The sequence below is a fragment of the Bradyrhizobium algeriense genome, assembly GCF_003062295.1.
GTDB classification, from domain to species: Bacteria; Pseudomonadota; Alphaproteobacteria; order Rhizobiales; family Xanthobacteraceae; genus Bradyrhizobium; species Bradyrhizobium algeriense.
Window position 1 is genome coordinate 1 of sequence record NZ_PYCN01000037.1, and the last position, 48,712, is coordinate 48,712.

43 protein-coding genes and 2 tRNA genes are annotated in these 48,712 nt (G+C 62.8%); 20 read left to right on the top strand and 25 right to left on the bottom strand.

The genetic code is table 11. The annotated features are described in order from the left end of the window. Positions 1–197: 197 nt before the first annotated feature. The 3 genes from C7G61_RS36595 to C7G61_RS36605 are packed head-to-tail and all read right to left on the bottom strand — an operon-like array spanning position 198 to position 3,147. Entirely contained in the window at positions 198–1,697 is a 1,500-nt protein-coding gene (locus C7G61_RS36595; RefSeq protein WP_108522562.1) for a tripartite tricarboxylate transporter permease, read from the bottom strand. Further along, positions 1,697–2,182 carry a tripartite tricarboxylate transporter TctB family protein gene (locus tag C7G61_RS36600; RefSeq protein ID WP_108522563.1) on the bottom strand — a complete coding sequence of 162 codons (486 nt, stop codon included), beginning with the start codon at positions 2,180–2,182 and terminating at the stop codon, positions 1,697–1,699. The genes C7G61_RS36595 and C7G61_RS36600 overlap by 1 nt, the downstream gene beginning before the upstream one ends. Next, a complete protein-coding gene (locus C7G61_RS36605; RefSeq protein WP_108522564.1) occupies positions 2,179–3,147 on the bottom strand; it encodes a Bug family tripartite tricarboxylate transporter substrate binding protein in 969 nt (322 codons plus the stop codon). The genes C7G61_RS36600 and C7G61_RS36605 overlap by 4 nt, the downstream gene beginning before the upstream one ends. A gap of 158 nt (positions 3,148–3,305) precedes the next feature. Between C7G61_RS36605 and C7G61_RS36610 the strand changes: the two genes are divergently transcribed. Next, positions 3,306–4,025, top strand: a complete 720-nt coding sequence (locus tag C7G61_RS36610) for a glutathione S-transferase family protein (RefSeq protein ID WP_202975816.1) — start codon at positions 3,306–3,308, stop codon at positions 4,023–4,025. 35 nt (positions 4,026–4,060) lie between these two features. Here the strand turns inward: C7G61_RS36610 and C7G61_RS36615 are convergent, their stop codons facing one another. Further along, a complete protein-coding gene (locus tag C7G61_RS36615) occupies positions 4,061–7,267 on the bottom strand; it encodes a PAS domain-containing protein (protein ID WP_108522565.1) in 3,207 nt (1,068 codons plus the stop codon). 292 nt (positions 7,268–7,559) lie between these two features. On the opposite strand from C7G61_RS36615, the gene C7G61_RS36620 reads away from it, so the two are divergent. The 3 genes from C7G61_RS36620 to C7G61_RS36630 all read left to right on the top strand — a co-directional run bounded on the left by C7G61_RS36620 (position 7,560) and on the right by C7G61_RS36630 (position 8,988). Further along, entirely contained in the window at positions 7,560–7,943 is a 384-nt protein-coding gene (locus tag C7G61_RS36620; protein WP_108522566.1) for a phasin family protein, read from the top strand. Between the two features lie 251 nt (positions 7,944–8,194). After that, the gene (locus C7G61_RS36625) at positions 8,195–8,629 is read left to right on the top strand and encodes a phasin (protein WP_108522595.1); all 435 of its coding nucleotides are present in this window, start codon (positions 8,195–8,197) and stop codon (positions 8,627–8,629) included. Between the two features lie 282 nt (positions 8,630–8,911). Next, positions 8,912–8,988, top strand: a tRNA-His gene (locus tag C7G61_RS36630). Between the two features lie 50 nt (positions 8,989–9,038). Here the strand turns inward: C7G61_RS36630 and C7G61_RS36635 are convergent. Further along, positions 9,039–9,803, bottom strand: coding sequence for a hypothetical protein (locus C7G61_RS36635; protein ID WP_108522567.1), 765 nt, complete (start codon positions 9,801–9,803; stop codon positions 9,039–9,041). Between the two features lie 215 nt (positions 9,804–10,018). Between C7G61_RS36635 and C7G61_RS36640 the strand changes: the two genes are divergently transcribed. From C7G61_RS36640 to C7G61_RS36650, 3 genes are all read left to right on the top strand, one after another. Continuing rightward, complete coding sequence (locus C7G61_RS36640; RefSeq protein ID WP_108522568.1) at positions 10,019–10,345, top strand: hypothetical protein; 327 nt, start codon at positions 10,019–10,021, stop codon at positions 10,343–10,345. A gap of 134 nt (positions 10,346–10,479) precedes the next feature. Next, positions 10,480–10,809 (top strand): hypothetical protein, encoded by a 330-nt coding sequence (locus C7G61_RS36645; protein ID WP_108522569.1) that lies wholly within the window; start codon positions 10,480–10,482, stop codon positions 10,807–10,809. Positions 10,810–11,000: 191 nt separating this feature from the next. Then, entirely contained in the window at positions 11,001–11,681 is a 681-nt protein-coding gene (locus tag C7G61_RS36650; RefSeq protein WP_108522570.1) for a ParA family protein, read from the top strand. 131 nt (positions 11,682–11,812) lie between these two features. Here C7G61_RS36650 and C7G61_RS45100 read toward each other — a convergent pair whose 3' ends face one another. Next, positions 11,813–11,950 (bottom strand): hypothetical protein, encoded by a 138-nt coding sequence (locus tag C7G61_RS45100; RefSeq protein WP_190242140.1) that lies wholly within the window; start codon positions 11,948–11,950, stop codon positions 11,813–11,815. Positions 11,951–12,182: 232 nt separating this feature from the next. Here C7G61_RS45100 and C7G61_RS45105 point away from each other — a divergent pair, with 232 nt between their 5' ends. Continuing rightward, complete coding sequence (locus tag C7G61_RS45105) at positions 12,183–12,323, top strand: hypothetical protein (RefSeq protein WP_190242136.1); 141 nt, start codon at positions 12,183–12,185, stop codon at positions 12,321–12,323. Between the two features lie 80 nt (positions 12,324–12,403). On the opposite strand, the gene dapA is transcribed toward C7G61_RS45105, so the two are convergent. The 3 genes from dapA to trxB form a co-directional block, all read right to left on the bottom strand. Beyond that, complete coding sequence (dapA, locus tag C7G61_RS36655) at positions 12,404–13,333, bottom strand: 4-hydroxy-tetrahydrodipicolinate synthase (RefSeq protein WP_108522571.1); 930 nt, start codon at positions 13,331–13,333, stop codon at positions 12,404–12,406. Between the two features lie 697 nt (positions 13,334–14,030). After that, positions 14,031–14,954 carry a LysR family transcriptional regulator gene (locus C7G61_RS36660; protein ID WP_190242137.1) on the bottom strand — a complete coding sequence of 308 codons (924 nt, stop codon included), beginning with the start codon at positions 14,952–14,954 and terminating at the stop codon, positions 14,031–14,033. A gap of 2 nt (positions 14,955–14,956) precedes the next feature. Next, positions 14,957–15,922, bottom strand: coding sequence for a thioredoxin-disulfide reductase (trxB, locus tag C7G61_RS36665; protein WP_108522573.1), 966 nt, complete (start codon positions 15,920–15,922; stop codon positions 14,957–14,959). A 279-nt stretch (positions 15,923–16,201) separates the two neighbouring features. Here trxB and C7G61_RS36670 point away from each other — a divergent pair, with 279 nt between their 5' ends. Then, entirely contained in the window at positions 16,202–16,681 is a 480-nt protein-coding gene (locus tag C7G61_RS36670) for an Lrp/AsnC family transcriptional regulator (protein WP_028350193.1), read from the top strand. Between the two features lie 178 nt (positions 16,682–16,859). Here the strand turns inward: C7G61_RS36670 and C7G61_RS36675 are convergent, their stop codons facing one another. From C7G61_RS36675 to C7G61_RS36695, 5 genes are all read right to left on the bottom strand, one after another. After that, positions 16,860–17,276, bottom strand: coding sequence for a DoxX family protein (locus tag C7G61_RS36675; protein ID WP_108522596.1), 417 nt, complete (start codon positions 17,274–17,276; stop codon positions 16,860–16,862). 383 nt (positions 17,277–17,659) lie between these two features. Next, positions 17,660–18,133: a transcription elongation factor GreA gene (gene greA, locus C7G61_RS36680; protein WP_108522597.1), complete on the bottom strand. Its 474-nt coding sequence runs from the start codon at positions 18,131–18,133 to the stop codon at positions 17,660–17,662. A 218-nt stretch (positions 18,134–18,351) separates the two neighbouring features. Then, complete coding sequence (gene carB / locus C7G61_RS36685; protein ID WP_108522574.1) at positions 18,352–21,816, bottom strand: carbamoyl-phosphate synthase large subunit; 3,465 nt, start codon at positions 21,814–21,816, stop codon at positions 18,352–18,354. 260 nt (positions 21,817–22,076) lie between these two features. Further along, positions 22,077–22,152: transfer RNA gene (locus C7G61_RS36690), tRNA-OTHER, on the bottom strand. 82 nt (positions 22,153–22,234) lie between these two features. Next, the gene (locus tag C7G61_RS36695; protein ID WP_108522575.1) at positions 22,235–22,939 is read right to left on the bottom strand and encodes a class I SAM-dependent methyltransferase; all 705 of its coding nucleotides are present in this window, start codon (positions 22,937–22,939) and stop codon (positions 22,235–22,237) included. Positions 22,940–23,062: 123 nt separating this feature from the next. Between C7G61_RS36695 and C7G61_RS36700 the strand changes: the two genes are divergently transcribed. The 3 genes from C7G61_RS36700 (at position 23,063) to C7G61_RS36710 (ending at position 24,676) form a co-directional block, all read left to right on the top strand. After that, entirely contained in the window at positions 23,063–23,596 is a 534-nt protein-coding gene (locus C7G61_RS36700) for a Dps family protein (RefSeq protein ID WP_108522576.1), read from the top strand. Positions 23,597–23,772: 176 nt separating this feature from the next. After that, positions 23,773–24,081 carry a hypothetical protein gene (locus C7G61_RS36705; RefSeq protein WP_145963754.1) on the top strand — a complete coding sequence of 103 codons (309 nt, stop codon included), beginning with the start codon at positions 23,773–23,775 and terminating at the stop codon, positions 24,079–24,081. A gap of 295 nt (positions 24,082–24,376) precedes the next feature. Next, positions 24,377–24,676 (top strand): hypothetical protein, encoded by a 300-nt coding sequence (locus C7G61_RS36710; protein WP_108522578.1) that lies wholly within the window; start codon positions 24,377–24,379, stop codon positions 24,674–24,676. Between the two features lie 13 nt (positions 24,677–24,689). Here C7G61_RS36710 and C7G61_RS36715 read toward each other — a convergent pair whose 3' ends face one another. Then, positions 24,690–25,388: a Crp/Fnr family transcriptional regulator gene (locus tag C7G61_RS36715; protein ID WP_108522579.1), complete on the bottom strand. Its 699-nt coding sequence runs from the start codon at positions 25,386–25,388 to the stop codon at positions 24,690–24,692. Between the two features lie 365 nt (positions 25,389–25,753). On the opposite strand from C7G61_RS36715, the gene C7G61_RS36720 reads away from it, so the two are divergent. Beyond that, positions 25,754–25,912, top strand: coding sequence for a response regulator (locus tag C7G61_RS36720; RefSeq protein ID WP_244608627.1), 159 nt, complete (start codon positions 25,754–25,756; stop codon positions 25,910–25,912). A gap of 174 nt (positions 25,913–26,086) precedes the next feature. Here the strand turns inward: C7G61_RS36720 and C7G61_RS36725 are convergent, their stop codons facing one another. From C7G61_RS36725 to carA, 5 genes are all read right to left on the bottom strand, one after another. After that, positions 26,087–27,529 carry a DUF1254 domain-containing protein gene (locus C7G61_RS36725; RefSeq protein ID WP_108522581.1) on the bottom strand — a complete coding sequence of 481 codons (1,443 nt, stop codon included), beginning with the start codon at positions 27,527–27,529 and terminating at the stop codon, positions 26,087–26,089. Between the two features lie 77 nt (positions 27,530–27,606). Next, complete coding sequence (locus C7G61_RS36730; RefSeq protein WP_108522582.1) at positions 27,607–29,070, bottom strand: DUF1254 domain-containing protein; 1,464 nt, start codon at positions 29,068–29,070, stop codon at positions 27,607–27,609. Positions 29,071–29,578: 508 nt separating this feature from the next. Then, a complete protein-coding gene (locus C7G61_RS36735) occupies positions 29,579–30,112 on the bottom strand; it encodes a cupin domain-containing protein (RefSeq protein WP_108522598.1) in 534 nt (177 codons plus the stop codon). 89 nt (positions 30,113–30,201) lie between these two features. Continuing rightward, entirely contained in the window at positions 30,202–30,645 is a 444-nt protein-coding gene (locus C7G61_RS36740) for a PaaI family thioesterase (RefSeq protein ID WP_108522583.1), read from the bottom strand. Positions 30,646–30,956: 311 nt separating this feature from the next. After that, complete coding sequence (carA, locus tag C7G61_RS36745; RefSeq protein ID WP_108522584.1) at positions 30,957–32,147, bottom strand: glutamine-hydrolyzing carbamoyl-phosphate synthase small subunit; 1,191 nt, start codon at positions 32,145–32,147, stop codon at positions 30,957–30,959. 306 nt (positions 32,148–32,453) lie between these two features. Here carA and C7G61_RS36750 point away from each other — a divergent pair, with 306 nt between their 5' ends. Further along, positions 32,454–32,909, top strand: coding sequence for a GatB/YqeY domain-containing protein (locus C7G61_RS36750; RefSeq protein WP_108522585.1), 456 nt, complete (start codon positions 32,454–32,456; stop codon positions 32,907–32,909). 37 nt (positions 32,910–32,946) lie between these two features. Here the strand turns inward: C7G61_RS36750 and C7G61_RS36755 are convergent, their stop codons facing one another. Beyond that, positions 32,947–33,684 (bottom strand): protein-L-isoaspartate(D-aspartate) O-methyltransferase, encoded by a 738-nt coding sequence (locus C7G61_RS36755; protein ID WP_108522586.1) that lies wholly within the window; start codon positions 33,682–33,684, stop codon positions 32,947–32,949. A gap of 292 nt (positions 33,685–33,976) precedes the next feature. On the opposite strand from C7G61_RS36755, the gene C7G61_RS36760 reads away from it, so the two are divergent. Further along, the gene (locus C7G61_RS36760; protein WP_108522587.1) at positions 33,977–35,515 is read left to right on the top strand and encodes an FAD-dependent oxidoreductase; all 1,539 of its coding nucleotides are present in this window, start codon (positions 33,977–33,979) and stop codon (positions 35,513–35,515) included. A 168-nt stretch (positions 35,516–35,683) separates the two neighbouring features. After that, positions 35,684–37,294 (top strand): acyl-CoA synthetase, encoded by a 1,611-nt coding sequence (locus tag C7G61_RS36765; protein WP_108522588.1) that lies wholly within the window; start codon positions 35,684–35,686, stop codon positions 37,292–37,294. Between the two features lie 60 nt (positions 37,295–37,354). Here the strand turns inward: C7G61_RS36765 and C7G61_RS36770 are convergent, their stop codons facing one another. The 3 genes from C7G61_RS36770 to C7G61_RS36780 all read right to left on the bottom strand — a co-directional run bounded on the left by C7G61_RS36770 (position 37,355) and on the right by C7G61_RS36780 (position 40,759). Further along, positions 37,355–39,583 (bottom strand): ATP-binding protein, encoded by a 2,229-nt coding sequence (locus C7G61_RS36770; protein ID WP_108522589.1) that lies wholly within the window; start codon positions 39,581–39,583, stop codon positions 37,355–37,357. 332 nt (positions 39,584–39,915) lie between these two features. Beyond that, a complete protein-coding gene (locus C7G61_RS36775) occupies positions 39,916–40,452 on the bottom strand; it encodes an SRPBCC family protein (protein WP_108522590.1) in 537 nt (178 codons plus the stop codon). Then, complete coding sequence (locus C7G61_RS36780) at positions 40,445–40,759, bottom strand: ArsR/SmtB family transcription factor (RefSeq protein WP_108522591.1); 315 nt, start codon at positions 40,757–40,759, stop codon at positions 40,445–40,447. Before C7G61_RS36780 ends, C7G61_RS36775 begins: the two co-directional genes overlap by 8 nt. Before the next feature lie 119 nt (positions 40,760–40,878). Here C7G61_RS36780 and C7G61_RS36785 point away from each other — a divergent pair, with 119 nt between their 5' ends. The 4 genes from C7G61_RS36785 to C7G61_RS36800 all read left to right on the top strand — a co-directional run bounded on the left by C7G61_RS36785 (position 40,879) and on the right by C7G61_RS36800 (position 44,739). Further along, positions 40,879–42,324, top strand: coding sequence for an LVIVD repeat-containing protein (locus C7G61_RS36785; protein WP_244608628.1), 1,446 nt, complete (start codon positions 40,879–40,881; stop codon positions 42,322–42,324). A gap of 11 nt (positions 42,325–42,335) precedes the next feature. Further along, positions 42,336–42,890 carry a hypothetical protein gene (locus tag C7G61_RS36790; RefSeq protein ID WP_108522600.1) on the top strand — a complete coding sequence of 185 codons (555 nt, stop codon included), beginning with the start codon at positions 42,336–42,338 and terminating at the stop codon, positions 42,888–42,890. 186 nt (positions 42,891–43,076) lie between these two features. Then, positions 43,077–43,694, top strand: coding sequence for a LysE family translocator (locus C7G61_RS36795; protein WP_108522592.1), 618 nt, complete (start codon positions 43,077–43,079; stop codon positions 43,692–43,694). Between the two features lie 67 nt (positions 43,695–43,761). Continuing rightward, entirely contained in the window at positions 43,762–44,739 is a 978-nt protein-coding gene (locus C7G61_RS36800) for a DUF3592 domain-containing protein (RefSeq protein ID WP_244608629.1), read from the top strand. Positions 44,740–44,889: 150 nt separating this feature from the next. Here the strand turns inward: C7G61_RS36800 and C7G61_RS36805 are convergent, their stop codons facing one another. Beyond that, a complete protein-coding gene (locus tag C7G61_RS36805) occupies positions 44,890–48,270 on the bottom strand; it encodes an adenylate/guanylate cyclase domain-containing protein (protein WP_108522593.1) in 3,381 nt (1,126 codons plus the stop codon). Positions 48,271–48,712: the final 442 nt, after the last annotated feature.

The window sequence follows — 48,712 nt, forward strand, 5'->3', positions numbered from 1 at the left end:
CGCATAGCCGCCCCGTCAAGCGTCGATAGCGTCAACAGTTCGCACAATGGAGAACTCACCCAACAAAACCCGCAAAAATCCAAAATCAGGAGCCGAAATCGAACCAGCCGAGTTTTGCAACACAATCACGCCGAAAGCGGAAGTCAATTCAAACTCGCCTCAATCCGAATTTGGCTGCGCGCTAACGAGTCCACGCCCTAATCCTCGCTCGCCCTGAACCGATCGAGTCCCTTCAGCACGAACGGCGCCGCTAGCGCGATCAGCGCAATGCCGAGCAGCGTCGCCGACATCGGACTTTGCAGCAGCACCAGCGGATCGCCGAGGCTGATCGCCAGCGCGCGGCGCAACTGGCTTTCGGCGATCGGACCCAGGATGAGTCCGACGACGACGGGCGCGATCGGAAAATCGAACCGGCGCATCAGGAAGCCCAGCACGCCAAAGCCTGCCAGCATCGACAGTTCGACGACCGAGGGTTTTGCCGCGATGGTGCCCATGGTCGCGAACACGAGAATGCCGGCGTAGAGCCACGGCTGCGGGATCGCGAGCAGTTTCACCCACAGGCCGACCAGCGGCAGGTTGAGAACCAGCAGCATGACGTTGGCGATGAAGAGACTCGCGATCAGGCCCCACACCAGATCGGGCCGCTCGGCGAACAGCAGCGGTCCCGGGTTCAGGCCGTATTGCTGAAAGCCCGCCAGCATCATCGCAGCCGTTGCCGAGGTCGGAAGGCCGAGCGTCAGCAAAGGCACCAGCGTGCCGGCGGCGGAGGCGTTGTTGGCGGCTTCCGGCCCGGCGACGCCCTCGATGGCGCCCTTGCCGAATTCTTCCGGATGTTTCGATAGCCGCTTCTCGGTCGAATACGACAGGAACGTCGGAATTTCGGCGCCGCCGGCAGGCAGCGCACCGATCGGAAAGCCGAACATCGTGCCGCGCAGCCACGGTTTCCACGACCGCTTCCAGTCAAGTTTCGTCATCCACAGTGAGCCGCGCACCGGCTCGATCTTTTCCTCGGCGTGATGGCGGCGCGAGGCGACGTAGAGCGCTTCGCCGAGGGCAAACAGGCCCACCGCAAGCGTCGTCACCTCGACACCATCGAGCAGTTCGGGAATGCCGAACGCGAGCCGGGCCTGTCCGGTGAGCTTGTCGATGCCAACAAGCCCGAGCGTCAGCCCGATGAACAGGCTGGTCAGTCCGCGGATCGGCGAATCTCCGAAGGTTGCGGATACCGTGATAAAGGCCACGCACATCAGCGCGAAATAATCCTCAGGCCCGAAGCGCACCGCGAAATCCACCAGCCACGGCGCCAGAAACGCGAGGCCGATGGTGGCGATGGTGCCCGCGACGAACGAGCCGATCGCGGCCGTCGCCAGCGCCGGCCCGCCGCGGCCGGCCTTGGCCATCTTGTTGCCTTCGAGCGCGGTCGCCATCGATGCGCTCTCGCCGGGCGTGTTGATCAGGATGGCGGTGGTCGAGCCGCCATACATGCCGCCGTAATAGATTCCGGCAAACATGATCAGCGAGCCGCCGGGATCGAGCTTGTAGGTGACCGGCAGCAGCAATGCGACCGTGAGCGCTGGCCCGATGCCGGGCAGCACGCCCACTGCAGTACCGAGGAACACGCCGACCAGCGCGTAGAGCAGGTTCATCGGCTGCACGGCGACAGCCATGCCATGCGCGAGCGCGGCGAAAGTTTCCATTACAGCAGTCTTTCCAGGGGGCCGGCGGGGAGGCTCAACGTCAGCAGCCGATCGAAAGCGAGATAGATCAGGGTGCTCATCACGAGCGCGATGGCGGAGTCGGCAAAAATGGCGCGGCGTCCGAAGGCCGCCGACGTGGTGACGAACAATGCCGAGGTCGCAAGGATGAAGCCGCCGCCGACGCCGATGATGGCGATCAGCAGCGCCAGCCCGCCGAGGATCAAAAGCACGGCCCTGGGATCGGCGCTCTCGCGCGGCGGCAGGTTGCCGCGCAGTGCGTCGATCAGATTACCGATCGCGAGAAGGCCGAGCCCGATGGCGATGACGACCGGCATCACCTCGGGCCCCATGCCGTACATCGTAGTGGATGGCAGTTGACGCGAGTCCCATACCAGCACCACCGCAAGCGCTGCGAGCGCTGCGGCAATGACGACGCCGGCACGATCGACGCGCCGCGCCGCCGGCCCCCGCGGAAGGTCCGTCATGATTTGACGAGGCCGACCGACTTCAAGACGTCGGTGACGCGCGCGGTTTCTTTCTTCAGGAAATCCGCGAACGCATCGCCGGAAAGATAGGCGTCATCCCAGCCCTTCTGCTTGAGGATGTCCTTCCAGGCGTCCGACTTGACCATGTTCTCCACCGCAGCGCTCAGCGTCTTGCGCTGTTCCGGCGTGATGCCGGGAGGCGCGACCACCGAGCGCCAGTTGGCTATCACGAGGTCGATGCCCTGTTCCTTGAAGGTCGGAATATCGCTGCCTGCGATGCGCTTCTCCGACGTCACGCCGAGCGCGCGCAATTTGCCGGACTTGATCTGACCTTCGTATTCGCTCATCCCCGAAATGCCCGCGGTGACCTTGCCGCCGAGAATGGCCGCCAGCGACTCGCCGCCGCCGGAAAATGGGATGTAGTTGACCTTCTTGGCGTCGGCGCCGATCGTTCCCGCAAACAACGCCGCCATCACATGATCGACGCCGCCGGCCGAGCCGCCGGCAAACGTGACCTTGGCGATGTCGGCCTTCACGGCAGCGGCAAGATCTTGCGCCGTCTTGATCGGCGAATTCGCCGGTACCACGATCACCTGGATTTCTTCGGTAAGGCGCGCGATCGGCGTCACCTGATCGAGCGTCACCGGCGATTTGTTCATGGCGAGCGCGCCCACCATGACAAAACCGTTCACCATCATCTGGTTGCCATCGCCCTTGGCGCCGTTGACGAACTGCGCGATGCCGACGCTGCCGCCGGCGCCGGCCACGTTGGTGACCTGGACGCTGCGGGCGATCTTGGCGGCGACCAGCGCCTGCTGCATCGAGCGGGCGGTCTGATCCCATCCGCCGCCGGGTGCGGCGGGCGCCATGATCTTGAGCTCGAGCTGCTGCGAGAGGGCAGGTGCTGCGGCTGCAAGCGTCAACGCGACGACCGCGCCGAACAGGCGCGTATGAAACGGGATCATGGGGTCTCCTCCAGGCTCACGCGGAGCCGTTATGTGTCAATTCGTCGCATATCAGCCGGAAAACGTGCCGCTGTCCAGAAGGACCTTTACGTGTCCGAACGGGATCCGGAAGTTTCGCTAGGATCCCGTCCGTGGTGATGATTGAGGAGGGGAAATCGATGCCCGAGAATGTTCAATCCGGCGGAGAGGCGCATCGAAGCGGCAATCGCAAAATGCGGCTGTTCTCCGGCCCCTTGAGCATGTTCGGCGCAAAGGCTCAGATCGCGGCGCACGAGAAGAACATCGATTTCGAACTGATCATGGTGCCCTTCACCATGAAGGAGGGTTACGCGCCAAAGCATCCGGAAGTCCTGCGCATCAATCCAAAGCGGCAGGTCCCGGTGCTGATCGACGGTGACCTCGAGATCTTCGATTCCACCCAGATCTTCGAGTATCTTGAAGACATCAAGCCGCATCCTGCGCTGTGGCCTGCGACTACTGCAGCAAGGGCCTGGTCTCGCCGGCTGGAGCATGAATCGGATGAAGTCTATTTCCCTCATATCATCAAATTGATGCAGCTCGGGAAGGCGTCGCTCGATCCCGCCGCGGAGCCCGCGCGCGCGGGCGCTGCCGCTTATTATCGAACAATGGAGAGCGTGCTGGGTGATCGCGAGTTTCTCGGCGGCGCGTATTCCTTTGCCGATATCGCGTTCTATATGGCCCAGCTCTTCGGCGCGCGCTGGGGCGCCGACATGACCAGCGAAACGCCGAGGCTTCTGCAATGGCGGCAGCGCATGACGGCAAGACCGGCGGTCATCAAGGTCGTTGGACCGATGGCCGATTACCTGCGTGGCCAAGGCCTCGGCGTTCCAGCGTTTCTTCCGTCAAGAGCTATGTGATCGACCTGTGGGTACGCGCGCCGGTTTGTCTCCGGTCAGGCCCGCGCGACCGCGTGCGGAAACACGATCTCGATCAGCGTGCCGGAACGGCCGCCGGTCTTGATCTGGAATTTGGCGCGGTTGGCTTCGACGAGCGCTTTGGTCAGCGACAGGCTGACGGCCGAACTCTCGGCCCGATCCGATGGCGCAGGCGTCCGGAACGGCTGCAGGGCGGCGGCAACCTCATTGTCGTTGAGGCCGTGGCCGGTGTCGCGGACCCGCAGCATCACCTCGCCGAAATCGGACAACGCCGTGGAGACGATGACCTGGCCGCCGGCATTGGCGAGATGGATCGAATTGCCGATCAGGTTCAGCGCGATCTGGCGCAAGGCGCGTGCGTCCGCGATCACCGGCGGCAGCATGTGCGCGAGCGACGTGCGGATGATGATGCGCTCGCGATTGGCCTGCGGCTGCAACACCGCAACGCAGCTCTCGACCAGTTCGTTGAGGTTCTGGTTGGTGAAGGCGAGATCGAGCTTGCCGGTTTCGATCCGGGACAGGTCGAGCAGGTCGTTGATGATGGCGATCACGCGTTCGCCGGAGGCGCGGATGTCCTTCATGTATTCGAGGTAGCGCTCGTTGCCGAGCGCGCCGAACCGCTCGGCGATCATCACTTCGGAAAAGCCGATGATGGCGTTCAGCGGCGTCCGCACCTCGTGGCTGATCCGGGCCAGCACGTCGGCCTTGGCATTGGCGGCGCGTTCGGCCAGCCGCCGCGCCTCGCGCAATTCGCTCTCGGTCTTCTTGGCCTGCGAGAGATCGCGGAACACCGCGAAGAAATTCGGCCCCTCAGGGCGGGTGCGGCCCATGGTCATCGACAGCGCGATGATGCCGCCCTTGCTTTCGCGCGCCAGCACTTCGCGGCCGTGATCGAGCAGGCTGGCGACGCCTGATACCTTGATGCCGGCGAGATATTCGAACACGCCGTGCCGGCTTTCGGGCGCAAACAGATCGGCGAGATTGCGCCTGGCGAGTTCGTCGCCGTCATGGCCGAACAGCGCTTCGGCGCTGCGGTTGGCCGCATGGATGTTGCCCTCGGCGTCGAACATCAGAATGCCTTCGGCCGTGGTGTCGAGGATGGCGGCGAGGTCTTCGGCATTGGCGTGGCCGACATCCGCCGGTTCGGAGCCGTCAGGCCCCGATACCACCGGTTCGGAGCCGTCAGGCTCCGATACCACCGGTTCGAACTCCGATACCGCCGGTTCGAAGACGTCAGGCTCCGATGCGGCCGGTTCGGACTCCGATACCGCCGGTTCGGACTCCGATACCGGCTCGGCTCGCGCGATGGCGGCCGCGATTGCCGCGCTCTCATGTTGCGTGCCCGAGAAGATCAAGGCCAATGCGGAATCGCCGTCCCATGAAATCGTGTAGAGGCGGGCCTCTGCCGCCGATGACGGCGCGTCTGCGTCTTCAGGCTGGCTTGCGGAGATCGTCACCGGTTTGCCGGTGTCCGACGTCGAGGAGACGTTGGAGGTGCCGGGTTCGACATAGAGCGCGTCGAGGCCGCCGACATCTTCCAGCGCGTGCAGGCTCGGATAGCCCATCTGCGTCAGAAAGGCGGGGTTGGCATAGAGCAGCCGGTCGAGCCGGTAGATCAGGATGCCGACCGGCAGCAAATCGAGCAGCGCCTTGTCGCGCGCCGCTTCGCCACGTGCCGGCGGCTCGGGTAGCGCCAGCCATTCGGGCGGCGCGGCCGGCGGGGCGAAGATGGTCTCGCCGACGGCGTCCGCCTCGTTGCCGTTCTCGGTGTCGAGCCGCGCCGACAATTGCCGCGCGAGTTCGTCGAAGGCGATGTTTTCAACCGGCGACAGCGATAGCGGCTTCGCTTCGCCCGGGGCGCGGAACGGCAAGACGTTTGCGGCAGCGTCTGCCGGCGACTCCGTTGCGGTTTCCGTCAGCGCGTCCTCGACGCTCTCCTCGACGCTTTCCTTGGGAGTTTCCACGGGCGTTTCCAAATCTTTTTGATGTGAAGGCTCTGCAGCAGAAGTCTCTTCAGCAGGAGTCTCTTCAGCAGAAACCTCTGCAGTGGAAGTTTTGGCAGCAATCGGTTCAGGCAATTCATCAGGCGAAGGCGATGCAACGCCGGCCGGCTCGGCAGACGGCGCAGCGGGCACTTCTTGCGGCGTCACCATCTCGCCGGACAATTCCGCCAGGCGCAGGGCGGCGAGCCGGGCGATGGCGTCGAAATCGCGGCAAACGCCGAAGCCGCGATAGCCGATGAAGTTTCGCGCCGCATCGAAGACCGGCAGGCCGGACAATTCGACGGGCAACGTGCCGCCGCCGTCCACCGGCCAGTTCAGTGTGATGCCGCTCCAGGTCGTGCCGGTCGCAAAGGCCTGCGTCATCCGGCCGGTGGGATCCAGCCCGAAGGTCTCGGCGATCTCGCGCCATGGCCGGCCGAAAGCGGCCGAGGTGCGCGGGCCGATCAGGCCGAGGAATTCGTCGCTGCCGAGTGTGAAGCGGCCTTCCCGATCCATCTGCCAGGTGAAGCGCAGCGGCAGGCGGCGCGCCCGTTCGGCAAATGCTTCGAGGGCAGGGGGTGGCGCGCGCGAAATGGTTCCGGCCGCGGGCGGCTCGTCGGCGGCGGCAGGTTCGGCAAACGCATCGAACAACGCAAATCCGGCGGGCGCTTCGCCCGCTTGCGCCGGCTGCTGGTCATCGGCAGCCGATTGCGACGCGACCGGTTGCTCGATGACGGGCGCGCCCGGCTGCGGGGTTGGCTCTGACGAAGCTGGCTCTGATGAAGGCGGCTTTGATGAAGGCGGCTCTGATGATGCGGTGGCTGGCTGTATCTCGTGATCGGGCTGCACCTGCGCCGGACGCGGCGCGATCAGCGCGATGTTGCCGGCGGCGATCAGAACGCCGTGGCTGCCATTGGGAAAATCGAACCGCGAGCAGCCGCAGGTCGCAAGCCCGCCGTGCGCCGCGCCAAACCCCTGCAAGCGCTCCAGCCGGATGGCGCCGTTCGCGAGCAGCCGGCCTGCGAGCCGCGCGATCTGCCGCCGGTGCCGGTCGGCCGGCCCGAAGGTTTTTTCGGCAAGGGCTGCGGCACTGGCTGCGCCGAACAGGCGGGCGCCGGCCGCATTGGCCCACAGGATTCGCCGGCCATCGGCCGTCCACAACCAGGCGGGCAGGCGGCTAGCCGCGTAGGCCGCCAATCTTGGATCGCCGTGCGCCCGCCACTGAAATTCCGCATCCTGCATCGCGACTACATGACCGTCCGGCTTCAAAATCGGCTGCCAAAACGCCGAAAGCGTTAAGGGAACATTAGTATTGCAAGCCGGCAGCGGCAGGTCCACGGCCCGGCCGGCCGGCCGTAATCTTAGCCCGGGATAACCTTAACCTTGGCTGGACCCTTTGGCCGGCCGCCGCGTTGGGGGGTTGCAAACGGTCGTCAAGGGTTCAACGGGGAACCTCCCCGGCGCCGCATCCGTCCAGGACGCGGCACCCGACGGTATCCGGACGCATATCCCTGGCAATGCAAAGGAGCGCACCATGAGTGACGAAGTGCGAGACCGATTCGAGATACCCAAGGAAATGCGATCGATGGCGGAAGCAAGCCTGGAGCAGGCCCGCAAGACCTTCGAGAAATTCGTCGCCGCCGCGCAGACCGCCGCCGGCTCCATCGAGGAGCGCAACGCCACGGTTCGCGCCGGCGTAAAGGATGTCGGTAGCAAGGCCATGGCCTATGCCGAGCAGAACGTGCAGGGCTCGCTCGATCACGCGCAGTCATTGCTGAAGGCCAAGGATCTGCCTGAGGTGATGCGGCTGCACAGCGAATATGTGCAGGCACAAATGCGCGCGCTGGCGGAGCAGGCCAGCGAAATGAGCCAGACCGTCGGCAAGGCTGCCATGGACGCGGCCAAGCCGAAAGTGTGAGTGGCCGCCATCGGCGAAAAGCCCGGCACCGGCTAGCCGGGATTGGAACCCGTATCCCGGGTTAAGTATGCGGCGATGCATCAGAAATTGCAGTGCGCTGCACAAATTTGACATGATATTGGTTCTAGTTGGGCGAGCCCGTGGATGGGCACTTTCCGTGAGTGTGTTGCGTAACCTTTCGGTCCGCCTCGCCTGCCCGGCGGTCCGCAAGGGGGAATGCCGTTTTAACCCCATTGTGAAGGATGCAAGCCGTGACCAGTTCCACCGATCCCTTCTCTGCCTCCATCATTCCCTTCGAAGTCCCCGAGCAGATGCGCGCGCTTGCCGAAAAGGGCGTCTCGCAGGCCCGCGACAGCTACGCCAAGTTCAAGGATGCCGCCGAGACCCACAACGGCACCATCGAGGCCGTGTTCACCTCGGCCAGCAAGGGCGCCAGCGAGTACAACGCCAAGCTGATCGAGTTCTTCAAGGCCAACACGACGTCCTCGCTTGATTTCGCGCAGGAGCTGTTCGGCGTGAAGACGCCGGCCGCGGCGCTCGAACTGTGGACCTCGCACGCCAAGAAGCAGTACGAGACCTTCACGGTGCAAGCCAAGGAGCTCGCCGAACTCGGCCAGAAGGTCGCGACCGAGACCGTCGAGCCGATCAAGGCCTCGGCCTCGAAGCTTTACAAGCCGGCCGCCTGATCGTTTTTCGGTATTGATCACGAAAAGCCCGGGCGAAGCGGCCCGGGCTTTTTGCTGCCAGGGTTTTTGCTGCCAAGGTTTTTGCTGCCAAGGGACGATTTGGCAGGGCCGCCGGGTTTGTTGGCTGCGCCGCCGGGGTCCGGCCGAAGGTCCCGGCAAATGAACCCAAAATGCCCCCGGGACGACTATAATCCGTCACTCCGCGGCCTTGCCAAAGCGAGGCGTTGCACCTAGTTTCCGGCCCATTCGCGACCCCCTTTTTGGGGCCATCGCGTGAAGGATGCAGTTGTAGCTCAGTTGGTTAGAGCGCCTGTCTGTGGAACAGGAGGTCGGTGGTTCGAGCCCACCCAACTGTACCAGCCTTCCACCGCCGCTAATTCGGAAAATGTCCGGCGCTGCTGCTGCCGGCTCATTTGCCCGTTTCAGGCCCGCCGCCCTTCACGCGGTCGCCGATCTTCATGAAAAGCCGGGCTGAGACGATCGCGCAGCAGGTCCAGACCAGAAATCCCAGCGCGCCGGAAAATACGTTTGCTGCCAAAGACCCAATGCCGGAACGGATGTCATGTGCGCCGCCAAGCCATGCGAGCCCTGCAATCGAAATGACGATCAGGATGAAGGGCAGCGCAGTAATGAAGTACGCCTTGACGATAAGCCAGGCGTGGCCGCCTGTATCCGCGAAAGCGTTTCGGACGGAAGCGCCCGGCACGTCTGCAGCGACGGCGGGCAGGAAAATCGTCAGTCGCAGCACGGCAAAGACGACCAGCGCAAACAAGACGACGCTGATGATGGCTTCCGCGCGATCGGATGGTGCGACGGCGCCCGGCAGATGAAGCGGGATGTCCGTAAGCACCCAAAAGCCGGCAGTCCAGCCAAGCATGCGCCGAAACCGAACAGTCGATATATCGAAACGGTATCCAGAGGCAGCTTCACCTAATATCAGCAGGCGATAGATCGCGATTTCGAACGGCACGAGCACAAATGCGCCGATCAGATCGAGGACCTCCGCAAGCATGCGATTGTCCGATATCGCCGGAATTGCGCCGATCAACGCGAAGAAGGCGGCGCTCGCACAGGCAATGATGGACTGACTGCGCAGCCGCACCGATAGTTCGCCAAGGTCATCCCACACCGTTCGGAGAATCGTGCTGACGGGCAGCGAAGAAGTGATGGTCACGGTGTTGTGTCGCCCTTCCGCGGGAGTGAATTAAAATCAGTTATGGACGGCGACCGGCCCGCGTCAAAAGGCCAATACCCGCTCTGCTTGCCAATCGCCTAACGTTCACTCACAATTCCAGGGGGAATCGGGCGCACGCAGCAATAAAGCCCGGTCGTTCCGTCGGGGTGGGGGAATCTATGTTGGCTGTCGCATCAAGGAGGGGCCAGCTAGGAATGCTGCTGGCTACCGTGCTCGGGGTTTCGATCTCGCCCGCCGCCGGTCAGACCTACACGCCCGAACAGGAGCAGGCCTGCACCGGTGACGCGTTCCGGCTGTGCAGCTCCGAGATTCCCGATGTCGGCCGCGTGACGGCCTGCATGGTCGCCAAAAAATCCCAGCTTTCGCCGCCCTGCCGCGCCCAGTTCGGGCCAGATCCCGAGCCCCGCGAGGCTGCGGCCAGACCGGCCGGCCGGCCGACCGTGATCCGGCCGGCAACGCCGCGCAAGGCCGTGAACGCCAAGGCGCGCAAAGCAAAAAAGCCGGCGAAACCCGTGACCTAACGGCACGGGTGACCTGACGGCACGGGCGACCTGACTCCGACGCGCCATTTTCAAGGTTCCTCTGCGCGGCAGACTGACGCCTTGTTTGCGCCATCTGCAATGAGCATCTCCTTTGGGCAAGAGGAGAGGGTTCATTGAGCGCACATCAAAAGGAGCTCGACCGGCATTTTGCCTGGTTTGAGAAAAAGCTGCCGCCTGGGCCGGCGAAGTTCGTTGGCTGGGTACGTAAGCCGTCATCGATCTACGTCCGGATTCCGCTCGCGTTTCTCCTGGTCGTCGGCGGCTTTCTCAGCTTCCTGCCGGTACTGGGACTCTGGATGCTGCCGCTCGGACTCCTTTTGTTCGCGCAGGACGTGCCGCCGCTGCAGAAGCCGATGGCGCAGGGGCTCGGATGGATCGAGCGCAAATGGCTCGAACGGCAGCGCGCAAAGCTCGAGCGCGAGCGTGCAAAAGGCGCGCAATGAGCCGATCACTTCACGCTGCAAGGCATTCAACCGATTCCGTTTTCGATTCCGGGCGTGCTTATACGGTGTGACTCAAAAACCAGCCTTGTTGGCAATTACGTGGCTTCATCGCGGCATCCCTTAAATTTTTCTTTCGCGAATCAGCCCGCTGATTCATTTTCAGCTTCTGGGGTCAACTTGGAGGCCAATGTATGAACGTAATAGTATTTGCATCACGTAAGGGGGGCTCGGGAAAGAGTACCCTGGCTGCTCACCTCGCTGCCCATGTTCACAAGGCAACGAAGCCCATCCTTCTGGTCGATGCCGACCCGCAGGGCTCGCTTACTCTCTGGCACAAATTGCGCGGTACCAACGAACCGCCGATCAAGGCCGCGGTGAATTCCGTCAGCGGCATCGTCGCTGCCGCCAAGCGCGACGGCATCGAATGGGTGTTCATCGACACGCCGCCGAATCTTTCGGCCGTCGTCGACGACGCGATTCGTAACGCCACGATGGTGATCATTCCGGCGCGGCCCGGCGTGTTCGACGTCAACGCGGTGCAGGAAACGATTCAGACCTGCCGCTCGGCGCGCAAGCCCTACGCGGTCGTGGTCAACGGCGCACCTGCCGAACGCGACGGCGTCGAGAGCCGCATCGTCACCATCGCGCGCGAAGCGCTGGCGAAATTCCGCGCGCCGGTGTGGAGCGGCCAGATCACCAACCGCGCCGACCTGATCATGGCGCTGAGCCAGGGCGAAGGCGCCCGCGAATATTATGCGGAAGGCCGGGCCGCGGCCGAGATCACCAGGCTGTGGGGCGCGATCGAACGTTCGATCAAGGCGATCCGCGGGTCGGCGTCGGCATCGGGTGCCATGCACAAGCAGGCGGCGTAACAACGCCGCTTTTCTTTCTGACAAAGACGCGCGGCGCTCCGCGCGTTTTTCCTTTGTGGGTAGGGCAAACGGTATCGTCGTCATTCGACCCGTTGGCTCGCAACTGACGAGTGGAGGGAGAACAGCGTCCCTTACGCCACCATCAGCACGTAGAGCACGACGACCGGCGATAGCGTCAGGATCACCGACCAGATGCCGACGCCCCACAGAATGTCCTCGGTGCTAAAACTCTGTTCCCGAGGCATGGTGTTCTTGTATTCGAAATGCACGACGCGGCCCCGCGTTGCTGTTGTAATGGGGCTACCGATACGCGACCAGTTTTAAAAACCCGGTTGCGATTTCGCTTGCATTTGACCGCGCCTGCTACCGCCGATTAACCACCGCGCTATCCTGGTTAATGGCTGGTGAGTGCGAAGCCGCAACTTCGAGCAAAGGCCCGGCCGCGACATTAAAATTTTATCAGTAGGTTTCTCCTCAAAGAACATCACCGGGGGAACCACTATGATCGCGCACGACAGGAAATATCCGACCGGCGAACTCGCCCAGCGGGCGCATGACGTTCTCTTGGTGTCGTCGTTCGCGATCTGGGCGATGGTGCTCGGCTTCGCGCCGGTGCTGACCTATCGCCTGCTGGTCAGCTAAGGCGCATTGCTTCCGCTCGCCATCCAAGGCGAGCGGGGCCGGCCATCTCTCTTCGCGCGACGTTCAGCTTGGCGCGACGTTCAGGCCTGACGCAACAGCGGCGGCGTGCGCCGCTCGATTTCCTCGTCCAGCAACGCTGCGAGCTCCGGGCTCACCTCCACCATCGGCAGGCGAACCTCGGCGCTGTCGATCAGCCCGCTGCGCTTAAGCCAATACTTTGCCGGCGCCGGGCTCGGCTCCGCGAACAGCAGCCGGGTCAGTCCGGAAATGGCCTTCCAGCACGCCAGCGCGCCGCCACGATCGCCCTGCTTCATGATCGTCTGCACCGAGGCGAACGCTTCGGTCTCCAGATGCGCCGACAGCAGGATCGCTCCGTCGACGCCGTCGGCGAGCGCTTCGTGATACAGCGCGTCTTCGCCGGTCAGCACGCGAAAGCCGGGCGGCCGCCGGCTCAGGAAATCGATCGACTGCGCGCGGTCGGCGCCGCAATCCTTCATGCCGGCAATGTTCGGATGCAAGGCGAGCTGAAGCAGCGTCTCGTTGGTGAGGCTGACGCCGGTCCGGTAAGGGATGTTGTAGAGCACGATCGGCCACGAGGCGTGATCGGCGAGCGCGGTGAAGTGCTGCACCAGGCCGCGCTGCGAGGGGCGGATGTAATAGGGGCTCGCGATCAGATAGCCGTCGATCGGCCAGGCCGCCGTCTCATCCAGCGCATCCAGCACCTTCGCGGTAGAGGCTCCGGACAGGCCCAACAGGATCGGCAGGCGGCGGCCGCTGCCGGATAGCTCGCTGCGCGTCACCATCACCAGCCGCTCGAGCTCGTCCACGCGGAGCGACATGCCTTCGCCCGACGTCGCCGCGAGAATGAAGCCGTCGACCGGGCCGGCCGCATAGTGCCTGACGAGCCGGCGTAATGACGCCTCGTCGAGTTCGCCGTCGCGAAACGGCGTGATGAGCGGCAGCCACAGGCCCTGCAGGCGGCTTGCCAGATCGTTGGTCGGGTCAGTCATCGTTCCATCTCCTCATGGGGGTAAGCCGGAGACGGGACCAATAAAAAAACCCCGTCCAGACGGCGGGGCTTTCGGGATCGCGGGTTGCGGCAGTATCTAGCGCGCGCGTCGATCTCGGGTCCCCAGGTGGGGACCTTTTTTCGACGACAAAGCTGCGCACGAACGCGTGATCATGTGCGGATGATGGTGGCAGCAGACCTCAATGTCAATCGGCGCAACGATATGGATTGTCGATGAGAGGCCTGTCGATGAAAGGCTTGTCGATGAAAGACTTATCGATGAAAGCTTGCGGACGAAAAAAAAGCCGGGCCCAAAGGAGCCCGGCTTGAGGTATTGGCCACGTGAGGCCGACACAATCACCTTCCAAGAGGGATTACTGAACTGCCGCGCCACTGGAGGAGGGGGACATATGCGCGACGCGACCGCTCAGCATTTAAGCACTATGATCCTTATCCGTGCTGCGCGGCAACCGTCCGAGCCGCATGTCAGTCATGCGGTGAGCGGGCCCTCTATAAAATAGGCTAATCCGCAAAGCGGGATGACGAAACGTCACCCGCTGCCATAGCGTTTTCGAGCGAAGTGGCTACCGGTTCGCATAGCAATCTTGTGCAGATTGCCTAGACTTTTCTGCGGTAGAAAAGCCGCGTCAAAACAAGAATCTAGAGATTCGGTTCTGATGCAATCAGAACCCGATGCTCTAGGAGGGCCAGCGCTGCGCCTTGCTCACCACGAAGTCGCGGAACACCTGCACCCGCGCCACCGTCTTCAACTCTTCGGGATAGACAAAATACGTGTCGATCTGGATCGAGTCGGTCTCGCCGAACAACTGCACCAGGCGGTTGTTCTCCTCGACCAGATAGTCGGGGAGGGCGGCGATGCCGAGCCCCTGCTGACAGGCGCGGACCAGCCCCAGGATATTGTTGACCTTGAAGTAGGCCTCGCGCGGACCCGAGCCGTTACGGCCGGCGTCGATCAGCCAGGAGCGGTTCTGCAGATGCGTCGGAACCTGCGCATCGCTCAGCATGATGATGCGATGCGAGTCGAGGTCGTCCAGCGTGCGTGGCGTGCCGAAGCGCTTGATGTATTCCGGAGAGCAATAGGCGTGGAAGCCGATCGAGAACAGCTTGCGCTGGATCAGGTCCGGCTGGGTCGGCTTGCGGGTGCGGATCGCGACGTCGGCCTCGCGCATCGACAGATCGAGATCTTCGTCGGTCACGATCATGGAGATCCGGATGTCCGGGTAGAGCGCGGTGAACTCGTCGAGCCGCGGGATCAGCCAGTTGATGCCGAGCGCCGGCGGCGTCGTGATCTTGAGGTCGCCACTCGGCCGCTCGCGGCTGTCGGTGAGCTTGGCGCGCGCCGCCTGCAACTGCATGAACACGTCATGCGCGGTGCGAAACAACAGGTCGCCCTGTTCGGTGAGGATCAGCCCGCGCGCGTGGCGGTGGAACAGCGACACCGCGAGCTCCTGCTCCAGCGCGCTGACCTGCCGCGATACCGCCGATTGCGAAAGCCCGAGCTGTTCGCCGGCGTGGGTAAAGCTTCCCGCCTCTGCAGCCGCGTGAAAGACTTTCAGCTTGTCCCAATCCATGTCCGATGATCCGTCCCGTGTTCTAGGCATGATTACTCCGCCGCCGCGCGATCGGTCGCGCGCAAAGCCAGGAAGCGTTCAGCCTCGAGGGCCGCCATGCAGCCGAGGCCGGCCGCCGTGACCGCTTGCCGATAGGTTTCGTCCGCCACGTCGCCGGCGGCGAACAGGCCGGGAATAGACGTGGCGGTCGAGTTCGGCGCAACCTCGACATAGCCTGATGGTTTCAGCTTGATCTGGCCTTTGACGAGGTCGGTTGCGGGCGCGTGGCCGATCGCGATGAAGACGCCGTCGGCCGGCACATCCGTAAGGCTGCCGGTCTTGACGTTCTTCAGCCGCACATGGGTGACCTTGCCCGGGTTTTCGGTGCCGCAGATCTCGTCGATCGCACTGTCCCAGGTCACCTTGATCTTGGGGTTCTTGAACAGGCGATCCTGCAGGATGCGTTCGGCGCGGAAATGATCGCGGCGATGCACGATCGTTACTTGCGAGGCGAAATTGGTGAGGAACAGCGCTTCCTCGACCGCGGTGTTGCCGCCGCCGACGACCATGACTTCCTTGCCGCGGTAGAAGAAGCCGTCGCAGGTCGCGCAGGCCGAGACGCCAAAGCCCTTGAATTTTTCTTCGGAAGCGATGCCGAGCCAGCGCGCCTGTGCGCCGGTGGCGAGGACCACGGTTTCCGCCAGATAGACGTCGCCGCTATCGCAGGTCAGCCGGAACGGCCGCTGCGCCAGTTCGAGCTTGTTGACGAAATCAGTGACGATCTTGGTGCCGACATGCGCCGCCTGCTTCTCCATCTGCTCCATCAGCCACGGGCCCTGGATGACGTCGGCGAAGCCCGGATAGTTTTCCACGTCGGTGGTGATGGTGAGTTGTCCGCCGGGCTGGATGCCCTGGATCAGCACCGGCTCCAGCATCGCGCGCGCCGCGTAGATCGCCGCGGTGTAACCGGCGGGGCCGGAACCGATAATGACGACCTTGGCATGGATAGGCGCGGGCATCGGCGGATCCCTCTCTTATTCGGGGGTTTTTGTTGACTGAGCAGAAAGCGCCCCGGAAGGACGTCGCGGGGCGCCGAAAGTGTCAAATCCAAGTCTAAGATATCTGGGTAGCTATGCAAGAATTGCAATTCATCCCAGCGAATTTTCCCCGGAACTGAAGTAACAATCGCGAAATGTGGCGCTGCACGCGCAATAAAATTGCGCAAGCCGCGCCGCCTGCGCTAAGAGAGTTTCCAGGAAGGCTGCTTAAGCGAGCCAAAACCAGGGAACCCGACGCGCGTGTCGAAGAATCTTGACGAAATAGACCTCAGAATCCTTGCCGAAATCCAGGCCGACGGCCGAATCACCAATGTCGAACTGGCCAAACGCGTCGGCATTTCGCCGCCACCCTGCCTGCGCCGGGTCCGCACGCTGGAGGAAGAGGGCTACATCCAGGGCTACCGCGGCCTGTTGGATCCGCGCCGGCTCGGTTTCGACGTCACGGTGTTTGCGTCCGTCCATCTGTCCAGCCAGGCGGACGCGGATCTGCGCGCGTTCGAGGACTTTGTTCGTGCCGAGCCCTTGGTGCGCGAATGCTGGATGCTGTCCGGCGAGGTGGATTTCATTTTGAAATGCGTCGCGCCCGACATGGCGACGTTTCAGGATTTCGTCACGCACCTGACGGCAGCCCCCCACGTGCGCAACGTCAGGACGTCGCTGGTGCTGCACAATTCGAAGTACGAAGCGGCCGTGCCGCTCGATGTGAAGGTCGCGGGCTGAGACCACCGGCCCATCCCCGTCATTGCCTGCGACAAACGCGAAGCGTTTGCGCAAGGGAGCGATAGCGACGAAGCAATCCACCTATCCGCGTGTGGCGCGATGGATTGCTTCGCGGAGCCTGTCATCCGGCGGCGCTTCGCGCCGACCGGGTGGCTCGCAATGACGGATCAGAACGCCTTTACGTTTTCTTCCGCATCATGGCATCGAGGCTGATCGGCCCGCCGCCCGCGGTCGACAGGTAGAGACAGGCGAAGCAAAACAGGATCGCGAGCGTGCCGCCGTTGATGAGCGGAAAAAAGCCCCTCGGCGCATGACCGATGAAATAAGCAAAGGCCATCTCGCCGGCAAGAAGGAAGGCGACGGGCCGTGTGAACAGTCCGAGCAGCAAAAGCGCGCCCAGAATCAGCTCAAGCAAACCGGCGATTCCCGGTAGCGACATCAATTGCACCTTGTTGAGGAAGGCGGCAGCGTTACCCTCCGGAATTGTCGGAAACTTCAGAATCTTCGCTACGCCGAATTGAAACAGCAGCAGTCCGGTCATGAAGCGAAACAGGCTCAGCGCCGTCGGCTGCCATTTCGCGAGCATCCTGTCGATTTGGTCCATGTCATCGTCCCCCTTGTTTGGCACACTAGAACTTAGCGTCACAACATTACACGGTGTTGGCCGATTACGTGTGATGCCGACACAACACCCCGGAAATTGAATCATTCCCATCTTCGCGACAATCGTCGCGATTGCAGCGCAACAAGATGCCGTCCCGAAGCCCCGGAGCTTGCCGATCACCGCGCGCCTTGCGGCGAAAACGCCAAGACCTGAAGCGCCGGCGCTCCGTCCATTTAGTTATGATTTATAAGCATTGTCCGGAAGTCGGATATTATGGAATCCGCCGCAGCTCCACTCACAATGCTGTCAGCATGCGGCCAAACAACAAAGCCGCGTCGAAACGCGGCTTTGTCGCAACAGTAACTTGCAGGTGACTAGCGAAACTCGACCTTGGTGATCTCGTAGGCCTTGGCGCCGCCGGGCGCCACGACTTCCACCGTCGAGCCCTTTTTCTTGCCGATCAGGGCGCGGGCCAGCGGCGAGGTGATCGAGATGCGGCCTTTCTTGGCGTCGGCTTCCGGCTCGCCCACGATCTGCCACACCGTTTTCTTCTCGGTGTCTTCGTCGACCAGCGTGACGGTGGCGCCGAACTTGACGGTGTCGCCGGAGAGCTTGGAGATGTCGATAATGTCGGCGCGCGCGAGCTTGTCTTCGAGCTCGGCGATGCGGCCTTCGTTGTGCGACTGCTCTTCCTTGGCGGCGTGATATTCCGCGTTTTCGGAAAGGTCTCCGTGCGAGCGCGCCTCGGCGATATGCTCGATGATGCGCGGACGCTCCACCGATTGGCGCTGCTTCAACTCAACCTCCAGGGCGGCATAGCCGCTCGCGGTCATCGGAACCTTTTCCATCATCATCTCTTCTGTCCTTCGATCGTGCGAACCGCCAAAAGATTGCGCGCACGAGCCACGCTTTCGATTTCGATCAGGCTTTTCGGCTCGACACGCGAGCCTGGCAGCCTATTGATTTCCGGCCCCGTCAGGGGCCGACAACATCCAAACCAACGGTGGGTTCCAGCCTACCGGCTTTGTTGCCAATCGTTTAGCGGGCATTTGAGGCCGGCTGACGATCAGTTTTCGGAAAAGTAGCTCTGCAGGGTGCGGACCTCAAGGTCCCCGCCCAGATAGGCGCGGATGCCCTGCGCGGCCGCCACGGCACCTGAAAGAGTGGTGTAATATGGCACTTTATGCAAGAGGGCAGCCCGCCGCAATGAACGGCTGTCGGCCAGCGCCTGTGGCCCCTCGGTGGTGTTGAAAACGAGCTGGATGTCGCCATTGGTGATGGCGTCGACGATGTGTGGCCGTCCTTCCAGCACCTTGTTAACCTTCTCGGTCGGAATGCCGTTGTCGGTGAGGAAGCGCTGGGTGCCTGATGTGCCCATCACCTTGAAGCCGAGCGAGTGCAGCAGCCGCACCGCTTCCGCGATGCGGTTCTTGTCGATCTCGCGCACCGAGACGAACACTGTGCCCTTGCGCGGCACACGGGTGCCGCCGCCGAGCTGGCTTTTTGCGAACGCCACCTCGAAGGAGCGGTCGATGCCCATGACCTCGCCGGTCGAGCGCATCTCCGGACCGAGCACGGTGTCGACGCCGGGGAAGCGCGCGAACGGAAAGACCGACTCCTTGACGCCGACATGCTCGAGCTTGCGCTTCTTCAACTTGAAGTCCGCAAGCTTCTCGCCGGCCATGATCCGGGCCGCGATCTTCGCCACCGGCATGCCCATCACTTTGGCGACGAATGGCACCGTGCGTGACGCCCGTGGATTGACCTCGAGCACGTAGATCTCCCCGTCCTTGATCGCGTACTGCACGTTCATCAACCCGACGACGTCGAGGCCGAGCGCGAGTTCGCGGGTCTGCCGCTCCAACTCGGCGATCATCTGGGCGTCGATCGAATGCGGCGGCAGCGAGCAGGCGGAATCGCCGGAGTGAATGCCGGCTTCCTCGATATGCTCCATGATGCCGACGATGAAAGTGTCCTGGCCGTCGCACAGGCAGTCGACGTCGATCTCGATGGCGTCGGACAGATAGCGGTCGAACAGCAGCGGATTGGTGCCGAGCACGGTATTGATCTGGCCGGTCTTGTCGTTGGGATAGCGCGCCTTGACGTCACCCGGCACCAGTTCCGGCAAGGTGCCGAGCAGGTAATCGCTGAGCTGGGTGTCCTCGCGGATGATCTGCATCGCGCGGCCGCCGAGCACATAGGACGGACGCACCACCAGCGGCAGGCCGAGATCGGCGGCCACCAGCCGCGCCTGCTCGACCGAATAAGCGATACCGTTCTTCGGCTGCTTAAGGCGCAGCTTGTCGAGCACGCGCTTGAAGCGGTCGCGGTCTTCGGCGAGGTCGATGGCGTCGGGCGAGGTGCCGAGGATAGGCACGTTGGCGGCTTCCAGCGCGCGCGCCAGCTTGAGCGGCGTCTGGCCGCCGAATTGCACGATCACGCCGTGCAGGGTGCCGTTCTGCCGCTCGGTGGCGATGATCTCGAGCACGTCCTCCGATGTAAGCGGCTCGAAATACAATCGGTCCGCGGTATCGTAGTCGGTCGATACCGTTTCCGGATTGCAGTTGATCATGATGCTTTCATAGCCGGCGTCGTGCAGCGCGAAGCAGGCATGACAGCAGCAGTAGTCGAATTCGATGCCCTGGCCGATCCGGTTCGGTCCGCCGCCGAGAATAATCACTTTGCTCTTGTCGGACGGCGCGCTCTCGTCGGCGAGCTTGCCTGCGAACGGCGCCTCATAGGTCGAATACATGTAGGCAGTGGGGGAGGCGAATTCCGCGGCGCAGGTGTCGATGCGCTTGAAAGCGGGGCGGACGCCGAGCGCGTGACGTTTTGCGGTGATCTCGGCTTCGGTGGACTCGGACAGCACGGCCAGCCGCGCGTCCGAAAAGCCCATCGCCTTCAGCATGCGCATGCCGTAGCCGTTCGGCGGCATGCCGTTCGCCTTGATCTTCGCTTCCATGTCGACGATGCCGCGCATCTCGCTGAGGAACCACGGATCGATCTTGCAGGAATTGAAGATCTCTTCATTGGACCAGCCGAGCCGCATCGCCTGCGCCACCTGCAGGATGCGGTTCGGCGTCGGCGTGCCCAATGCGGCGCGGATCGCGTTCTTGTCGTCGCCGCGGCCGAGCCCCTCGATCTCGATCTCGTCGAGCCCGGTCAGTCCGGTCTCGAGCCCGCGCAATGCCTTCTGCAGGCTCTCCTGGAAGGTGCGGCCGATCGCCATGACTTCGCCGACCGACTTCATCGAGGTCGTCAGCGTGGTGGAGGCGCCGGGAAATTTCTCGAACGCGAAGCGTGGCACCTTGGTGACGACGTAATCGATCGTCGGCTCGAACGAGGCGGGCGTCGCGCCGCCAGTGATGTCGTTGGCGATTTCATCGAGCGTGTAGCCGACCGCGAGCTTGGCGGCGACCTTGGCGATCGGGAATCCCGTTGCCTTGGAGGCCAGCGCCGAGGAGCGCGACACGCGCGGGTTCATCTCGATCACCACCATGCGGCCGTCGTCGGGGTTGACGCCGAACTGCACGTTGGAGCCGCCGGTCTCCACCCCGATCTCGCGCAGCACCGCCAGCGAGGCGTCGCGCATGATCTGGTATTCCTTGTCGGTCAGCGTCAGCGCCGGCGCCACCGTGATGGAATCGCCGGTGTGCACGCCCATCGGATCGAGGTTCTCGATCGAGCAGACGATGATGCAATTGTCTTTCTTGTCGCGCACCACCTCCATCTCGAACTCTTTCCAGCCGAGCACGGATTCCTCGATCAGCACTTCGTTGGTCGGGGAGGCGTCGAGGCCGCGTTCGATGATGTCGAGGAACTCTTCCTTGTTGTAGGCGATGCCGCCGCCGGTGCCGCCCATGGTGAAGGAGGGGCGGATGATCGCGGGCAGCCCGATTTCGGACAGCGCCATCAGCGCCTCGCCGAGCGCGTGCTCCTGGTAGCGCTTGCGGCGTTCGTTCTCGCCGAGCGTCCATTGCCGCTCGCACTCCTCCAGCGCCTCGCCCGACAGCTTCTCGCGATCGGCCAGATACTTGTCGCGATAGGACTTCTTCAGCGCCGAGGCGTTGGCGAGCCGCGATTTCGGCGTCTGCAGGCCGATCTTCTCCATCGCGTTGCGGAACAGCTGACGGTCCTCGGCCTTGTCGATGGCATCCGCGGTGGCGCCGATCATCTCGACGTCGAACTTGTCGAGCGTGCCCTGCCGGCGCAGCGACAGCGCGCAGTTCAGCGCGGTCTGGCCGCCCATGGTCGGCAGCAGCGCAAAGCCGCCCGGAATGACGTTGCGTTCCGCCTCGATGATCTTGGCGACGATTTCGGGGGTGATCGGCTCGATATAGGTCGCATCCGCCAGTTCCGGGTCGGTCATGATGGTGGCCGGATTGGAATTGACGAGGACGATGCGGTAGCCCTCTTCCTTCAGCGTCTTCACCGCCTGGGTGCCGGAATAGTCGAATTCGCAGGCCTGGCCGATCACGATGGGACCGGCGCCGATGATCAGGATGGTGGAGATATCTGTTCTTTTGGGCATCAGCTCTCAGACTGGATTTTGGGCACAAAAAAAGGGCGCGCAGCCGCGCGTCCCCTAAGCCAAGAGCGCGGGTCACCCTCGCGCGCGGGTGGTCTTTAGACCAGATTCCGCACCCGCGAAACCCCCAAAAGCCCCCCATCAACCGCGAAATTGGCGCAATTTAGAACGGCCGGAGGACGGTGCCGGGCTCCCGCCTACGCTCTCCGAGCTACGGCGTGGCAAGGGCTTGCCGAGCCGAAGCTGGCGAAGCCAGCGAAGGCTGGAGGCCCGGCCTGGATTTGAACCAGGATAAAGAGCATTGCACTGCTCCCGCGTCGTCGCTTCCGCCACCGGGCCGAGGCAATAATTGCTCATCACGGCGCGGTGAACCACCCCTTACCGCGCTTTAGGGTTAACAACCTTAACGCGCGATTAGAACTTAACTGCGCTGGAACGCGTGCCGCGCCACGAACGTCATCCGCCACGGGTTGTGGCCGATATTGAATGGGGCGCGCGAGGCGGTAAAGCCGGCGGCGGCGAGTTTCTCGATCATCTCGTCTTCGCGGTAGCGCTGCAGCCCGACGCGGGTGCGCAGTTGCCGGTAGTCCGACAGCGCCGTGCTGGCGAGCCCATACAGGGCGTCTTTCAGGAAGCCGTGGGCGGAAGCGAATTTCAACAGCGCCACCACGTCCCTGGCCATGCCGACTTCGGGCCGCAAAATATCGCCCAGCACCAGGCGGCCGTTCGGCTTCAACAGCCGGCGAATGACGGCGAACGCCGAATCCAGTTCGTCCGGTGTCATGTATTGCGCGACCGAATTCATGACGGCGAGATCGACCGAGTTTTCCGCCATTCGGCTGAGATCCTCGAGCGAGCGGACGCGGATCTTGGTGTTCGGCGCAAAGCGCGCGATCAGCCGGCCACGGACACCGGGGGCGGGTTCGGCCAGATAGAGCTGAGCACAGGCGTCGGCTACCTTGGCGGCCGACAGCGCCTCGCCGCAGGCATAGTCCAGCACGACGGAGTCGGGCGAGGAAATGTAGCCGATGATGTCGCGCGCGATGATCTGGAAATGCAGGTCGCGATGCAGCTTGCTCGCATAAATCGTATGCGTGGAATCGTAATAGTCGATCCATTCGTCCATGCGTGCAGCGCCCGGCAATACTGCGGTTCCTGTGCCGGAACCGGCGTGAAAGTGATGCGTTAGGTCGTCCGACGGCCAATGTCCACTGCCGCCGCAGTCCGGTTCCTAACAGGAAGGTGCAATGTGAGCAAAAACAACAACAAATCCGACAAAGTATCCGCCGAACTCGATACGCCGACCGACCTGCCGCAGGCCGCGGTGGACAAGATCTCCGCGTCGCTCAATACGTTGCTGGCGGATGCATTCGCCCTCTATCTGAAGACCAAGAATTTCCACTGGCATGTCAGCGGCCGGCATTTCAACGACTATCATCTGATGCTGGACCAGCAGTCGGAGGCGATTTTCGCCACCACCGACCAACTCGCCGAACGGGTGCGCAAGCTCGGCGGCACCACGCTGCGCTCGATCGGGCAGATCGCCAAGCTGCAGACCATCCAGGACAACAACGAGGCCTATGTGCCGCCGCGCGAAATGCTGCGCGAGCTGATGGAAGACAACAAGAAGATGGCCGCCGCGATGCGCAAGGCCCACAAGCTTTGCGACGATCATGAGGATTCCGGCAGCGCAAGCCTGCTCGAAGTCTTCATCGACGAGACCGAGCGCCGCACCTGGTTCCTGTTCGAGGCCAGCCGTCAGGAAGGCGCCAACGCGGCGTAAAAGCCGGCTGCGAGTCGCAGACGCGCAGGGCCGGCTTTGCCATCCCCGCGTCCTGCGGCGGCTGCCTGGCGGACATTCCCGTCGCGTCGCGGTCGGTTTTGCGATAGGCTGGCGCTGCGGCTTCGAACCGAAGCGGCAGTCCGAGAGCATTCGCTGCGATCCGAAGGAGGCGGGAGATGCCTATCTCTTTCTCGATGATCGTTTTGAACTCGCAGTTGGTCGTTGCGGTGGCGGACGGAGTGCCGAACTTCAACATAGCGCGGAGTTGCAAGCTCGACGTTGCCGCCACCACCGGCCTCACCGTTGATCAGTCGATGAAGAGCTGCGTGAACGATGAACAGAAAGCGAAGCGGCAGCTCGCAAGCCAATGGTCGAAATTCCCCGCGCCGAGCCGGGCAAGCTGCACCTCGCAAGAGAGCATCGGTGGCACGCCGAGCTACGTCAGCCTGCTGACCTGTCTGCAGATGGGTCAGTGGGTCAGGTGAATAAGGTGATCTCGCCGTCAGTAGCCATGGCGAGCGTCATGGATGCACCGGAATCAGGCTCGGGACGTGATCGCTGAGCTGCTGGCCGCCGTCTCTAGCTAGCCGGTCCCGAAAAAGTCGGGCCCGCTTGCAAAAAAGCGCACGTCTTTAGATAGTACTGCAAGATTCCGATAATCAATTTAAGCGAGCCTGCGTGAGGCGTCGCTATGATGAAGGCCGCCCGATGAGCCCGTGCAGAATGATGCGGGTGCTACCGGGCCGTGTGTTGCCGGCTGTTCTGGTTTGGAATCGATCGATGCAGAAAGTAATTGAATTTCGTGGCCCGAAGTCTGAGGCCGTGGCGGAGCCGCTGGCGGCGCCGCCGTCCATGGAACGGATATTGGCGGTGGTCAATTCATTGTCCCGCACCCTCGATTGCATCAAGACCATGTGCGCGACCGAGCCGAACGGGCCGGTCCGCGACAAGCTGGAGACGGAACGGGCAAATCTTGTCATCGGGCTTTTCGTCGCCCGGGTCGCCGCGATGCGCGTTTCCTCAGGCGAGCCGCTACCGGATTCAGCCGACTCAAACCTGCCGGCCGCCAGTCGCCGTTGAACACCGCAATGCTCTAATCGAGCGGGCCCAGCAGTTCTTCGTAGCGCTTCTCGATGCGCTCGTAACAGTCGCATGAGACGGCGTGCAGCCCCTTGGCGTCGAGGATGGAGATGCGGCCGCGGCCGATCTGGATGAGGCCGGCATTCTGCAGCGTGCGCTCGACCAGATTGATGGTGGTGCGCTGGACCCCGAGCATCTGCCCGAAGAACTCCTGGGTCAGGCGGATGTCGTTGCTGCCCAACCGTTTCCGGCACTGCATGAGCCAGCGCGCAGCGCGGCTTTCCACCTGGTGCAACGCCTGACAGGCGGTCGATTGCTGCGACTGCGCGAGCAAGGAGAGATCGAACAGTGCAACGATCTTGCGAAAGCTATCGCTCTCCCGTCCGGCCCGATGAACTTCCGCGGCGGGGATGCGGACGGCTTCGCCGGCGACCTGTACGATCGAATCTGCAAACGACGTCGTGATGCCGTGGATGGTGGAGGATCCGATCATGCCCTCGCGGCCGACGATCGAGGTCTCGGCGGTCGAGCCCTGATCGGTACTGGCGAGAACGGAAATGATGCAGGAGCGTGGGAAATAGGCGAACTCGATGTCCAACGAAGAGCCGTGGAGCAGTTCGCCATGCTCGACGGATATCGTCCGCATGTGCGGTTTCAGCATGGCCAGCGCTGAAGCATCCAGCTTACTCAGGAGGTGATTTTCAGTGGCCATTAGGAGCTCCTGCACAAGCTAGGCGGGAGCTTCAACTCTCTCTGTCACCGATGCCTGCGGCTCGATCCGGCGATAGACCCACACTGGGCGCAACTAACGGAAATAGCTAATTAATTCTCGGCAGATAGTCGGGTATCGGACAGTTCGGCGGATATATTTGCAGCTACAATGCAGAGTGTCGGGTATTGGACGGATCCAACGGCGTTTTCATTGGTTAAATAGCGCCTTGTGAATGGTTGTCGGCGTGCGAACTGCAAGCGTCGATAGGTTCAACTCAACGCTGGGTGAGTGTCATGCTAGCCCCGGAAAGACCCCCTCCAGAGCTTCTGCCGATGCGGCCGCGTTGCCCGGATTGCGAGGCGCGGATGATCACGACCGCCATTTCGGATGGGCCGGAAGGTTTGGAGCAGCGCACGTTCGAATGCGCACAATGCGGCCACACCGAAACCAGGACGATGGCGTACGATCCGCTCAAATCCAACGCCGTTGGCTGGCTCGAAAGCGAATTGCGGCGCCCCAAATGATGGCCGGGTTCGCTTAGGCCGTGCTGCGCTTCCATAGCTTCACCAGCGGGCCATCTTCGCCGCGCACCGGGTCGTGCGAGCGGCCGCCGACAATATCTCCGCACGGGCGTGAGGGGTCTTTCTCCGCGAAAGACCCCTTGGCTTGATCCTGCCTTCACACCGCGCCGGCTGGCTTCATTTCGCGGCCACGATTGCCGGCGGCTTCCATGTGCCTTCGCCCGCAGGCAGGACCGACGGTGCTTCGGTCCTCGGCCAGTAGAGGCGCATCACGAGGTACATTTCGCCGTTCGGCGCCGGCAACCAGTTGGATTCCTTGTCGGCGCCGGGTGATTCTTTCTGGAGATGCAGCGTGAGAGAACCGTCCGGATTCTTCTTCATGCCGGGCAGCATCGGTGAATTGATCAGGTATCGATTGATCGGATTCTCGATCAGCAGCTGGCTCCTGCCGTCATACATCGTCACCGACCAGAAGGCTTCCACCGGCGGATATTGTCCGGCGGGGAAAGTGATGGTGTATTTGTGTTTGGAGGCATCGAGCGCTTCGCCGTCGGCGAGCGTTTTGGTCATTGGATAGACGGCTTCCGCGGCGTCATTGCCGTAAATGCCGCCTTTGGCGGCGGCAGCGCGCTTCAGCCAATCACCGCTATAGAACAGCCGGTCTCCGAACAGCGATCCGATTTTCCATCCGTTTACGTCCTTCTGACCGCTGGCGAGATACTTCTCGACCTTTTCTTCGCCGTCTTTCATCCCCAGTCCGATTTCAACCTTGTGCGTCAGCGGAAGATCCTTGAACTCGAATGTCTTGCCCGCGCCGACGCCGATGCGCGCGAGTTTTTCGCGAATGGCGCGTTCTTCCGGCCCAGCTGGCGCAAACTGCAGAGCGAAATCGAGGTATTCGAAGAAGTTCTTCTTCACCAACGCAGCATCGGCCTTGGGAAAGTCGATCGCTGCTGCACCGGTCGTTGCTGGCTGCTTGATATAGGCCGACAGGGGCTGCGCCTTGTAGCCCGCCTGAACCTTTACGACATTGGGCATATCTTCCGGATTGAAGAGCTGAGTGCGAATGGCCGCGAAGGCAAACTGCGTTGAAGACTGAAAGACCTTTTGAATTCCGGGCGGAGTGGCTCCCTGCCAGTTCGGCCCAACGACCATGTAATCTCCGGCGTCGCTACCGGTCGCGCGGCTCCCGATATAACCAAAATTGAACGTGTTGCCGTCGATCAGCTGCACTGTGTAATAGCGAGTCTTTTCCACGGCCGGCACAGAAACAACCATTGGTTCGGCGCGCAGATCAAACCATAAGGTGGAATATGGGGTGTCGCTGTTGGGCGTCACGACAGCGGTATCTTTGTACGTCGCGACATACGCCAGGTTTTTGATCTGATTGAACGGCGCCTTAAACTGGCTGTTCTTCGCGTCCACGGCGAACTCATACATCACAGCGTAGTTCATCACGATGGGCAGCCCATAGATGAAGCCTTCCTCGGCGATGGCCCTGGCCTCGCGGATGTCAGGCCATTCCGCTTTCGCCTGCGCGTTGGCCGGGACGGGCGTCGTTGTCGTGACAATGAGTGCCGCAAGTGCTGCGGAACGAAGAATATCGCGTTTCGTCAACATGATGCCGTCTCCTCTTGGGGATGATTGTGTTGGGCGGTCGGTCGCCGGCGCCGGAGCGCCGGCGTGCCGTCAACTTTTTATTGGGCTGACAAGCCCACCGTTGTCGGCGTCTTCACGACCGGCGGGGGATTCCATTTTCCGGTCAGCGCCTCCGACTTCGGACTGTAGATGCGCATGGTCAGGTTGAAGGCTCCCTTCGGCGCCGGAAGCCAGTTGGCTTCCATGTCCTTGCCGGGACTTTCGTTCTGAATGTAGAGCTCAAGCGAGCCGTCGGCATTTTGCTTGAACGGCATCCAGCTGGAGACCGCAAACCGGTTCAGCACGTTGCCGACCTGGAATCCCTGGGGATCGTAGAGGGTGATCGACCAGAACGCATTGGTCGGCGGGGCGGCGCCCTTCTCGAACGTGATGGTGTATTTGTTCGCGCCGTCGAGCGGCTTGCCGGACTCGTCGCCGAGATTGAGCGGATAGATGGCGTCCTCCGGCAGGTTCGCACCGAGTCCGAGTTGAGCGACGATCGCCCGCTTCAAATAGTAGTTGCCGTAGACGCCCATCGTATCGGTGTTCATCGACCAGCCATTGGCAACGCGCGCCAGTGTCGGCACCTTCCACGCCATCAGCTTCTGCGCGTCCTGCGGCGCGGTCTCCAAGGCTCGTTGCACGACCGGATCGAGCTTGCCGATGTCGAAGCTCTTCCCCGGCTCGATGCCGATTTTCTTCATCTGCGCGATGATCGGCTCGTCGGTGACGTGCGGCGGATGAAGCTTGAGCAACTCCGCGGCATAAGCGAAATACACGCCCGCCGACATGGTATCGACCTGGGTCTTTGGCGGCGTCTTCATGTCGACGCTGGGGTCGATCTTGACCTCGACCGGCTTCGGCGTCTTGCCGAATTCCGAAAGCAGGGTGACCTTGTAGCCGGCCTGGATCTTGTGAACCGCAGCGTAATCCGCCGGGCCGTCCGTCTTGGTGCGGCCGATCACCCAGACATAAGGCGTTGGCGCCTCGATCCGCTGGGTATCTTTTGGAAGCTTGAACTCCTCGGCGAACCTGTCACGCAGATCCGGCCGCCAGCCCGCGGGCGTTATCAGAAAGGTCCCCGCCTTGGTGCCCGTCGTCCGCCAGCCCGGTGACGCAAAGACATCGGTCCACATGTCGAGCATCGGCAGCAGGTAGTAGCGTCCGTCGGTATCCGGAACCGAAATGACGACGGGCTCCCTGGTCATGTCCAGCCATGAAGAGGAATACAGGGTGTCGAAATTGGTTCGCACGACACCTTTGAAATCGGCCGGCGGGTATTCGCGCACGTTGACGAACGTGTTCATCGGGCCCTTGAAGGCGTCCTTGCCTTGTTCGACGTTTGTGAACTGCTTGCGGGACAGATCCATCGACATGATGGAGTAGAAGTAAACATAGGCGTCGACCGCAATGGCGTGCGCCTCCTGTTCGGTGACGGGCGCAGTCGATTGCGCGAGCGCCACCGGCGCAGCCGCGGCGCCGAGGCAGAGAGACAATGTCAGCGTCAGAATTCCTCGAAACATGTCGAATCCTCCTCTTCTGATGTCTGCTGTGGTTGTTTGTGAGAAGCTCGGAGCATCTGGTGTCGTCAGGTGATGCGTATGACCTCCATTGCCTTTGCAGGAATGCAGCGGGGAACGCGGAAGCGCTGTCGCTCCCTGCGATGAATTGAATCACGTGTCTTAACGGGTCATCGGCAGCTAAAACGCCGCGGCGTATGCTGACTTAAATCAAGGTTCTCGGAAAAGTGATGCCAGCAGGCTTAACGAAGGGTATCGAAACTACCTCCACGTGCGGCAGCTTAGCACGGGCAGGAAATAGTGGTAAGTCGTGGCAGTCATTCGTGGCGGCGGCGGATGGGCCGAATGGTCAGTTGCGCTTCCATAATCACCAGGCAGGCCATAATCACCAGGCAGGCCTTGGCCTCAAATGCGGGAGATCGATGCGGCTGGCTTCCGGCGAGCAGGCAGCGGAGGTTTCAGCCAACGCGAACTTGCCGATCGCCCGCCGCGGCTGACGGTCTCGGCCGCACTACCGCGTGCTGCGCTTCCACAGTCTGACCAGCGGGCCGTCCGCGCCCATGATCGGATCGGTGTTCGGCAGTTTTACTTCCGGAATCGTCTTCAGTGCCTTTGCGTGGTTCTCCGGCGTCGGCCGCGTGATCTGCATCGGTGGTCCCGGCGGATAGGCGCCGACCACGCAAAAGTCTTCGCTTGCCGAGATCAACTGGTGGCCGGTTCCCGCGGGCAGGATCGCGACGTCGCCGGCCGAGATATCGAGTGCCTTGCCGTGGTCGCCGCCGAACTGCACGCGCGCGTGCCCACGGGCGACGCCGAGCGCTTCATGCACCGTCGAATGGTAGTGCGGATAGTCGTAGACGCCGTTGCGCCACATCGCGCCCCAGCCATTGGCGCCGAACAGCCCCTCGATGGTCTTTTCGGGGTGATCGTTCGCCACATCCACCGCACCCTTGTAAACCAGGAACGGCATCGGGTTGTTGGGAACGAGGCCGTCATCGGCGAAGACGAAAGCGAGCGGTTCGATGTCGGCGCTGACGACGGGCATGATCATTCTCCGAAATCGTAGCACTCCGCAAACAATTGGTGGGCACGCTTCGCTTTGCCCGCCTACAAATTCAAACCGTTGTCCGCCGCTCACGTTCCCTTTGGAATCTCGAAAACCAGGCACGTCGTCGTCGCATGCGCGAGCAGGCGGCCCGTGGCGTCGGTGATGCGCGCCTCGGCGGTGGCGGCGCGGCGGCCGACGCTGAGCGTCTTGCCCTCGCTGCGAACGGGCCCGGTATCTTCGGTCATGCCCTTGATGAACGAGATCTTGAATTCGAGCGTGGTGTAGCCGGTGCCGGCAGGCAGCGCGGTGTGGACCGCGAGCCCCATCGCGGAATCCAGCAGGATCGCGGCATAGCCGCCGTGCACTGAGCCGATCGGGTTGTAATGCCTGAAGCCAGGCACGCTGTGGAATATGACATGGCCATGCTCGGCCGTGGAATCGAACGGTTCAACGTTCTGCATGATCGGCGGGGCGGGCAATCTGCCGTCGAAGATGGCGCGGACGAAGTCGAGGCCGGACATCGCGGCCATCACGTGGGTTGGTGTCACGCCGTATTCAACCTTTGGGGGCGGCGGTGCTATCGTCCATGACGTATTCCTGTCGTTACAATTATGATCATCATATTATACCGCGTGGCGGAGCGCTAGTGCGGCAAAATCTCCGTCATGGCCGGGCAAAGCCGTCCGGAGGACGGCGTCGCTTCCGCTCGCGTCTGAATCTGGCAGCGAGGACGTAAAGACATGGATGCCCGGGACATCTAGCGCGAAGACGCGCTTCGCGCTTCTGCCCGGGCATGACGATGTGGATAGAGATATGTCGTGCAGCGTTCAGCGAAAGCGCATTACGCCCGCTTGTTCGCCCGCATCAAATCCGCAAACCGCTTGAACAGATAGTGCGAGTCGCGCGGGCCCGGCGAGGCTTCCGGGTGGTACTGCACCGAAAATACCGGCTTGCCCTTGAGCTCGATGCCGCAATTGGAGCCGTCGAACAGCGAGATGTGGGTCTGCGTCGCGCCCTCTGGCAGGGTCGCCTGGTCCACGGCAAAGCCATGGTTCATGGAGGTGATCTCCACCTTGCCGGTGGTCTCGTCCTTCACCGGATGGTTGGCGCCGTGATGGCCCTGGTGCATCTTCATGGTCTTGGCGCCGACGGCCAAGCCCAGCATCTGGTGGCCGAGGCAGATGCCGAAGGTCGGCGTGCCCGATTGAATCACCTGCTGGATGACAGGCACCGCGTATTTGCCTGTCGCGGCCGGGTCGCCCGGGCCGTTCGAGAGGAACACGCCGTCCGGCTTCATCGCCAGAATGTCTTCGGCCGATGTCGTCGCCGGCACCACCGTGACCTTGCAGCCTTCACCGGCGAGCAGCCGCAGAATGTTGCGCTTGATGCCGTAGTCGATCGCGACCACGTTGAACTCCGGCCCGTTCTGCCGGCCAAAACCCTTTTCCCAGACCCACGGCGTCTCGTCCCAGGTGAAACGCTGGGCGGAAGTGACCATCGGCACCAGGTCCATGCCTTCGAGGCCGGGCCATTCGCGGGCTTCTTCCTTCATCCCGTGCAGGTCGAACTCGCCATTTTTGGCGTGCGCGATGACCGCGTTCGGCATGCCCTTGGTGCGGATCAGCGCCGTCAGCGCGCGGGTGTCGATGCCGGAGAGGCCGATGATGCCGCGCGCGCGCAGCCACTGGTCGAGATGTTTCGTGGCGCGGTAGTTCGAGGGATCGGTGATCGCCGTGCGCAGGATCACGCCGCGCGCGCCCGGCGTCGCCGCCATGTTCACCGTCTCGATGTCTTCATCGTTGGTGCCGACATTGCCGATATGCGGGAAGGTGAAGGTGATGAGCTGCCCGGCATAGGAGGGATCGGTGAGGATCTCCTCATAGCCGGTCATCGCGGTGTTGAAGCAGACCTCGCCGACGGCGTGGCCTTCCGCGCCGAGGCCAAAACCCTCCAGCACGGTACCGTCGGCAAGCACGAGGAGCGCGGTCGGTTTGTGGTCCGGCCAGGCTGAGGCGTTTTCAGATGTTGTCATGAGCGCACTTCATAGTCGCAAGCGCCCCCGCCCGTCAAAGCCGGAAGACGTGGATTCACATGCGTTTGCCGCATATTTGCCAGCCGGTTCCGCCGCGTCAGCGTTTTTTGGCCAAATCGGCCCGAATCGGGCGGCTCGGTTTAGTCAATTCCCGAGGCGGATGCCCCCAGTTTCCAGCCTCGCCCGCCCACACCTGCGGATCACCCCCGTGATGCCAGTGGCGTGGCGCGCGCAGTCCCTATATAGACGCGGAATCTTCCGATAGACCAAGAGCCTTTCCGGCGGCGCCATTTTAGTGAGGCAACCATGCTGCGCGACGACATCAACAACGCGGTCAAGGACGCGATGAAGGCCAAGGACGAGCGAAAGCTCTCCACGCTGCGCATGGTCAATTCGACCATCAAGAACGCTGATATCGCCGCGCGCGGGGAAGGCAAGCCGCCGCTAACAGACGCCGATCTGCTTGGCGTGTTTCAGAAAATGATCAAGCAGCGCCAGGAATCGGTCGAGCTCTACGACAAGGGCGGCCGAGCCGAACTGGCCGCGCAGGAGCGCGAGGAAATCGCGATCATCTCGGCCTATCTGCCCAAGCAGATGTCGGAGGATGAGATGAAGGCGGCGATCACGGCCGCGATCGCCGAGACTGGCGCCGCCGGCATGAAGGACATGGGCAAGGTGATTGGCGTGCTGCGCGCAAAGTTCGCCGGCCAGATGGATTTCGGCAAGGCGAGCGGCATGGTGAAGGCGGCGCTGGCGGGGTGATCTCGCTTCATCCGGGCTACGGCGCTTCGCTACGCCGCTATCGGCTCGGTGAACGCGTGAAAGGCACGAAGCGCACGGGGGCGACGGCGCGCGTTGTCGTCTTGTCAGGGGCGATTTTCTCGACGACCGTGAGGTGCTGGGTGCCGTAATCGGCTCCCACCGGCATGACGAGCCGGCCACCCACTTTAAGCTGCTCGATCAGCGGCGGCGGCACCTGCCCGAGCGCGGCGGTCACCACCACGGCGTCAAACGGACCGCATTCGGGCCAGCCAGCAAAGCCGTCGCCAAGCCTGGCGCTCACATTGTCATACGCGAGGTCTTTGAGTGTTTTCGCAGCGGCCTCGGCCAACGCCGGGATAATCTCGATGGTGCAGACCTTTCGCGCCAGGCGCGCGAGGATGGCGGCCTGATAGCCCGAACCCGTACCGATTTCGAGCACGACATGATCGGGCGCAACCTCGGCCAACTCTGTCATCAAGGCCACGATGAACGGCTGCGATATGGTCTGGCCGCGGCCGATCGGAACCGGCATGTCCGCGTATGCGATCGAGCAGGACCGATCGGGAATGAACAGATGGCGTTTCGTTTGCCCCATGGCCTCAAGGACCCGCTCCGAAAAACCCTGCTTTCCCGAAACAAGGGCGCGGGACCGGGCGTAGTTCTTGATGGTTTCGACCATGGCGGCGCGTTCGCGGACGCATTGTGCGTCCTCCTGAGCGGTCGCACCCCGCGCGGCGGCGACCATGGAAAGCACCAGCAGCAGCATGGTCTTCATGATTGTGCGATCTCCCGTCGGTCCACGCTTCGCGTCGACCGCTTGAGCGCAACGAGAGGATTCGACCGATCAGCCGTCAAGCGAAACACGGCGTCCAGCGAATGACCGCAATGCGTTCAGGCGGTCCTCCAGCAGCCTTGATACCATGCCGGCACCTGGCCGGTAAGCTGACTTCTCCGCACACACCATCCATGACGCCGTATCAATGACGCCGTGGAACCGCAAGGTGCCGGCGCAATTATCAAGGCGTCGCACCACTGCATGACGACGCGCAACGAGAGCGGAGGAAGATATGGCCGATCAGCAAGCGCCTCCCGCCGGTCCCGACCTGTCAAAGGGCATAACCCCGTCCGAATTCGCCGGCGAGACCTTGCTCGGCCATGTCGGCGACGATGAAGTGTTGCTGGTGCGTTCGGGCTCGGAGATCTTCGCGATCGGCGCGCATTGCAGCCATTATCACGGGCCGCTCGCCGAGGGCCTTGTGACCGGCGAGGATATCCGCTGTCCCTGGCATCACGCGTGTTTCGATCTGCGCACCGGCGAAGCCACCCGCGCGCCGGCGCTTAGTCCGATTGCGGTGTGGAAGGTCGACCAGCAAGACGGCCGCATCTTCGTTGGCGAAAAACGTGAACAGCCCAAGCCACGGGTCAAGCCGCGGGTGAAGGGCGCCACCGACGCGCCCGGCCGGATCGTGATCGTCGGCGGAGGCGCGGCGGGCTTTGCCGCAGCCGAGACGCTGCGGCGGCAGGATTATCGCGGCAGCATCGTGATGCTGAGCAACGAGGCTGCAGCGCCGGTTGACCGGCCGAACCTGTCAAAAGACTATCTCGCCGGCAGCGCGCCGGAGGACTGGCTGCCGCTGCGGCCGGATGATTTTTACGCCGACGCGAAGATCGATCTGCGGCTCAAGGCCGAGGTCACGTCAATCGACGTCAATGCACGCCATGTCGTCACATCAGGCGGCGAGACCATCCCCTACGACCGCTTGCTGCTGGCGACCGGCGCCGAGCCGGTGCGCCTGCCGATACCGGGTGCGGATCAGCCCCATGTGCACGTGCTGCGCTCGCTGGCCGATTCCCGCGCCATCATCGCATTGGCCGATGGCGCGCGGCGGGCGGTGGTGATCGGCGCGAGCTTTATCGGGCTGGAAGCCGCGGCGTCGTTACGCGCCAGAAATGTCGAGGTCCACGTCGTTGGCCTGGAGCAGCGGCCGATGGAGCGCGTGCTGGGGCCTGAGCTGGGCGACTTCGTCCGTGCGCTGCATGAAGTGCATGGCGTCAACTTTCATCTCGGCGACACCGTGACTGCGATCACCGGCAAACGCGCGATGCTTAAGAGCGGCACTGCGATCGAGGCCGATATCGTGGTGGTCGGCGTCGGCGTGCGCCCCCGCCTTGGATTGGCGGAGCAGGCGGGACTGGCGATCGATCGGGGCGTCACCGTCAACGCCTATCTGGAAACCAGCGTCCCCGGCATCTACGCCGCGGGCGATATCGCGCGCTGGCCCGATCCGCATTCCCTCGAGACCATTCGCGTCGAACATTGGGTGGTGGCCGAGCGCCAGGGCCAGACCGCTGCGCGAAACATGCTTGGGCAGCGCGAGCCATTCCACGCGGTGCCGTTCTTCTGGAGCCAGCACTACGATGTGCCGATCAATTATGTCGGCCACGCCGAGAAATGGGACGAGATCACCGTCGACGGCGACATCGCGGGCAGGGACTGCCTGCTGCAGTACAAGAGCCGTGGCCGGGTGCTCGCCGTCGCCTCGATCTATCGCGACGTCGCAAGTCTCGAGGCCGAGCTTGCGATGGAGAGAGCGCGGTCGCCTTGAGTCAGGTGACAAAAACGCCTCTCCTCGTCATGCCCGGGCTTGTCCCGGGCATCCACGTCTTTAAACTCGCGGCAAGCAAACAAGAACGTGGATGGCCGGGGCTTGCGACGCGAGGACGCGCTTCGCGCTTTTGCCCGGCCATGACGAGGGACGGAAACAATAAACGCCATGCTCACCGAAGCCTCAACCTACGACGAGCTCTACCGCAACTTCCGCTGGGACATTCCCGAGCGCTTCAATATGGCGACCGCGTGCTGCGACCGCTATGCGGATGGCACTGACCGTCTGGCGCTGATCTACGTCGATGAGGACGGCGCGACCACACGCACCTCGTTCGACGAGGTCGCAGAGGCCTCGCGCCGTTTTGCCAATGTGCTGAAGGCTGACGGCCTGTCGCGCGGCGACCGCGTCGCGGTGTTCCTGTCGCAATCGCTGGAATTGCCGATCGCCCATCTCGCGGCATTTCGTTCAGGCATGATCTCGATCCCGCTGTTTGCGCTGTTCGGCGAGGACGCGCTGGAATTCCGCCTGTCGAATTCCGAGGCCAAGGCGATCGTTACCGACCAGAGCGGCTGGGAGAAGCTCAAGAAAATCCGCGACCGTCTTCCGGCGCTCAACAATATCTACGTGATCGGCGATCGCGCGCCCGCCGGGACGAAACCGTTCTGGTCTTCCCTGAAGGCGGCATCGCCGGATTTTGCGACCGTCGACACCTCTCGCGATGATCCCGCCCTGATCATCTACACCTCGGGCACCACAGGAAATCCCAAGGGCGCGCTGCACGCCCATCGCGTGGTGCTCGGCCATCTGCCGAATGTCGAGATGTGCCACAACTTCCTGCCCCGCCCGGGCGACCTGATGTGGACGCCGGCCGACTGGGCCTGGATCGGCGGGCTGATCAACGCCCTGCTGGCGTTCTGGTATCACGGCATTCCACTGGTCGGCCATCGCGCGCGCAAATTCGAGCCGCAGGCGGCGATGGCGATGATGGCGGAACTTTCCATTCGCAACACCTTCCTGCCGCCGACCGCACTGAAACTGATGCGGCAGGCCGGCGTGAAAAATCCCGGCGTGAAGTTGCGCAGCATCTTCACCGGCGGCGAATCGCTCGGTGGCGAGCTGCTCGGGTGGGTGCGCGAAACCTTTGGCATCGATGCGCACGAAGTGTTCGGCCAGACCGAATGCAACCTCGTGATCGGCAGCAACTCGAACCTGTTTCCGCTTCGGCCCGGCTCGATGGGCAAGGCGACGCCGGGCTTCGACGTCCGCATCGTCAACGAAAAGGGCGAGGAATTGCCGCGCGGTGAGCGCGGCGTCATCGGCGTGCGCCAGCCGTGCCCGTGTACCATGATCGAATATTGGAAGAACCCGGAAGCGACCGCGAAGAAATATGCCGGCGAGTTTCTCCTGACCGGCGATCTCGGCGTGCAGGATGCGGACGGCTATTTCTGGTACGTCAGCCGCGAGGACGACGTCATCACGACCGCCGGCTATCGCGTTGGTCCCTCCGAGATCGAGCATACGCTGATGAAGCATCCGGCGGTGGCGATGTCGGCGGTGGTCGGCATTCCCGATCCGATCCGCACCGAGTCGATCAAGGCGTGGATCGTGCTGCGTCCGGGCTTTGCGGCGAGCGACGAACTGGCGCGCGAGATTCAGGAGTTCGTCAAGGTGCAGCTCGCCGCCCACGAATACCCGCGCTTCGTGCAGTTCGCGGACGCGCTGCCGATGACAGCGACCGGCAAGGTGCTGCGGCGCGAATTGCGGGCGCTGGGGTAGGGGCACCGCTTAGTGTCGTCGCAAACTCTCACCGTCGTCCCTGCGAACGCAGCTCGAATATCAGCCCGCCTTCAGCACCGAACGCAGCGTCGACGCCAGATCGTGCCGGCGGTAGGGCTTGTTCAGGATCCGCACCTCGCGGCCGCCCCCGTTGAGCGCTTCGACGGGATGCTCGGTATGGCCTGATGTCAGCAGGATCTTTAAGTCTGGTCGCAGACGGGCGGCTTCCTTCGCAAGCTCGGTTCCGAACATGCCGCCGGGCATCACGACATCGGTGAACAGAAGGTGGATGTTCTCGGGGCCGCGCAATATATCGAGCGCTGCGGGCGCGTCGCGCGTCACGATGACGCGATAGCCGAGCGCCTTCAACTCGCCTTCGACATAGCCGCGCACAAAGTCGTCGTCCTCGACAACGAGAATGGTTTCGCTGCCGGCGGGCGTGGCTTGCTGACTAGCGGATGGCGCCGCGCTCGCCTGGGGCGTTCCGACACGGGGGAAGAACAGCCTGACGGCGGTGCCGTGCTCCGGTTCGGAGCGGATCTGCATCGACCCGCCGGATTGCTGGGCGAATCCGTAAACCATGCTCAGGCCGAGGCCGGTGCCTTTGCCGACTTCCTTGGTGGTGAAGAACGGCTCGAAGGCGCGGCCGGCAACCTCGGCCGTCATGCCGGTGCCGGTGTCGGTCACGGCGACCATGACATAATCGCCGGGCCGCGCCTCGCCGTTGACGTCCACATCAGACTCACCGAGCGAGGTATTTTGCACCTCGACCGTCAGCTTGCCGCCTGATGGCATGGCGTCGCGCGCGTTGAGCACCAGGTTGAGCAGCGCCGAGGCCAGTTGGCCGGGATCGACGCTGGCCTGCCACAGGTTTTGATCAAGCCGGAATTCGCACTCGATATGTTCGCCGAGCGTCCGGCGCAGCAATTGCTCCATGCCGACGATTTTCTGGCCGATGTCGATGTCTCTCGGCATCAATGGCTGCTTGCGTGCGAATGCGAGCAGGCTCCGCGTGAGGTCCGATCCGCGTTCGGCGGCGGTCGCGATGCTCTCGGCGATGTGGTGCAGTTCCTTGTGTGCCGCCAGCTTCTCGGCGAGGTGCTCCGCATTGCCGAGGATGACGGTCAACAGATTGTTGAAATCATGCGCAACGCCGCCGGTGAGCTGACCCATCGCCTCCATCTTCTGCGATTGGGTGAGTTTCTGGTTGAGTTCATCGATCGCGGCGCGCTGGCGCTCGAGCGACTCGGCGGTATCGTTGAGCAGGGTCATCAGCCCGCCGAGTTCGCCCCGCGGATGGGGCGGCGCAATCCGCGCGCCGAGATCGCCGAGTCCCAGTTTCGTCGCCATCGCAGCCAGGCGTCCGACCTGACGGCCGACGCTCACGGTGGCGAGAATCCATACGCCTGCGAACAGCAGCAGCGAGGCCACCGCGAGCATCGCCAGATCCTCGTACAGGCGGCGGTTGGCGGCGGCGACCAGACCGTCCTTGGATCGTCCGATCATGATGTGAAGTCCGGCATCGCGCAGCGAAGGGGAGCGCGCAGCGGCCCAGACATGGGTTCGGCCGCCGTGCCCGGTCATTTCGTGGAACGGCTCGCGATTCGCTGAGGTCGCAAACCGGAACAGCTCTGAATTTGCGATCGATGCGCCGGCCGGCGCGGTCCAGTCCTTCCTTTCAGGCGCGGCCAGGACCGTGCCTTTCCTGTCAACGAGCAGAATCTCGCTGTCGTTCGACAGGCGCTTGCCGTGATCATCAGCGAATTTCTTCAGGTTGAACGAGGCGAGCAGAATGAATTTCAGCTCGCCGGATTCGGCGCGTACGGGATAGGCGATCTGCAGCACGGAGGTCCCCGTCAGCCGGCCGAATACGGGCTCGAGCGTGACGGCGCCGTGCGCAACCAGCGCCTGCCTGAAATATTCGCGGTCCCTGAGATCGAGAGTCCGGTTGGTTCGCAGCGAGTCGCAGAACAGGCTGCCGTCCGGATTGATGGTCAATATGCCGGTGTACCGCGGATATTCTTCGCGCACGGCGGAAAGGAAAGCCGAACAGGCCGCCTTGTCGCGTGTGTCGAGATCGCGGGCGCGGGCGAGGCCATAGTGAAGCTGGGCCGTGCCCTGAATTTTCTCGTCGAGATCGCCTGAAATATCGTTGGCGGTCGCCGACAGATTGGCCAGCGCGTCGTCGATCTCGCCCGTGCGATTCTGGACGAAGCGCAGTCCCACCAGGATGGCCGGCACCAGCATCGCGGCGATCACCAGTATCAATAGCCGGGTGCGCAGGCTCATCGGTGCGTCGTTCCACGCTTCAATCAGCGAATCTCGTTGTAATACAGTGACGTTCGGAATCCGCCTGCGAGGCAGCCGTGTTCGAAATACCCGTGCTGGAATATCCCTTAGGCAGGCCTGAGTCCACTCGCGAAGAGCGGCCAGGGAGGACGACTACTAAGTCGTCCCGATGCCGAGTTCGTAGCCCGGATGGAGCGCAGCGAAATCCGGGAAAGTGCAAGCGGCGTGAGCGGTCCCGGATTGCGCTTCGCTCCATCCGGGCTACGGACCTGCGGCGCCCAATAACGCGAGCCTATGAGTATGGGTCCGCGCTTTCGCAGGGACGACGATAGTTACGGCGTCCCGATGCCCATTTCCTTCAACGCGGCCAGCATGCGTTCCGGCGGCTGCATCTGGATCGTCAGCGCGTTGCCGGTCTCCAGCAGGCTCTTCAGGCTGGAGAGGATCGCGGGCCAGCCGGTGCGGCCGCCGGACAGGATGTCGTCGCTGATGTCGCGGTCATGCGACTGCAGCATCGTCAGCTTCACGGCGTCGCCCGTCTGCTCGATCTCGTAGGTGACGAGCGTCGGGCCGAGCTTTTCCACCAGCGCCGGCCAGTTGACGTTGAAGGTAACGGTGAGCTTCCTTGGCGGTTCACACTCGATCACCTCGCCCGAAATATGCAAGGCGCCGTCCGGCGTTCGCATAATGAAGGCGCCGCCGATCCTCTGATCGACCTCGACCGCATGGCCGGAGAAATACTGCCGGCTGAACTCGGCGCTGGTCAGCGCCTCCCATACCTTCTCTGGCGGAGCGGCGATGTAGATCGTGTAGACGATCGCGGGCTTGAAATTCTTGGGGTCGAGGTTCGCTTTCTCCGGCTTACTCATCACGCTTCTCCAACTTTCGTTTCAACTCGCTGAGGGCGCCAAGTTTCCCGCGCTCGAATTTCCTGATCCAGCGTTCGCCGATCTGATGGATCGGAACCGGATTGAGGTAGTGCAGCTTCTCGCGGCCATGCCTGAGCGTGGTGACGAGGCTGGCCGCTTCCAGAATCCCAAGGTGTTTTGTGACCGCCTGCCGCGTCATGGCGAGGCCGTCGCAAAGTTCGTTCAGCGTCTGTCCGTTTTTGGCGTGAAGCCTGTCCAGCAGCGAGCGCCGCGACGCATCGGCAAGCGCCTTGAAGACCTCATCCATGGTTCGGATAATAGGCAACCAAAAGGTTGCATGTCAAGGGCGTGTTTTGGGCGCGGCCCACCATCTGTGTTATCGTGCGCTCAGCCAGCGCAGATTGGCCTTGAACAGTGGGGTGGAACATGAGCGGTTGCCTTAAACTCGCAGCCTCGTTCTCGATCCTTTTTCTCGCAGGCCCAGGCATCGCTTGCGCACAGCAGCAAGTGATCGGCGCGCCGCCCGAAGCTCACAACATGAAGCTGGTTGGAACCAGCGACCTGCAGGCGCGCAGCGCCTATCAGCCGACCATCCATCATCAAGGCGACCGCTGGATCGCCTATATCGGCCATCACGGCGGCAGCGACGATATCCCGGCGCCGGTCAATCCGCAGACCGGCAAGGCCGAGCCGAACGGCACCTCGATCGTCGACGTCACCGATCCTGCGCAACCGAAATATCTGCGTCACCTCCCGGGCCAGGAAGGTAAGTATGAAGCCGGCGGCGCGCAGATGGTGCGGATCTGCGACGGCAAGGCGCTGCCGAAGGGCGACCGCAACGCGGTCTACATGCTGCGGACTTTTGGCGGCGAGGCGCATGAGATATGGAACGTCGCCGATCCCGCCAACCCCGTGCTGATCACGCGGATTGCCGGATTAAAGGACACGCACAAGAACTGGTGGGAATGCGACACCGGCATTGCCTTCCTGGTGTCGGGCGCGCCGGACTGGCGCACGCGCCGCATGACGCAGGTCTACGATCTCTCCGATCCCGCGCATCCGCAGAAGATCCGCGATTTCGGTCTTCCCGGCCAGGAGCCCGGCTCGACCGGCGCGGTGCCGACCGAACTGCACGGACCGATCTCGACCGGGCCTTCCGGCAACCGGGTCTATTTCGGCTACGGCACCAACAAGGGCGGCTTCCTGCAGATCGTCGATCGCGAAAAACTGCTCAGCGGGCCGAAGGAGCCGACCGTGGACAATCTGCGTTCGCCGGAAATTGCGCGGCTGGCGATGTCGGCATTCAACGGCGCCCACACGGTGTTTCCGATGTTGGGAATGCCGATTGCGGAATTCGCGCGCGACAAGGACGGCAAGACCCGCGACATCGTGATGATCGTCGATGAGGCGATCTTGAACGAATGCAACGAGCCGCGGCAGATGGTGTGGTTCGCCGATATCACCGTCGAGAACCGGCCGATGATGATCTCGAGTTACACGGTGCCGGAAGCGAGCGGGACGTTCTGCGAGCGGGGCGGGCGGTTCGGCGCGCATTCCTCCAACGAGAGCATGGCACAGGTCTTCTACAAGAAGATGGCGTTTATATCCTTCTTCAATGCGGGCGTGCGCGCCCTCGACATTCGCGATCCCTATCATCCCACCGAGGTCGGCTATTTCATTCCGGCGATCACGGCGGCGACCGACAAGCGCTGCGTCAAGATCGACGGCAAGGATCGCTGCAAGGTCGCGATCCAGACCAACAATGTCGAAACCGACGAGCGCGGCTACATCTACATCGTCGACCGCGCCAATACTGGCCTGCACATTCTGGAACTGACCGGCCCGGCGCGCGCCGTCGCCGGTCTTCGGTGAGGACGCCGGCGATGCGTCGCTGGCCGGTCATTGCGTCAGCCACTGTAGTGCTCGGTGCGCTGTCGGGCGCCGCCGCCTATCAACACGTAGCGCCGCTTCAGGACGAACAGAAAGGTGAGTGGCAGGAGATCGCCTGGCCGTTTCCCCGCGATGGCTGGCCCGCCGGCAAGGCCTTCCGCTGCAGCGCGGCTGCGTGCGGCGGCGAGGTCGAGCTTTACGTGCGGCCGAAGATGGGGTTCTGCAATTGCGACCGTGGCGTCGCCGACGATGATGAGGTCGATCGCGTCGCCGATCTCGATCTGCTGAGCGAGCATTTTGCACCGCTGGCGCCGGGCCAAATGGTCCGGCTAGCCGATATGCAGGGGCGGATCAGGGCCTATGACCTCAAACTGTCCGGCGGCTTGCGGCACGCCGCGATCGGCGTCGCAGTCTCGCGCCACTGCGACCTTCTCGTCGCGGTCGCGCACGGCAAGGGTGACGCGCCCGAAATGCGGCGCGCGGCGCTGGACTTTCTGGCGCGCAGCGAAATGACGCACTGGGTGATGGCTGCGATGGAAGGGCGGTGAAACGTTTCCGTCATGCCCGGGCAAACGCGCGAAGCGCGTCTTCGCGCTAGAAGTCCCGGGCATCCACGTCTTTTTATCGGGCACGCTTTGCGATAAGACGTGTATGGCCGGGCATAGGCGAGCGGAAGCGACGCCGTCCTTCAGACGGCTATGCCCGGCCACGACGTTCTCTCACTGGATCATCCCATGTCCCTTCAAGCCTATCTCGCCTTTGTCGCCGCCTGCATCGCGCTGGCGCTGTTGCCGGGTCCGGTGGTGACACTTCTGATCGCCAACGGCCTGCGGCACGGCACCCGTGCGGCGCTGATCAATTGCGCCGGTGCGCAGACCGGTCTCGCCATCGTGATCGGCATCGTTGCCGTCGGACTGACCTCGCTGATGGCGACCATGGGCTACTGGTTCGACTGGGTGCGCTTTGCCGGCGCGGCCTATCTGATCTGGCTCGGCATCAAGCTGATCCGTTCGCCGGTCGAAGGCGTCAACGCCGACGAACCGCCGCCGCCGCCGCGCGGCGGCTTCTTCCTGCAGGGCTTTCTGGTGCTGCTCTCTAACCCCAAGGTGCTGGTGTTCTTTGGCGCGTTCATTCCGCAGTTCATGGACATGGAGAAGGATCATTTGCCGCAGGTAGCGCTGCTCGGCATCACCTTCATGGTGATCGCCGCCTCGACCGACGCGGTCTACGCGCTGTTGGCCGGCCGGGCGCGATTGTTTTTCTCCAAGCAGCGCACGCGGCTGCTGTCGCGCATCTCCGGCGGCTTCATGATCGGCGGCGGCATCTGGCTGGCGCTGACGCGGGCGAAGTAACCGGCAATCGTTGAACCCGCGGCGGCGGCGGCGCGTCTAACCGCAAGCCGCCTCTGGGGAACAAGCCGTGCTGCCCGATCTGCCGTGGTTCGTCTATGCGATGCTGCTTGCCCCGCTTGGGCTGCTCCTCGTCGCCGCCACCTACAAGTCGCTGCAGGTGCGTGCTGCGCGCGAATGGCCCTCGGCCGCGGGCAAGGTGGTGGTCTCGAAGGCCGAGGTGCGCAAGGTCAAGGTGATCGACAGCGAGCGGGAGGAGGGGCATCGCTTCGAGGAGCGCAACTTCGCCGACATCGTCTACGAATATTCGGTCGCGGGGAGGAAGCTGCGCAATAACCGCGTCAGCATCGGCGAGGACCTTGGAAATTTCCAGGTTGCCGAAACCATCGCCAAATATCCGGCCGGCGCCGCCGTAACCGTCTATTACAATCCACGGCATCCGGACCAGGCGGTACTGGAGCGCGACCTGCCGAAAGGCATGTGGGGCTGCCTCGGCATCGGCACGGCGATCGTGCTGGCGATCGTGTTCGGCTCGGCGATCGGCTTGCATCAGATTGCCGAGTTCGTCTCGTCGCGGATTCCACAACAGGGCAACGCCGCCGCATCCGTTGCCTTCGGCGCGTTCGGTACCGCAGTGGCGCTGTTCGCGCTCGTCCTGCACAGGCAGGCCTCGCTGGCGATGAAATGGCCTGTTGTATCGGGCACCATCCAGCTGTCCGACATCGAGCAGTATCGCGCCGCTCCGAAGGATGGGCGGTCGCGCGGCCAGGTCATGTATCAGCGCCGGGTGTCCTACTCCTACAAGTACAACAACCTCACCTACACCAACATGCATGCGACGCTTGCGAGCAGCGTGGCGTCCACCTCGAGCTGGCTGGTTCGCAAATCCACCACTGACTACAAGAACGGCGCCAGCGTGAAGGTCTGGGTCAATCCGGATAATCCATCGCAGGCCACGCTGGAGCCGCGTGCCGGGTTTGTGTGGGTGATATGGCTGGCGGCCGTGGCCATTTGGGGCGTGGCATATTACGCCGCGGTGCACGGCTAACGTACCTCGCGAATTAGAAACGAAACGCGAGCCGCCGGGCGGATCGCTCGCCAAAGTGCGCTATGCCCTGATAGCAACCAAATTCCGCACCGCACCGAAATGACGCGATGTGCCAATCAGCGACATTTCCACTGTCGGTCGCGAGCGCCTTCACGCCGCCAGTTCGGCGAGCAATGCTTCGGCCTGTTTCAGATCGCGCGTGTCGAACCCTTCAGTGAACCAGCCGTAGACTTGAGCAAGCAATTCGCGAGCTTGCCGCGGCTTGCCCTGGGAGCGCCAAAGACGGGCGAGGCTCATTGCGGAGCGGAGTTCCCAGGATTTGGCCTGTTGTTCGCGGGCTACTGCAAGGGCGCGTTCGAAATACATTTCTGAGTTCGATGTGTTGCTAAGTGGCGAGTGGAGCATGACTTCGCCTGCTATGCGATTGACCTCAGCCTCGTACCAGCGTTCATCGGTACTTTCGATCGCCACCATGGCTTCGCGGATACAGCGTTCGGCATTGTCGAACTGACCGACTTTCAGATGGGCGCTGGCGAGATAGGACAGATCGGTCGGCACCCGTAAGGTTGAACCAGTTGACCGCCAAGCGTCAAGGCTGGAACGGATCATACTGATAGCGTCGACCGCACCGCCGGCTTCAGCCAAGAGGTACCCTTGCGCTCGAATGCCATTTGCCTTCCAAAAGGACGTGCCCCTCTCGTTCGCTAAGACGACGAGTTCGTCCGCCTGCATTTTTGCTCGGGCGTACTTTCCGCACCAAATGTGGGGAAGGAATCCGTAAAATAGGGCCCACATCAAAGTGGCGGCTTGGCCAAACTCGCGTGCATTCTTTAGACCGTCCTCCGCATTTGCGAGCGCCGCATCCGGATAGCCAAGCAACCAAAAACTCCAGGATCGAAAGCCCAGACCGGATACCGCGGCATCGATAGAAAAGTGCGTCGCCAGAGAACGGTGCTCGGCCGGGTTATATAGCGCAAGCGCCCGATTGTAGTGTGGCAAACTTCCGGCGATGTCTCCCGTCGTCATGAGGGAGACACCCGTGAGACGGCTCCCTATCATCAGTGGAGCCGTGGAGGGGCTTTTGTCAGCCAGCGTCAGGAACTGACGAGCAAGCTCGCACATCGCCTTGCCATTGAAGGCCGCGTAGTTATGGACCCAGAAGCTGTAGAGTACCGAGAACAACAAGAGGGGGTCTTCAGGGTGCTCTCCGAGCATCTCAGCTTGCTGGATTAGTGTGTGCGCCTGTTCCGCCGCTGCCCTGGTCTCTGGCGCGGCGTAACCCCTCACATGAATAAGCGGCGTAATCAGCGCCACCTGAAGTCTGATTTGCTCACGGCGCAGCGCGGGCGTGCCGGGCAAACTGGCTATCTGGTCGAGAGCGCGCGTAAGTTGCTCTGTGGCTTCGACTAGCGCCGAGCGCTCCAGTGACTGCTGTCCAGCCTTGCCCCACCATTCGATGGCCGCTTCGGTGAGCCCTGCTTGTGTGAAGTGATGCGCCACCAGCTCCGGCGCGGCCGCACAGGTGGCGGCAAAATCGTCGCGTAACGCTTCGCCGACGCGGCGATGCAAAACCCGGCGTCGACTCTTAAGCAAATTCTCATAGGCTGCATCCTGGATGAGCACATGCTTGAAGCGATATTCAGATTCCGGTGGTAGGCCCCGCACAAGCAGAATGTCTGCCTCGGCGAGCCGTTCCAGCGCCGTCTGAAGCGGCCTGTCTTCTATCCCGGCCACGGCGCGAAAGAGCGGATAGGAAAAGTCGCGCCCGATAACGGCACCGATCTGCGCCACGTCGCGCGCTGGGCCAAGCCGGTCGAGCCGCGCCGCCAACGATTGTTGCAATGTTGGCGGGATCGTATGGCCGCCGTGCTCGCCGCACTCCAATAGAAGCCGTGTCACTTCCTCGATAAACAGCGGCACACCGCTGCTGCGCTCGGTCACGCCGTCAACAACTTCCCTTGGCAGCGCATGGCGAGCGGCAATCTCGCAGACCATCTGGCGCACCTGCGAGCGATCAAGCGGTGCGAGGGAGATGGTGCTGTGATGCGAGCGCACGCCCCAGGGAGGACGGAATTCAGGCCGGGCGGTGATCAGAACGAACAAGGGTGCCAACACACCGCGCTCGGCGATGCCGTGCAAGAGATCGAGTGTCGTCGGATCAGCCCAATGCACATCTTCCACTGCCAGCACCGCCGGCTGAGTTCGCGCGCCGGCCATGACCCAATTGGTGAGCGCCGTCAGCTGTCGGCGCCGCAACACCTCGGGTTCTAAAATCGGTGCACGGTCCTGCGGCAGGGGGATGTCCACAAGTGGCGCCAGCAAGGGGGCATTCTCCGCCGGGTCGAGCTTGACCAGCTCCAGCGTATGCTCCAGGTCTGCGAGACGCTGCTCTGCGGCTATGTCGGCGCCGCCGAAGCGCTGGCGGCCCCAATCCGCGATCGGGTGCAGTGGCGAGTTTTGCAGAAGCTGTGAGCAGCTCCATTCTACCCAAGTGTGCGGCACCTCGCGCAGCTGGGGATGGAATTCTTCGATCAGGCGGGATTTCCCCAATCCCGGCTCGCCCACGATCATCACCAATTGACCGTCACCCTGTTGCACCCTCTCCCAGCGCCGCATCAACATCGCGACTTCTTCCTCGCGACCCACCAGCGGCGTTAGATGACGCTGTCCCGCTCGGCGCCCGCCACCGCTCGCCCGTACGAGCCGGTATAGCGTCACCGGCTCCGACACGCCCTTAAGTTCATAACTGCCGCGGTCCTCAACGACGAACAGACCGGCGATCTGGTGCTGTACCCGCGCCGTCATCGCGACCGTACCCGGCTCCGCTACCGCCTGTACCCGCGCCGCAATGTTGGGCGCATCACCGTAAATCTCGCCCGCCGCATCGACCACGACCGCGCCGGTTTCAATCCCGATGCGCGCGCTAAGCGCTGGCTTCCCGGCATCAGCGTTCTTGCGATTCATCTCAGCGAGCGCGCGTTGGATCGAGAGTGCTGCTCGCGCCGCGCGTTCGGCGTCGTTCTCCTGCGCCACCGGATAACCGAACAGCACCATTAGCCCGTCGCCCAACTTTCTAGCGATATGGCCGCCCATCTCGGTCACAGCTGCGCAGGCGGCATCGAGATAAGCGCAGAGGAGGTCGCGCCACTCCTCGGCATCGAGCTGCGCGGCAATGCTGGTCGAGCCGACGAGATCACAGAACATCACCGTGACATAGCGGCGCTCACCGCTGACCTCGGCTGCGGCGGAGATCGGCTGTGGTGTTGCGGTCGGGATTGGCGCTGACGCGACGGGCGTGTGACACGGCGCTGCAGTTGCCGTGGCGGGCACGGCTGGTGCGTTCCTCTCGATAACTTCGATGTCGGCAATCGCGCGCAACATTTTTCGGCGATCACCGAGGACGACACCGAGATCTTTCAGGTCCTGATCCGTCAGTTCGCGAAGGACCGAAAAATCAATGCGGTTTTCAGCAAAGCACCGAGTATACTCGGACATGCCGAGCTTTTCCAGCCAGTCGACAATCTGCTGCATGGCGGCCCCTACCCATTTAACGCTAAGCTTTCCGGACCGGCAGGACGGAGGCTACCATACGCGCCAACTAATTGCAGCGGCGGCGGGAGGGAACACGGCGACTTCGGGTTTCCGGCTCGGGGCCAGCACCAGGCATGACGCCCAACAAGCGATGAGGCGGCCGCGGTCTTGATGGGGTGGTGCGACTTTGACGTCGCGGCAGACGGCAGCGCGCAGGAATGAACAGCCCAGGGGCTTCGACGTCGCGGTCGTGCTCTCGCGTTGTCGCGACCGGGTCGAGCCAGCCTCCAGTCCGGCCATGTCCGCTATGGCGCCGATTGTGTTGCAAAACTCGGCTGGTTCGATTTCGGCTCCTGATTTTGGATTTTTGCGGGTTTTGTTGGGTGAGTTCTCCATTGTGCGAACTGTTGACGCTATCGACGCTTGACGGGGCGGCTATGCG

What these genes read in the sequence shown, in the direction of transcription:
- C7G61_RS36595 (WP_108522562.1), bottom strand. Translation starts at nt 1,697, where the DNA reads ATGGAAACTTTCGCCGCGCTCGCGCATGGCATGGCTGTCGCCGTGCAG.
- C7G61_RS36600 (WP_108522563.1), bottom strand. Translation starts at nt 2,182, where the DNA reads ATGACGGACCTTCCGCGGGGGCCGGCGGCGCGGCGCGTCGATCGTGCC.
- C7G61_RS36605 (WP_108522564.1), bottom strand. Translation starts at nt 3,147, where the DNA reads ATGATCCCGTTTCATACGCGCCTGTTCGGCGCGGTCGTCGCGTTGACG.
- C7G61_RS36610 (WP_202975816.1), top strand. Translation starts at nt 3,306, where the DNA reads ATGCCCGAGAATGTTCAATCCGGCGGAGAGGCGCATCGAAGCGGCAAT.
- C7G61_RS36615 (WP_108522565.1), bottom strand. Translation starts at nt 7,267, where the DNA reads ATGCAGGATGCGGAATTTCAGTGGCGGGCGCACGGCGATCCAAGATTG.
- C7G61_RS36620 (WP_108522566.1), top strand. Translation starts at nt 7,560, where the DNA reads ATGAGTGACGAAGTGCGAGACCGATTCGAGATACCCAAGGAAATGCGA.
- C7G61_RS36640 (WP_108522568.1), top strand. Translation starts at nt 10,019, where the DNA reads ATGCTGCTGGCTACCGTGCTCGGGGTTTCGATCTCGCCCGCCGCCGGT.
- C7G61_RS36650 (WP_108522570.1), top strand. Translation starts at nt 11,001, where the DNA reads ATGAACGTAATAGTATTTGCATCACGTAAGGGGGGCTCGGGAAAGAGT.
- C7G61_RS45105 (WP_190242136.1), top strand. Translation starts at nt 12,183, where the DNA reads ATGATCGCGCACGACAGGAAATATCCGACCGGCGAACTCGCCCAGCGG.
- dapA (WP_108522571.1), bottom strand. Translation starts at nt 13,333, where the DNA reads ATGACTGACCCGACCAACGATCTGGCAAGCCGCCTGCAGGGCCTGTGG.
- C7G61_RS36660 (WP_190242137.1), bottom strand. Translation starts at nt 14,954, where the DNA reads ATGCCTAGAACACGGGACGGATCATCGGACATGGATTGGGACAAGCTG.
- trxB (WP_108522573.1), bottom strand. Translation starts at nt 15,922, where the DNA reads ATGCCCGCGCCTATCCATGCCAAGGTCGTCATTATCGGTTCCGGCCCC.
- greA (WP_108522597.1), bottom strand. Translation starts at nt 18,133, where the DNA reads ATGGAAAAGGTTCCGATGACCGCGAGCGGCTATGCCGCCCTGGAGGTT.
- carB (WP_108522574.1), bottom strand. Translation starts at nt 21,816, where the DNA reads ATGCCCAAAAGAACAGATATCTCCACCATCCTGATCATCGGCGCCGGT.
- C7G61_RS36695 (WP_108522575.1), bottom strand. Translation starts at nt 22,939, where the DNA reads ATGGACGAATGGATCGACTATTACGATTCCACGCATACGATTTATGCG.
- C7G61_RS36705 (WP_145963754.1), top strand. Translation starts at nt 23,773, where the DNA reads ATGCCTATCTCTTTCTCGATGATCGTTTTGAACTCGCAGTTGGTCGTT.
- C7G61_RS36710 (WP_108522578.1), top strand. Translation starts at nt 24,377, where the DNA reads ATGCAGAAAGTAATTGAATTTCGTGGCCCGAAGTCTGAGGCCGTGGCG.
- C7G61_RS36715 (WP_108522579.1), bottom strand. Translation starts at nt 25,388, where the DNA reads ATGGCCACTGAAAATCACCTCCTGAGTAAGCTGGATGCTTCAGCGCTG.
- C7G61_RS36720 (WP_244608627.1), top strand. Translation starts at nt 25,754, where the DNA reads ATGATCACGACCGCCATTTCGGATGGGCCGGAAGGTTTGGAGCAGCGC.
- C7G61_RS36725 (WP_108522581.1), bottom strand. Translation starts at nt 27,529, where the DNA reads ATGTTGACGAAACGCGATATTCTTCGTTCCGCAGCACTTGCGGCACTC.
- C7G61_RS36730 (WP_108522582.1), bottom strand. Translation starts at nt 29,070, where the DNA reads ATGTTTCGAGGAATTCTGACGCTGACATTGTCTCTCTGCCTCGGCGCC.
- C7G61_RS36735 (WP_108522598.1), bottom strand. Translation starts at nt 30,112, where the DNA reads ATGCCCGTCGTCAGCGCCGACATCGAACCGCTCGCTTTCGTCTTCGCC.
- C7G61_RS36740 (WP_108522583.1), bottom strand. Translation starts at nt 30,645, where the DNA reads ATGGCCGCGATGTCCGGCCTCGACTTCGTCCGCGCCATCTTCGACGGC.
- carA (WP_108522584.1), bottom strand. Translation starts at nt 32,147, where the DNA reads ATGACAACATCTGAAAACGCCTCAGCCTGGCCGGACCACAAACCGACC.
- C7G61_RS36750 (WP_108522585.1), top strand. Translation starts at nt 32,454, where the DNA reads ATGCTGCGCGACGACATCAACAACGCGGTCAAGGACGCGATGAAGGCC.
- C7G61_RS36755 (WP_108522586.1), bottom strand. Translation starts at nt 33,684, where the DNA reads ATGAAGACCATGCTGCTGCTGGTGCTTTCCATGGTCGCCGCCGCGCGG.
- C7G61_RS36760 (WP_108522587.1), top strand. Translation starts at nt 33,977, where the DNA reads ATGGCCGATCAGCAAGCGCCTCCCGCCGGTCCCGACCTGTCAAAGGGC.
- C7G61_RS36765 (WP_108522588.1), top strand. Translation starts at nt 35,684, where the DNA reads ATGCTCACCGAAGCCTCAACCTACGACGAGCTCTACCGCAACTTCCGC.
- C7G61_RS36770 (WP_108522589.1), bottom strand. Translation starts at nt 39,583, where the DNA reads ATGAGCCTGCGCACCCGGCTATTGATACTGGTGATCGCCGCGATGCTG.
- C7G61_RS36775 (WP_108522590.1), bottom strand. Translation starts at nt 40,452, where the DNA reads ATGAGTAAGCCGGAGAAAGCGAACCTCGACCCCAAGAATTTCAAGCCC.
- C7G61_RS36780 (WP_108522591.1), bottom strand. Translation starts at nt 40,759, where the DNA reads ATGGATGAGGTCTTCAAGGCGCTTGCCGATGCGTCGCGGCGCTCGCTG.
- C7G61_RS36785 (WP_244608628.1), top strand. Translation starts at nt 40,879, where the DNA reads ATGAGCGGTTGCCTTAAACTCGCAGCCTCGTTCTCGATCCTTTTTCTC.
- C7G61_RS36790 (WP_108522600.1), top strand. Translation starts at nt 42,336, where the DNA reads ATGCGTCGCTGGCCGGTCATTGCGTCAGCCACTGTAGTGCTCGGTGCG.
- C7G61_RS36795 (WP_108522592.1), top strand. Translation starts at nt 43,077, where the DNA reads ATGTCCCTTCAAGCCTATCTCGCCTTTGTCGCCGCCTGCATCGCGCTG.
- C7G61_RS36805 (WP_108522593.1), bottom strand. Translation starts at nt 48,270, where the DNA reads ATGCAGCAGATTGTCGACTGGCTGGAAAAGCTCGGCATGTCCGAGTAT.